The sequence below is a fragment of the Mesorhizobium sp. P2_E9 genome, assembly GCF_056403815.1.
In genome coordinates this window covers 1-53489 of record NZ_JBFUET010000009.1, presented here as the reverse complement: position 1 = coordinate 53489, position 53489 = coordinate 1, and the positions used below count along the sequence as shown (strand labels likewise).

At 62.7% G+C, this 53489-nt stretch carries 62 protein-coding genes, 1 tRNA gene and 1 pseudogene (1 of these 64 running past the window's edge); 29 read left to right on the top strand and 35 right to left on the bottom strand.

The genetic code is table 11. The annotated features are described in order from the left end of the window. Window positions 1–86: the 5' portion of a LuxR C-terminal-related transcriptional regulator gene (locus AC1D05_RS16760; RefSeq protein ID WP_477442180.1), read on the bottom strand. Its footprint begins 1348 nt before the window's first position; 86 of the gene's 1434 nt are visible here — the first part of the coding sequence; its start codon is at window positions 84–86; its stop codon lies off the left edge, out of view. Window positions 87–354: 268 nt separating this feature from the next. Here AC1D05_RS16760 and AC1D05_RS16755 point away from each other — a divergent pair, with 268 nt between their 5' ends. Continuing rightward, on the top strand, window positions 355–561 hold the full coding sequence (locus AC1D05_RS16755; protein ID WP_477442178.1) for a hypothetical protein: 207 nt from the start codon (window positions 355–357) through the stop codon (window positions 559–561). Window positions 562–773: 212 nt separating this feature from the next. Here AC1D05_RS16755 and AC1D05_RS16750 read toward each other — a convergent pair whose 3' ends face one another. Next, entirely contained in the window at window positions 774–1532 is a 759-nt protein-coding gene (locus tag AC1D05_RS16750) for an SDR family NAD(P)-dependent oxidoreductase (protein ID WP_477442177.1), read from the bottom strand. Between the two features lie 181 nt (window positions 1533–1713). Here AC1D05_RS16750 and AC1D05_RS16745 point away from each other — a divergent pair, with 181 nt between their 5' ends. Next, the gene (locus AC1D05_RS16745) at window positions 1714–2472 is read left to right on the top strand and encodes a hypothetical protein (RefSeq protein ID WP_477442175.1); all 759 of its coding nucleotides are present in this window, start codon (window positions 1714–1716) and stop codon (window positions 2470–2472) included. A 521-nt stretch (window positions 2473–2993) separates the two neighbouring features. Here the strand turns inward: AC1D05_RS16745 and AC1D05_RS16740 are convergent. From AC1D05_RS16740 to AC1D05_RS16725, 4 genes are all read right to left on the bottom strand, one after another. Beyond that, complete coding sequence (locus tag AC1D05_RS16740) at window positions 2994–3167, bottom strand: NAD(P)H-binding protein (RefSeq protein WP_477442910.1); 174 nt, start codon at window positions 3165–3167, stop codon at window positions 2994–2996. 60 nt (window positions 3168–3227) lie between these two features. After that, window positions 3228–3431: an NAD(P)H-binding protein gene (locus tag AC1D05_RS16735; RefSeq protein WP_477442174.1), complete on the bottom strand. Its 204-nt coding sequence runs from the start codon at window positions 3429–3431 to the stop codon at window positions 3228–3230. 69 nt (window positions 3432–3500) lie between these two features. Further along, a complete protein-coding gene (locus AC1D05_RS16730) occupies window positions 3501–4373 on the bottom strand; it encodes an NmrA family NAD(P)-binding protein (RefSeq protein ID WP_477442172.1) in 873 nt (290 codons plus the stop codon). 44 nt (window positions 4374–4417) lie between these two features. Continuing rightward, entirely contained in the window at window positions 4418–4840 is a 423-nt protein-coding gene (locus AC1D05_RS16725) for a DoxX family protein (protein WP_477442170.1), read from the bottom strand. A 119-nt stretch (window positions 4841–4959) separates the two neighbouring features. Between AC1D05_RS16725 and AC1D05_RS16720 the strand changes: the two genes are divergently transcribed. Next, on the top strand, window positions 4960–5865 hold the full coding sequence (locus AC1D05_RS16720; RefSeq protein ID WP_477442168.1) for a LysR family transcriptional regulator: 906 nt from the start codon (window positions 4960–4962) through the stop codon (window positions 5863–5865). A gap of 266 nt (window positions 5866–6131) precedes the next feature. Here the strand turns inward: AC1D05_RS16720 and AC1D05_RS16715 are convergent, their stop codons facing one another. Next, window positions 6132–6497, bottom strand: a complete 366-nt coding sequence (locus tag AC1D05_RS16715) for a winged helix-turn-helix transcriptional regulator (protein WP_477442166.1) — start codon at window positions 6495–6497, stop codon at window positions 6132–6134. 103 nt (window positions 6498–6600) lie between these two features. Between AC1D05_RS16715 and AC1D05_RS16710 the strand changes: the two genes are divergently transcribed. After that, the gene (locus tag AC1D05_RS16710) at window positions 6601–7713 is read left to right on the top strand and encodes an NADH:flavin oxidoreductase (RefSeq protein WP_477442164.1); all 1113 of its coding nucleotides are present in this window, start codon (window positions 6601–6603) and stop codon (window positions 7711–7713) included. A gap of 333 nt (window positions 7714–8046) precedes the next feature. Here AC1D05_RS16710 and AC1D05_RS16705 read toward each other — a convergent pair. Together AC1D05_RS16705 and AC1D05_RS16700 are read right to left on the bottom strand one after the other, a co-directional pair. Further along, window positions 8047–8123 (bottom strand) — tRNA-Arg (locus AC1D05_RS16705). A gap of 279 nt (window positions 8124–8402) precedes the next feature. After that, window positions 8403–9890 carry an ATP-binding protein gene (locus AC1D05_RS16700; protein ID WP_477442162.1) on the bottom strand — a complete coding sequence of 496 codons (1488 nt, stop codon included), beginning with the start codon at window positions 9888–9890 and terminating at the stop codon, window positions 8403–8405. Between the two features lie 281 nt (window positions 9891–10171). On the opposite strand from AC1D05_RS16700, the gene rpmH reads away from it, so the two are divergent. From rpmH to AC1D05_RS16680, 4 genes are all read left to right on the top strand, one after another. Next, window positions 10172–10306: a 50S ribosomal protein L34 gene (gene rpmH / locus AC1D05_RS16695; RefSeq protein ID WP_008833937.1), complete on the top strand. Its 135-nt coding sequence runs from the start codon at window positions 10172–10174 to the stop codon at window positions 10304–10306. Between the two features lie 14 nt (window positions 10307–10320). Then, window positions 10321–10674 carry a ribonuclease P protein component gene (gene rnpA / locus AC1D05_RS16690; RefSeq protein WP_027040889.1) on the top strand — a complete coding sequence of 118 codons (354 nt, stop codon included), beginning with the start codon at window positions 10321–10323 and terminating at the stop codon, window positions 10672–10674. A 14-nt stretch (window positions 10675–10688) separates the two neighbouring features. Beyond that, window positions 10689–12500, top strand: a complete 1812-nt coding sequence (gene yidC / locus AC1D05_RS16685) for a membrane protein insertase YidC (RefSeq protein ID WP_477442160.1) — start codon at window positions 10689–10691, stop codon at window positions 12498–12500. A 199-nt stretch (window positions 12501–12699) separates the two neighbouring features. After that, entirely contained in the window at window positions 12700–13260 is a 561-nt protein-coding gene (locus AC1D05_RS16680) for a fasciclin domain-containing protein (RefSeq protein WP_477442159.1), read from the top strand. Window positions 13261–13453: 193 nt separating this feature from the next. Here the strand turns inward: AC1D05_RS16680 and AC1D05_RS16675 are convergent, their stop codons facing one another. After that, window positions 13454–15001 carry a DHA2 family efflux MFS transporter permease subunit gene (locus tag AC1D05_RS16675; RefSeq protein WP_477442157.1) on the bottom strand — a complete coding sequence of 516 codons (1548 nt, stop codon included), beginning with the start codon at window positions 14999–15001 and terminating at the stop codon, window positions 13454–13456. Next, entirely contained in the window at window positions 14998–16299 is a 1302-nt protein-coding gene (locus tag AC1D05_RS16670; RefSeq protein WP_477442155.1) for an HlyD family secretion protein, read from the bottom strand. The genes AC1D05_RS16675 and AC1D05_RS16670 overlap by 4 nt, the downstream gene beginning before the upstream one ends. Before the next feature lie 351 nt (window positions 16300–16650). Between AC1D05_RS16670 and AC1D05_RS16665 the strand changes: the two genes are divergently transcribed. The 3 genes from AC1D05_RS16665 (at window position 16651) to yihA (ending at window position 18381) form a co-directional block, all read left to right on the top strand. Further along, complete coding sequence (locus AC1D05_RS16665; RefSeq protein WP_477442153.1) at window positions 16651–16965, top strand: hypothetical protein; 315 nt, start codon at window positions 16651–16653, stop codon at window positions 16963–16965. A gap of 121 nt (window positions 16966–17086) precedes the next feature. Next, entirely contained in the window at window positions 17087–17725 is a 639-nt protein-coding gene (locus AC1D05_RS16660) for a CatB-related O-acetyltransferase (protein WP_477442152.1), read from the top strand. Beyond that, complete coding sequence (gene yihA / locus AC1D05_RS16655) at window positions 17722–18381, top strand: ribosome biogenesis GTP-binding protein YihA/YsxC (RefSeq protein WP_477442150.1); 660 nt, start codon at window positions 17722–17724, stop codon at window positions 18379–18381. The genes AC1D05_RS16660 and yihA overlap by 4 nt, the downstream gene beginning before the upstream one ends. Here the strand turns inward: yihA and AC1D05_RS16650 are convergent. Next, a complete protein-coding gene (locus tag AC1D05_RS16650; protein WP_477442148.1) occupies window positions 18378–19127 on the bottom strand; it encodes a TetR/AcrR family transcriptional regulator in 750 nt (249 codons plus the stop codon). The two genes, yihA and AC1D05_RS16650, sit on opposite strands and share 4 nt — an antisense overlap. Before the next feature lie 127 nt (window positions 19128–19254). Between AC1D05_RS16650 and AC1D05_RS16645 the strand changes: the two genes are divergently transcribed. Beyond that, complete coding sequence (locus AC1D05_RS16645; protein WP_477442146.1) at window positions 19255–20442, top strand: HlyD family secretion protein; 1188 nt, start codon at window positions 19255–19257, stop codon at window positions 20440–20442. Window positions 20443–20512: 70 nt separating this feature from the next. Beyond that, window positions 20513–22108, top strand: a complete 1596-nt coding sequence (locus AC1D05_RS16640) for a DHA2 family efflux MFS transporter permease subunit (protein WP_477442144.1) — start codon at window positions 20513–20515, stop codon at window positions 22106–22108. A gap of 117 nt (window positions 22109–22225) precedes the next feature. On the opposite strand, the gene msrB is transcribed toward AC1D05_RS16640, so the two are convergent. The 4 genes from msrB to AC1D05_RS16620 form a co-directional block, all read right to left on the bottom strand. Next, window positions 22226–22729: a peptide-methionine (R)-S-oxide reductase MsrB gene (msrB, locus tag AC1D05_RS16635; RefSeq protein WP_027040877.1), complete on the bottom strand. Its 504-nt coding sequence runs from the start codon at window positions 22727–22729 to the stop codon at window positions 22226–22228. A 226-nt stretch (window positions 22730–22955) separates the two neighbouring features. Next, window positions 22956–23513 (bottom strand): fasciclin domain-containing protein, encoded by a 558-nt coding sequence (locus tag AC1D05_RS16630; RefSeq protein WP_477442142.1) that lies wholly within the window; start codon window positions 23511–23513, stop codon window positions 22956–22958. Window positions 23514–23740: 227 nt separating this feature from the next. Then, complete coding sequence (locus tag AC1D05_RS16625; RefSeq protein ID WP_477442908.1) at window positions 23741–24463, bottom strand: anti-sigma factor; 723 nt, start codon at window positions 24461–24463, stop codon at window positions 23741–23743. Continuing rightward, the gene (locus tag AC1D05_RS16620) at window positions 24460–24999 is read right to left on the bottom strand and encodes a sigma-70 family RNA polymerase sigma factor (RefSeq protein WP_477442140.1); all 540 of its coding nucleotides are present in this window, start codon (window positions 24997–24999) and stop codon (window positions 24460–24462) included. Before AC1D05_RS16620 ends, AC1D05_RS16625 begins: the two co-directional genes overlap by 4 nt. A gap of 138 nt (window positions 25000–25137) precedes the next feature. Between AC1D05_RS16620 and AC1D05_RS16615 the strand changes: the two genes are divergently transcribed. Together AC1D05_RS16615 and argB are read left to right on the top strand one after the other, a co-directional pair. Beyond that, entirely contained in the window at window positions 25138–26634 is a 1497-nt protein-coding gene (locus tag AC1D05_RS16615) for an amidase (protein ID WP_477442138.1), read from the top strand. 163 nt (window positions 26635–26797) lie between these two features. Then, window positions 26798–27691 (top strand): acetylglutamate kinase, encoded by an 894-nt coding sequence (gene argB, locus AC1D05_RS16610; protein WP_477442906.1) that lies wholly within the window; start codon window positions 26798–26800, stop codon window positions 27689–27691. Between the two features lie 7 nt (window positions 27692–27698). On the opposite strand, the gene bchE is transcribed toward argB, so the two are convergent. Both bchE and AC1D05_RS16600 read right to left on the bottom strand, forming a co-directional pair. Then, a complete protein-coding gene (gene bchE / locus AC1D05_RS16605; protein ID WP_477442137.1) occupies window positions 27699–29264 on the bottom strand; it encodes a magnesium-protoporphyrin IX monomethyl ester anaerobic oxidative cyclase in 1566 nt (521 codons plus the stop codon). A 113-nt stretch (window positions 29265–29377) separates the two neighbouring features. Next, on the bottom strand, window positions 29378–29854 hold the full coding sequence (locus AC1D05_RS16600) for an Lrp/AsnC family transcriptional regulator (protein WP_477442135.1): 477 nt from the start codon (window positions 29852–29854) through the stop codon (window positions 29378–29380). 138 nt (window positions 29855–29992) lie between these two features. Between AC1D05_RS16600 and phhA the strand changes: the two genes are divergently transcribed. Beyond that, complete coding sequence (gene phhA / locus AC1D05_RS16595) at window positions 29993–30829, top strand: phenylalanine 4-monooxygenase (protein ID WP_477442133.1); 837 nt, start codon at window positions 29993–29995, stop codon at window positions 30827–30829. Between the two features lie 81 nt (window positions 30830–30910). Here the strand turns inward: phhA and AC1D05_RS16590 are convergent, their stop codons facing one another. Beyond that, window positions 30911–31315 (bottom strand): VOC family protein, encoded by a 405-nt coding sequence (locus AC1D05_RS16590; RefSeq protein WP_477442131.1) that lies wholly within the window; start codon window positions 31313–31315, stop codon window positions 30911–30913. A gap of 103 nt (window positions 31316–31418) precedes the next feature. Between AC1D05_RS16590 and AC1D05_RS16585 the strand changes: the two genes are divergently transcribed. Next, window positions 31419–32051 (top strand): TetR/AcrR family transcriptional regulator, encoded by a 633-nt coding sequence (locus tag AC1D05_RS16585; protein ID WP_477442130.1) that lies wholly within the window; start codon window positions 31419–31421, stop codon window positions 32049–32051. Between the two features lie 49 nt (window positions 32052–32100). On the opposite strand, the gene AC1D05_RS16580 is transcribed toward AC1D05_RS16585, so the two are convergent. Next, window positions 32101–32598: a MarR family winged helix-turn-helix transcriptional regulator gene (locus AC1D05_RS16580; protein ID WP_477442128.1), complete on the bottom strand. Its 498-nt coding sequence runs from the start codon at window positions 32596–32598 to the stop codon at window positions 32101–32103. 94 nt (window positions 32599–32692) lie between these two features. On the opposite strand from AC1D05_RS16580, the gene AC1D05_RS16575 reads away from it, so the two are divergent. Beyond that, a complete protein-coding gene (locus AC1D05_RS16575) occupies window positions 32693–32860 on the top strand; it encodes a hypothetical protein (protein WP_477442127.1) in 168 nt (55 codons plus the stop codon). 2 nt (window positions 32861–32862) lie between these two features. Continuing rightward, on the top strand, window positions 32863–34074 hold the full coding sequence (locus AC1D05_RS16570) for an FAD-dependent oxidoreductase (RefSeq protein ID WP_477442125.1): 1212 nt from the start codon (window positions 32863–32865) through the stop codon (window positions 34072–34074). A 75-nt stretch (window positions 34075–34149) separates the two neighbouring features. Here the strand turns inward: AC1D05_RS16570 and AC1D05_RS16565 are convergent, their stop codons facing one another. From AC1D05_RS16565 to AC1D05_RS16555, 3 genes are all read right to left on the bottom strand, one after another. Next, entirely contained in the window at window positions 34150–35619 is a 1470-nt protein-coding gene (locus AC1D05_RS16565; protein WP_477442123.1) for a GMC oxidoreductase, read from the bottom strand. Further along, window positions 35616–35813 carry a hypothetical protein gene (locus tag AC1D05_RS16560; RefSeq protein WP_477442122.1) on the bottom strand — a complete coding sequence of 66 codons (198 nt, stop codon included), beginning with the start codon at window positions 35811–35813 and terminating at the stop codon, window positions 35616–35618. The genes AC1D05_RS16565 and AC1D05_RS16560 overlap by 4 nt, the downstream gene beginning before the upstream one ends. A gap of 186 nt (window positions 35814–35999) precedes the next feature. Then, window positions 36000–36761: a GGDEF domain-containing protein gene (locus AC1D05_RS16555; protein WP_477442120.1), complete on the bottom strand. Its 762-nt coding sequence runs from the start codon at window positions 36759–36761 to the stop codon at window positions 36000–36002. Window positions 36762–36923: 162 nt separating this feature from the next. On the opposite strand from AC1D05_RS16555, the gene AC1D05_RS16550 reads away from it, so the two are divergent. Beyond that, window positions 36924–37643: a pyrimidine 5'-nucleotidase gene (locus tag AC1D05_RS16550; RefSeq protein ID WP_477442119.1), complete on the top strand. Its 720-nt coding sequence runs from the start codon at window positions 36924–36926 to the stop codon at window positions 37641–37643. Between the two features lie 75 nt (window positions 37644–37718). Here AC1D05_RS16550 and AC1D05_RS16545 read toward each other — a convergent pair whose 3' ends face one another. Next, window positions 37719–38564: an LOG family protein gene (locus AC1D05_RS16545; RefSeq protein WP_477442117.1), complete on the bottom strand. Its 846-nt coding sequence runs from the start codon at window positions 38562–38564 to the stop codon at window positions 37719–37721. A 225-nt stretch (window positions 38565–38789) separates the two neighbouring features. Here AC1D05_RS16545 and dapD point away from each other — a divergent pair, with 225 nt between their 5' ends. The 4 genes from dapD (at window position 38790) to AC1D05_RS16525 (ending at window position 41227) form a co-directional block, all read left to right on the top strand. Then, on the top strand, window positions 38790–39644 hold the full coding sequence (dapD, locus tag AC1D05_RS16540; RefSeq protein ID WP_477442115.1) for a 2,3,4,5-tetrahydropyridine-2,6-dicarboxylate N-succinyltransferase: 855 nt from the start codon (window positions 38790–38792) through the stop codon (window positions 39642–39644). Window positions 39645–39716: 72 nt separating this feature from the next. Then, complete coding sequence (locus AC1D05_RS16535) at window positions 39717–40070, top strand: DUF805 domain-containing protein (protein ID WP_475454894.1); 354 nt, start codon at window positions 39717–39719, stop codon at window positions 40068–40070. After that, window positions 40063–40440, top strand: coding sequence for a DUF805 domain-containing protein (locus tag AC1D05_RS16530; protein WP_477442113.1), 378 nt, complete (start codon window positions 40063–40065; stop codon window positions 40438–40440). Before AC1D05_RS16535 ends, AC1D05_RS16530 begins: the two co-directional genes overlap by 8 nt. A gap of 13 nt (window positions 40441–40453) precedes the next feature. Continuing rightward, on the top strand, window positions 40454–41227 hold the full coding sequence (locus AC1D05_RS16525) for a hypothetical protein (RefSeq protein ID WP_477442111.1): 774 nt from the start codon (window positions 40454–40456) through the stop codon (window positions 41225–41227). On the opposite strand, the gene AC1D05_RS16520 is transcribed toward AC1D05_RS16525, so the two are convergent. After that, on the bottom strand, window positions 41130–42170 hold the full coding sequence (locus tag AC1D05_RS16520) for a 2-dehydropantoate 2-reductase (protein ID WP_477442109.1): 1041 nt from the start codon (window positions 42168–42170) through the stop codon (window positions 41130–41132). The genes AC1D05_RS16525 and AC1D05_RS16520 overlap by 98 nt on opposite strands. A 125-nt stretch (window positions 42171–42295) precedes the next feature. Here AC1D05_RS16520 and dapE point away from each other — a divergent pair, with 125 nt between their 5' ends. Together dapE and AC1D05_RS16510 are read left to right on the top strand one after the other, a co-directional pair. Beyond that, complete coding sequence (dapE, locus tag AC1D05_RS16515; protein WP_477442108.1) at window positions 42296–43489, top strand: succinyl-diaminopimelate desuccinylase; 1194 nt, start codon at window positions 42296–42298, stop codon at window positions 43487–43489. Between the two features lie 5 nt (window positions 43490–43494). Next, window positions 43495–44127, top strand: coding sequence for a transporter (locus AC1D05_RS16510; protein WP_477442106.1), 633 nt, complete (start codon window positions 43495–43497; stop codon window positions 44125–44127). 64 nt (window positions 44128–44191) lie between these two features. Here AC1D05_RS16510 and truA read toward each other — a convergent pair whose 3' ends face one another. From truA to def, 4 genes are read right to left on the bottom strand one after another with little or no spacing between them, the layout of a single operon-like run. Continuing rightward, a complete protein-coding gene (gene truA, locus AC1D05_RS16505; RefSeq protein WP_477442104.1) occupies window positions 44192–44938 on the bottom strand; it encodes a tRNA pseudouridine(38-40) synthase TruA in 747 nt (248 codons plus the stop codon). A 23-nt stretch (window positions 44939–44961) separates the two neighbouring features. After that, window positions 44962–45468 (bottom strand): GNAT family N-acetyltransferase, encoded by a 507-nt coding sequence (locus tag AC1D05_RS16500; RefSeq protein ID WP_477442103.1) that lies wholly within the window; start codon window positions 45466–45468, stop codon window positions 44962–44964. Beyond that, window positions 45465–46418 (bottom strand): methionyl-tRNA formyltransferase, encoded by a 954-nt coding sequence (fmt, locus tag AC1D05_RS16495; protein WP_477442101.1) that lies wholly within the window; start codon window positions 46416–46418, stop codon window positions 45465–45467. The genes AC1D05_RS16500 and fmt overlap by 4 nt, the downstream gene beginning before the upstream one ends. 6 nt (window positions 46419–46424) lie before the next feature. After that, window positions 46425–46955, bottom strand: a complete 531-nt coding sequence (gene def / locus AC1D05_RS16490) for a peptide deformylase (RefSeq protein ID WP_477442099.1) — start codon at window positions 46953–46955, stop codon at window positions 46425–46427. 103 nt (window positions 46956–47058) lie between these two features. Here def and AC1D05_RS16485 point away from each other — a divergent pair, with 103 nt between their 5' ends. Next, window positions 47059–48327, top strand: a complete 1269-nt coding sequence (locus AC1D05_RS16485) for a DNA recombination protein RmuC (RefSeq protein ID WP_477442097.1) — start codon at window positions 47059–47061, stop codon at window positions 48325–48327. Window positions 48328–48349: 22 nt separating this feature from the next. Here the strand turns inward: AC1D05_RS16485 and AC1D05_RS16480 are convergent, their stop codons facing one another. The 4 genes from AC1D05_RS16480 to AC1D05_RS16465 all read right to left on the bottom strand — a co-directional run bounded on the left by AC1D05_RS16480 (window position 48350) and on the right by AC1D05_RS16465 (window position 51610). Then, on the bottom strand, window positions 48350–49162 hold the full coding sequence (locus AC1D05_RS16480; protein WP_477442096.1) for a class I SAM-dependent methyltransferase: 813 nt from the start codon (window positions 49160–49162) through the stop codon (window positions 48350–48352). An 81-nt stretch (window positions 49163–49243) separates the two neighbouring features. Then, window positions 49244–49648, bottom strand: coding sequence for a GFA family protein (locus AC1D05_RS16475; protein WP_477442094.1), 405 nt, complete (start codon window positions 49646–49648; stop codon window positions 49244–49246). A gap of 77 nt (window positions 49649–49725) precedes the next feature. After that, window positions 49726–50679 (bottom strand): cation diffusion facilitator family transporter, encoded by a 954-nt coding sequence (locus tag AC1D05_RS16470; protein WP_477442905.1) that lies wholly within the window; start codon window positions 50677–50679, stop codon window positions 49726–49728. Window positions 50680–50800: 121 nt separating this feature from the next. Further along, window positions 50801–51610 (bottom strand): transglutaminase-like domain-containing protein, encoded by an 810-nt coding sequence (locus tag AC1D05_RS16465; RefSeq protein WP_477442092.1) that lies wholly within the window; start codon window positions 51608–51610, stop codon window positions 50801–50803. Window positions 51611–51824: 214 nt separating this feature from the next. On the opposite strand from AC1D05_RS16465, the gene AC1D05_RS16460 reads away from it, so the two are divergent. After that, window positions 51825–51950: a hypothetical protein gene (locus tag AC1D05_RS16460; protein ID WP_013891842.1), complete on the top strand. Its 126-nt coding sequence runs from the start codon at window positions 51825–51827 to the stop codon at window positions 51948–51950. A 205-nt stretch (window positions 51951–52155) separates the two neighbouring features. Then, window positions 52156–52470 (top strand): quaternary ammonium compound efflux SMR transporter SugE, encoded by a 315-nt coding sequence (gene sugE / locus AC1D05_RS16455; RefSeq protein WP_064990686.1) that lies wholly within the window; start codon window positions 52156–52158, stop codon window positions 52468–52470. Window positions 52471–52601: 131 nt separating this feature from the next. On the opposite strand, the gene AC1D05_RS16450 is transcribed toward sugE, so the two are convergent. Continuing rightward, window positions 52602–53030 (bottom strand): DUF6481 family protein, encoded by a 429-nt coding sequence (locus tag AC1D05_RS16450; RefSeq protein ID WP_477442090.1) that lies wholly within the window; start codon window positions 53028–53030, stop codon window positions 52602–52604. A gap of 318 nt (window positions 53031–53348) precedes the next feature. Next, window positions 53349–53489 (bottom strand): annotated as a pseudogene (locus AC1D05_RS16445) (IS5/IS1182 family transposase); the annotation flags it as partial.

The window sequence follows — 53489 nt, the reverse complement described above, 5'->3', positions numbered from 1 at the left end:
GTCAGGCCCGAGGCAAATTTTTCCGCCACCGCGCGTTCGCGGTCCGATAGCGCGTCAGCCGGTGAAGACGTCGCGATGCGGTTCATCGAGAAGCTTCCTGCCATCGGATAGGCACGGTTTCAACCAGTACCGCCGCAAAATACTACAAATGCGGGAGGCAGAATACTGCACCTGCCCGATCCCTCCGCAGGCGCACACGATGCAAGGTCACTGCTTGCAGCAACGCGCTGCAATCGACCAACGGAGGTTTCGATGCGTCCTGTTGCAATAGTGCTGACGTGCGCAATCTTGGGTTTTCCCGCCGCTCCATCGCCGTCGTTTGCAAGCGGATGCAGGCAACTGCTGGAGTCGGATGTGAAAATCGCCAGTATGGCTGCCTATGCCGACATCCTGGCCAGTGCGGCTCGCAGAGGGTGGGATTACACGCCTGAATCGATCGTCAGCGGCTCAAAGCGGCATTTCGAGGAGTTGAAGGTCCAATTGATCGCCGTCGGCTATGAGATCGTCCCTGTCGGCGCTCACCCGTATTGCGCCCGGCTGAATAAGCTGGTCGCCGGCTAGCTAGCAACTGGCGACCCACCTTTGCAGCGCGAGGCTTGTTGGCGCAAAGCATCGTCCTGGTCGCAAACCCCTGCACCTTCAGGATGCGAAGCGCTTCGTCATAGCCGAACTTCTCGAAGTCCCACGACCTGACGTCCTCGACCGGCACGATACTGGGGCGTCAACCTGAACTGGTGCATGGCCTCGACATAGGCCTCCCGCTCGGCCGGCCTTCAGCCCTTGTGCTCCTGAAGGCTGTTGCCGCCGTCGACCACCAAAAGCGCGCCGTTGACATAGCTGGCCCCTTCGGAGGCCAGGAACACCACGGCCGCGGCCACTTCATCCGGCCGGCCTGCCCGCGCCGGCGGCGTATGCAGGGCCGCCATCCGTTCCATCTCGCTCGACGAGCCCGTTGCGATCCAGCCGGGCGCCACGGCGTTGACGGTTATGCCGTGTCTCGCCACTTCGAGCGCCAGCGTGCGCGTCAGGCCGACCATGCCAGCCTTGGCGGCGGAATAGGCTGATGTGCCCACGAAGGACACCAGCGGCCCGGTGACCGACGCCACATTGACGATGCGCCCATAGCCCGCTTCGACCATTCCCGGCAGGAACGCATGGGTAACCAGAAACGCCGTCTTCAGGCTGACCTCGATGCCTTGATCCCAGTCGGCCTCGGTCATCGCGACAAAAGCCTTGTCGACCGAGGGTGACGCCAGCGAGCCCATGCCGGCATTGTTGACCAGTATGTCGACGGCGCCGGCCTCAGCCCGCAGCCGCGTGACATCGGTGGCCTTGGTGAGATCGGCGACCACGGCCGTGGCATCGATGCCTTCGGCACGAAGCTCGGCGGCGCGGTCAAGCACGCGTGCGCTGGCGCCGGTGAGGAACACGGCATGGCCGGTGCCGCCAAGTTGGCGGGCGATGGCAAAGCCGATGCCGTCGGCGGCTCCGGCGCCGGTGATCAGCGCACGTTTGATGGGGATGGAGCTCATGGGTTAAATCAGCTCCGCTGGTTTGCGCCGTCCCGCGTTTTGTGACGCACAGTCGCGAAACGCAGTCCAATGTATGGATTTGAGGCGCCGGTGGAGATGAAAATGGGAACTCATATGTGACTATGGGTGTTATACAATTTTCCCGTCACCCCTAATACATGTCGGGTTCAATATCCAGCGAATGAACAATATCACAAATACCGATTGGGGATTTGAGAATATCCGTGCCGTCGATAAAACGCGCGCAGAACGACTAGAACACGCCGGTTCACCTCACGCGCTCGCAGAGGTGTTGGCGCGGGAACTGCGTAAAGCGATGGAGTGCCGTGAGGTCCGCTTCGCGACCGATAGCAAGAGAAATGAGTTCAAGGAATGGCGGGCGATCGTGCAGTTCCGGGTGAAACCAGAGAACTACGATTGGTTTTTCAACGCCCGCACAGGCTACCGCGCACAATTCTATCGTAGTCCCGCCAAGGGGATCGACTTCAACAAAATAGTTGTGGGATCGCTGTCCAAGGTCCTGTCGCAATGCTTGCCAGAAGCCGTAAGAGCAAGACAGGTTGACGTTAACCCGAGTGCGCCAATAGACATGGGAACCATCACGGTTACCCGGGACGTGATCATTAACTCTCTTGCGCCGACGGTCGCCAAGATCTGGATTGTCGAGCAACGCTATGATGACGAGAAACCGTGCAACGTTGGCCTCGTGGTTCTAAGCGACGCCGCCCGCTATCTCCCAAAACTCTCTGTGCCATTGTGGGCGAAAGCGAAGAATTCGACGACGGGCGAAATCGGAGAGGGATTGCGCGCCCCATTTCCATCCACGGATATGTCTTGGCTTGATTTGAAGGGAGGCTTTCTGGATGCGGAAGGAAATTACAGCCAGATCAAACCTCAAGAAAAGAGGGCAAGACAGCTTCACAGCTTCGGCTGGACATGATCTCGCGCCACAGTCCACCGACAGATTCGATTTGACTCGGCGACATTTAGAGAAGGCATCCACACGAGTTCGAAACCCGGTGCAGTAGAGTTGGCGCGCCAGAAGAGATTCAAACTCCTGCCCCCAGATTCGTAGTTTACTTTTGATTAGACAAGAATATCAAATTGTTATCCATGGTTGTAAATGCATCTTTCATTTAAGTTATTTGCGCAGAATCACGAATTTTGGCGGGGACACACTATCTGATCCCACGCGAGTCTAAAACCGGCTGAAAAACCGGCTGAATTTTCTGGCCGGTAGCACTAAACTTGCAGGAATCGCGCTATGACCGGCATCCGTATCCTCATCAACGACAAGGCGGTTAGCAACCTTAAGGCGCCTGGTTCGGGACAGTATCGCGCCCGCGACACCCAGCTTAAAGGCTTCCACGTCATCGTCGGCAGGCGAAGCAAGACATTCGCCGTCCAAGGAGACCTGCGGAAGGATCAGCAGCTCGAAAAGGTGATCTGCGGGACCAAGCTTCACCACAAGATGACCGGTGTCTGCCGCAACCATGTGTCGGCCGTCAGTTGCTCGACAGCGAACCGAGCAACATTGGCGCGAGCTACCTTGCCGCCATTGATGCTTGCGAGGTTGGTGACGGCCCTGACGCTGCCACGAGCTTGGTCATCGGTGAGCCTTGCAGGCCGGACAATGACCCAATCAAGTGAGGTGACGCGGATTGCGGCTTCCTGGCGGTTCTTGTCCTTATAAGCCTAGCTGAGCAGCAAAGGCTGGAACAGTCGGTCGAACACGAAGCCGCCGTGGCCACGGCTGTCTCCTACCCCGAGGGCGGAGATGCAGACCAAGCGGCGCACGTCGTTGCGCGTCATCGCCGCGATGAGGGCGCGTGTTGCGACGGTTAGCAGGTCGACCTTGCGGCGGCCCATACCGGTGCCCAAGGCGCTGACGAGACGCATTCATTCCAAATAAGATGCGCATGTCCGTGAGCAGGCTCGAAAGTCGCATCCCATCGCTGATCCGCGGACCTACGCCGTGGTGGCCTTCTGTGCCGCCGCGAAGACATCGCGTGCGGATGTCGTACCCGCGACGTGTTCCGTACCCTCGGTTCCGAGTTCCATCCATCCCGCGTTCACGGCCTCATACATTTCCTCGGCAGGTCCGGTGTGGCCCTTCGGGACGCCGAACTGCTCGAAGGCTTGCGCCCACCCTGCACGCGGGACTGCAAAGGCTTTCACGTCGCGATTCAGGATTTCACCCAATTGCCCGGCGACTTCGTCAGCGCTGACCATCGAACCAAGCTCGATGACGCGATGCCCTGACCAGGCCGGTCCGCTCAAAAGGCTTCCGACCTGCGCGCCGATGTCGTTGGTCGCGACCATGGCCGATTTCCGGCTTGTCGGATTGTAGAAGACTGGCAGGGTTCCACCCTGGGCGACCTGCAAGCCGAAGAGAAAGTTTTCGAAAAATCCGCCGGCGCGCACATAGGCGATCGGCAATTTCAGGTCGCGAAATCCTTGCTCCAGAAGCGACAGGGCCGTGATCATCCCCAGGCCGCTAGTCCTGTCCGCCCCCATCGACGAGAGCGCGACGACGCGTGGCGGCGGCGCTTTGGTGAGCGCCTCGACATAGTTCGCAATGACGCCCTTGGCTTCCTTGAAATCCGGCGAGGGGGTCCAGACAGCCGGCAACATGACAAACGCGCCGTCGACGCCGTTGAGCGCCCGCTCGATGGCGGCCGCATCGTTCCAGTCGCCGTCGACCAGTTCGACGCCCTGGTTCGTCCAGGTCGCCGCCTTCGCCCGGTCGCGGACCAGAGCGCGGACCCGTTTGCCTCGCGCCAGCAAATGCCTCGCCGTTGCGCCGCCCACTTTTCCCGTGATTCCCGTAACTAAAAACATGTGTTTTCTCCTGGTCTTTGGGGGCAGAGCACTGCCCTGTTAGTTCAACGAACGAGCGGCAGCAGGGCCCGGATACGGGGATTGCGCGCGTAGAGGCCGCCCCATGTCAGCGCGCCGAGAAGCAGGGAAATGAGTTCCGGCGGCGATCCCAACTCCCCGATGCGGACATGGGCGCAGATCGCGCCGCCCAGAAAACCAGTCACCAGGATCGCGCCGAGGACAGCGGTGGCCGGAATGGCGTAAAGGATGGCGCAGGCGAGTATGATCGGACCCACGACACGGGTCAGTCCGATCGCGAACCCGGTTTCCTGCAACGTGCTCGCAAGCTGTGCCGGCGCGACAAGCTGAATGGCGCCGTCCGCTACCAGAGCAACAACGACGGCCACGCTCATTATCCGGCCGGCCCACAGGGCGCCATGCAGGGTCACAGTTTTGGGCATCTGATGCAGGTTCATAGTTTCTGACACTTGTATTTCTCCGATAGCGCCTCCCCAATTTCCGGAGCTTACTGTGTCTCTCAGGTGTGATAAACATCGCCAGAATGAACGCACTGTTCTTGCAGTGAGAAACAATACCGAGGCGTGAAATGCAAAACCTCGAGCCCATCCTCATATTCATAACGGTAGCGGAAATGGGGAGCTTCACCCGCGCGGCCGAAAGCCTGGGCATCCAAAAGGGGAGAGCCTCAACGGCGGTCCGAAAGCTGGAGGAAGATGTCGGTGTCAGGCTCCTACATCGTACGACGCGAAGCGTGCAGTTGACGGAGGACGGACGCGCGTTTCATGCCCGGGCCCGCGACCTGCTTGCTGAAGTTGATGACCTACACTCGATGTTTGCAGGCGACCGTGTGGCACTCCGCGGGCGTTTACGGGTTGATCTTCCGACCGAGGTGGCGCGCACAACGATCGTGCCCGCCTTACCTGATTTCATGGCGGCTCACCCCGAGCTGGAGCTAGAAATGTCGAGTACGGATCGACAAGTCGATCTGGTTCAAGAGGGGTTCGACTGTGTATTGCGGCTTGGACCCATAGGGGACGAAACGCTGATTGCCCGCCCACTGGGCCTGTTGCGAATGGTCAACGCCGCCAGTCCCGCTTATCTGGCGCGCTATGGCGTCCCTCGATCGTTAGAAGATCTCCAGCGTCAGAAACATCGGACAATTCATTTTTCGACGATGCTGGGCGTAAGACCCCATGGATGGGAATATCCAGACGGCGACAGCTACGCGACGCTTCAGTTGCCAGGTGCGCTGCACGTCAACAGCGCACAAACCTACGACGCTGCTGCCCTCGCCGGCCTTGGCCTGATTCAGGCGCCACTCTTGGGGATTGGCCAATACTTCAGGAGTGGAACGCTTGTGGAAATCATGCCCGATTTTCGTCGCCGGGCGCTTCCTGTGTCCCTCATCGTAGCACACCGGAGCAATCTGTCGCGCCGAGTGCGCGCATTCATGAAATGGATCGAAGAGGTGCTGACGCCGTATGTGGAATAGCGAGACGAACACCTTCGTCCGGCCCTCGAAATTCGCGTTCTGAAATTTTGTTTTCCGATCGTCTGCCTGGCGAATCGGGTTTTGCGTGCGCTTGCGACAGACTGCGATCCGATGCCTCGGGAGGCACGGATAATCGACATTAATAGGAAAGGAACTGGAATAGGAAAGGAACTGGTTGCGCAGGCACGCAACACCCAATTCTTGCGATTAGTGGAGAATAAAATTCCGAAGGCTGCTGCCTAGACGGTCAGACTCTCGCCGCACTGCTAGGCACGCCGATCGAACGCGCTTCGTGCCTGGTCGACCGTCTGCATATTCTCGAGCGTCCAGGCGTAGAGTGCCTTGAACGGCACCTGCAACGTGCGGCCGAGCGGTGTGATCTGATATTCGACCGCGACTGGTGAGGACGCGATCACACGGCGCTCGACAAGCCCGTTGCGCTCCAGCCGCCTCAGGCACTGGGTGAGCGCCTTTTGGGTCACCCCTTCAAGCAGTCGCCGGATAACGTTGAACCGCTGCGGGCCGGCGTCGAGGACGGTCAGGATCATCATCGACCACTTGTCGGCGATCTGGTCAAACAGGAGACGACTCGGGCAATCGGGCGCGAAGCGTTGTAGCTGGCGATCGGTCATTTGGGTTTCCTTGAATATACCTAGTCGATCTCAAGTACCTAATTGACCCTAGGTATATAGGATATACCAATTCCGCTCCACATAAACCGGAGCAAAAAATCCCGTGACCGATGTTTCAGCCCTCTTTGAACCCTTTCGTATCAAGTCGCTTTCACTCAAGAACCGCGTCGTGATGGCACCGATGACGCGGTCTAGCGCCCCAGGCGGCGTACCCGGAGAGGCCAACGCCGCCTATTACCGCCGCCGGGCCGAGAACGAGGTCGGACTTATCCTGTCCGAAGGAACGGTGATCGACCGGCCGGGCGCACGCAACGAAGGCGGTATTCCGTTCTTCCATGGCGAGGCGGCGCTGGCCGGCTGGCGGCAGGTGATCGAGGAAGTCCATGCGGCTGGTGGTAAGATGGGCCCGCAAATCTGGCACGTCGGTTCGGTGCCCGGTCTGAGCGGCTGGGAACCTGACATGCCTGTCGAGAGCCCGTCTGGCCTCATCGGCCCCGGTCAGTCACGCGGCACAGTAATGAGTGAGGAGGCGATCGCTGACACGGTCGCAGCGTTCGGCCGTGCGGCCGGCGATGCCCGGAAGGTCGGCTTCGACACGCTCGAGCTCCACGGTGCGCACGGCTATCTGATCGACCAATTCTTCTGGGACGGCACCAATACACGCGAAGACCGCTACGGCGGTGCGAGTGTGAAGGAGCGCGCTCGCTTCGCTGCCGAGGTTGTGTCAGAGGTCCGAGCGGCGGTGGGGCCGGACTTCCCCATGATCCTGCGCGTCAGCCAGTGGAAACAGCAGGATTACGGCGTCCGTCTGGCGCCCACACCCGACGCGATGACCGATTGGCTCCAGCCGCTGGTCGAAGCTGGCGTCGATGTGCTGCACTGCTCCCAGCGGCGCTTCTGGGAACCCGAGTTCCCCGAAATCGACGGCGAATCGGGACTGAATTTCGCCGGCTGGGCCAAGAAGCTAACGGGCGCCGCGACGATCAGCGTCGGATCGGTGGGACTGTCCGGGGATATGCTCGGCGCGTTCATGGGCGAGAGTTCCCAGCCTACCGACCTTGATCGCCTGGTAGAGCGAATGGAGCACGGCGAGTTCGATCTCATCGCAGTCGGGCGTGCACTGCTGAGCGATCCTGCCTGGGCACGCAAGGTTCGCGATGCCGATCTTGAAGCGCTCAAGGGCTTCGAAGCAAGCGCGCTGGCCGAGCTAGCCTGAGGCTCTGCAATGAGACCGGCGCCCTGGGGACGGTCGCCAGTCTCATCGCACGTCGCCGATGCCTTCTGGGCGTTGTGCCGTGTGCCCTGCGTTCTCGGCGAAGACGATCCCGACCCGTTGCGCCTGGGCTCGGGCAACTTTGGCGGAACACTGGCGGGTTCTGCACCCCGATCTGCGGCGTCGGTGCGCACCCCGGCGGCCTTTCGCATAATTGTACCTGCATGCTCCAAATCGTGACCTGCCGTACAGGATCGCAGATGCGGCTGTCGTGGCGTGGAATGGAGTGGTTGCGGGGCAGGATTTAGACCTGCGGCGTCCAGGTTTTTGTGAGATTGGCGCGCCCGAAGAGATTCGAACTCCTGACCCCCAGATTCGTAGTCTGGTGCTCTATCCAGCTGAGCTACGGGCGCGCATCAGGCCATGTTTTCAACGGCCCCGCGATCCGATCCCAAGGACCGGCCGCGAATGTGTGCAGTTCCCTAGCGACTGAATTTGGGAAAAGCAAGCCGATCCGGCAAAAGTTTTGTCGCGAGTTCGTCATCTGGGGGTAACGACCCCGATCCCAAGGCTTTGAAGCTGCCGGGGAGCTGGTCTGATTTCAGGCGGACATGGGAAAAGTCTCGGTGAAGGCTACGGAAAAGCGGCAGGTCTTGAGGGGCAACAGCCTCAGGAAACAGCGGTCAGGCCGTTTACGCCGGGCGGCGCAGGCTGCCGCGGGCCTGGTCGAGCCGCACCGGCTGGTCGGGGATGGTGACCGCGAACGTGGTGCGCCCGCCAATCGACTCGACCAGTTCCACCGTGCCGCCATGGGCCCGGATCAGTTCGTGCGCGATCGCCAGGCCAAGGCCGGTGCCGCCGCTGCGCGCCGAGCCGCGGAAGGCAGCGAACAGGTTTTCGCGCGCCTTCGGCGGCAGGCCGGGACCGGTGTCGGTGACGGCGATGCGGCTGACGCTGCCCAGGCGCACGGCTGACACAGCGAGCCGCCGCACCACGGCGCTCTCGGTGTCCGCCGCCATCGCCTGCACGGAGTTGCGGCACAGATTGGTGAGCACCCGGAACAATTGGTCGGAATCGGCGTCCACCTCGAAAGCCGCCTCGACGGCGTTGATGAACTCGATGCCCTCCTCGATGTCGAGCAGCCCGTGCACGTCCTCGACCAGCTGGCGCAGCCGCACCCGGCGGCGCGAAGGCGGCGGCTCCTGCGTGCGGCCATAGTGAAGCACGCCTTCCGAATAGGAGACGGCACGGTCGAGCGCCCGCAAAAGCTTCGGCGCGAAGGCTTGCACGGTCGGATCCCTGACCTGGCGCAGGCGGTCCGACATCAGTTGTGCGGAGGCCAGGATGTTGCGCATGTCGTGATTGATCTTCGAGACCGCCAGGCCGAGATCGGCAAGGTGTTTCTGCTCGGAGAGCATCTTCTGCAGCCGCTCCTGCATCTGCGATAGCTCACGTTCGGCAACGCCGATCTCGTCGGCGCGGGCGGCGGGATGGATGATGCGCCCGGGATCGTCGGGAGCTTCGGAGAAGGACAGCATCGAGCGCGTCATGGCGCGGATCGGCCCGATCATGATCAGGTCGATCGCGGCATAGACCAGCATGGCCGTGAACAGCGAGATCAGCAGCGAGACGAAGGCGACGTTGCGCGAATAGATGAGCATCGCCTTGCGCAGCGAATAGTCCGGCATGATCAGCTCGAACTCCTTGTCGCTGTCGCCGACCGGCCCGAAAACACGCAGCATCCGGTCACCGCCGAAGAACAGCGTGTCGAGCGCGCCGGTCATGCCCTTGACCATGCCGACGCTGGCCAAGTCGATATGCTCGTCGACCTGCGGCGGCATGTCGGCCACCACCAGAAGCCGCGAGACGCCGCCATCGCGCACCGCGATCGCCTTGGCGCCGATCGCCATCAGCACGTCATTCTGCGCCGTGCGCGACAGCGAGGTCGACTCGCCCTGCACCAGCACGATCGACACCGCGGCGGCCGTGCTCAGCCGCTCCTTGAGCCAGCTCAGCCGGTAACTGGCGATCCAGGGCAGGAAGATGAGCACTTCGGCCAGAAGCACGAAAACGATGGTCAGGAGCAGCAGTTTTGTCGACAGACCGCGCGACAGCGGCACGCCGCGGACGGCGGCAGGCGCCGTGCCGATCCCTTCCCCCGCTTGGCTGATTTCGCTCATGCGACTCTGTCTTCACAATCACTTGATCAGCCAAGATTAGGTCATTACGGCATTTTTGCCAATTTCATCCTTTGGCTGGAATATTAAATTACCGTCATAAACCCTGCATCCTTGGCGCGACGACCCCGGATTGACTTCCAAAACCCTTCTTTCTATAAGCCCGCTCACGCTCGGGCCATTCGTCCCGGCGCGGTTTCGATCGCGCCAAAGCCGGCCCGGCAAAGCTCCTGTTACAAAGTGACAGAATCAAGAAGGGCCGCAACTCCGCGGTATTAAAACAAATGAAGCGTACCTACCAACCGTCCAAACTCGTCCGCAAACGTCGGCACGGCTTCCGTGCCCGCATGGCCACCAAGGGTGGTCGTGGCGTCGTCGCAGCTCGCCGCAACCGCGGCCGCAAGCGGCTCAGCGCCTAAGCGAGACGAGATCGTTGCCCGCAACCGGCAAGCCAGTGGGGCAAAATCCCAAGCGGCTTCTGAAACGCGCGGAATTCCTGGCCGTCCGTCGTGGTGAAAAGCGACGCGGACGGTTTTTCCTCGTCGAGGTCCTGGACCGCGGCGATGGCGGGGTGCCGCGCGTCGGCTACACCGTCACCAAGAAGGTCGGCAACGCTGTTGTGCGCAACCGCGTCAGGCGGCGGCTGAAAGAAGCCGTCCGCGTCCATGCCGCAGATGACATGGTGCCCGGCAATGATTATGTCATCGTCGGGCGCGATGACGCACTGCGCGCCCCGTTCGGCCAGTTGAAGGCCGAACTCTCCCGCCGACTTCGCGGAACACGATAGGCCAAGGGCTCTCGATGGAAAACAACCGGAACTTCTTCATCACCATCGCGCTGTCGGTGTTGATCCTGACTTTGTGGCAGGTTTTCTACATGAACCCGCGCGTCGAGCAGCAGCGCGAGGCAGCCAAGATAGAGCAGCAGCGCGTCGAGGAGCAGAAGAAGGCGGCCGAAGCGGCCAATCCGGGTGCTGCGACACCGGCACCGGCGCCGGGCACCATTCCCAGCGCGCCCGGCGGCGACACCGTCACCGCGGCCGGCCGCGACCAGGCGCTTGCCGCTTCGAAGCGCGTCAAGATCGACACGCCGAGCCTCGAGGGCTCGATCAACCTGACCGGCGCCCGCCTCGACGACCTCAAGCTCAAGCACTACACCGAAACCGTCGACAAGAATTCGCCCGAGATCGAACTGCTCAACCCGCAGGCGCTGCCCACCGGCTATTTCGCCGAGATCGGCTTCGTCGGCAACGACAAGACCGGCGCGGTGCCGGGTGCGGAAACGGCGTGGAGCGTCGACGGCAACCCGACGCTGACCCCCTCGACGCCGGTGACGCTCACCTACACCAACGACAAGGGCCTGACCTTCAAGCGGACCTTCTCCGTCGACGCCAACTACATGTTCACGGTGTCGGACACGGTGCAGAATTCCGGCTCGAGCGCGGTTTCGCTATTCAATTACGGCCGGGTCACGCGCTACGACAAGCCGGCCGTCGCCAGCACCTATGTGCTGCATGAGGGCCTGATCGGCGTCACCGGCACCGAGGGCCTGGCCGAATACAAATACGCCAAGATCGAATCTGAAAAGCAGGTCACGCCGGGCAAGTCGACCGACGGCTGGCTCGGCATCACCGACAAATACTGGGCCGTCACGCTGGTGCCGACCGAAAAGCAGCCTTTCCAGCCGCGCTATGCCTTTTTCGAGGATGGCCGCCACCGCTACCAGTCCGACTTCCTCACCGATGCGATCAATGTCGATGCCGGCCAGTCCGCGACCGTCGAGACAGAGATTTTCGCCGGCGCCAAGGAAGTCGCCAAGATCAACGCCTACGAGGCGGATCGCCATATTCGCCAGTTCAATCTGGTGATCGACTGGGGCTGGTTCTATTTCATCACCAAGCCGATGTTCTGGCTGATCGACACGCTCTACAAACTCTTCGGCAATTTCGGCCTGGCCATCCTCGCCACCACCGTCATCGTCAAGGCCCTGTTCTTCCCGCTCGCGAACAAGTCCTACGCGTCGATGGCGAATATGAAGAAGGTGCAGCCCAAGATGCTCGAGATCCGCGAGAAATACGCGGACGACAAGATGAAGCAGCAGCAGGCCATGATGGAGCTGTACAAGACCGAGAAGATCAATCCGCTTGCCGGCTGCTGGCCGGTGGCGCTGCAGATCCCGGTCTTCTTCTCGCTCTACAAGGTGCTCTACATCACCATCGAGATGCGGCATGCGCCGTTCTTCGGCTGGATCCAGGATTTGGCGGCGCCGGATCCGACCTCGATCTTCAACCTGTTCGGCCTGGTTCCGATCACGCTGCCGCACATGCTGATGATTGGTGTGTGGCCGCTGATCATGGGTGTCACCATGTTCCTGCAGATGCGCATGAACCCGACGCCGCCGGATCCGACCCAGGCCGCGATCTTCACCTGGATGCCTGTTATCTTCACCTTCATGATGGCGGGTTTCCCGGCCGGCCTCGTCATCTACTGGGCCTGGAACAACTCGCTGTCGATCCTGCAGCAGGGCGTGATCATGAAGCGCCAGGGCGCCAAGATCGAGCTGTGGGACAATCTGGTCGCGCTGTTTCGAAAGAAACCGTCGCCGGCGGAGTAGCCGCCCTTCTTCTGCAAAAGAAGCAGAATAGAAACTCTCGCTGTTGTCGAAAAAGCCCGGTTCGTCCGGGCTTTTCTTTGCGCGGATAGTCGTTCACGTTCCCGTGATCGACGAAACTGCCGGCCGCCGCGGGGCGTGACTGCGTGTGCATTTCCAACGGCTATCAATTCCGATCAGCCCTCACCCGGAGGAAGACCATATGCGCTTGCCGTCATTCAGGACCATCGCCTTTTCCGCACTCGTCGCCGGCGTGGCGATTGCCGCGCCCGCCTACGCCAAGAACCCGAATGTCGGCGGTGCGCCGATGTACACCACCAAGAACATCGTCGAGAACGCCGTCAACTCGAAGGACCACACGACGCTGGTCGCAGCCGTCAAGGCCGCCGGCCTAGTCGACACCTTGCAAGGCGCCGGTCCGTTCACCGTCTTCGCGCCCACCAACGAAGCCTTTGCAGCACTTCCGGCCGGGACGGTCGACACGCTGCTCAAGCCCGAGAACAAGGACAAGCTCACCAAGGTGCTGACCGCGCATGTCGTGGCCGGCAAGATCTCGGGCGCCGAGATGATGAAGAAGGCCAAGGCGATGGGCGGCAAATATGAGATGAAGACCGTCTCGGGCGACACGCTCACCGCCGAAGTCAAGAAGGGCAAGCTCTACATCATGGACGAGTCCGGCGGCGAGGCGAAGGTGACCATAGCCGACGTCAACCAGTCGAACGGCGTCATCCACGTCGTCAACAAGGTGCTGTTGCCGAAGTAACAGCTTCCGGCGAAAGGGGGCAATGGCAGCTCGTTGGGCTTTCTCGGCCTGCCCATCCCCGCCTCATGACGAGGTGCCACGTTTCTTGGGAAGCCGTATCGGCGAGGCCGGGGTCCTGTAGTCCCTCACAGGGCCCCGGTTTCGTTTGAGGGGGCGTGCATGGCGGTCCCCGCGCAGCAGCCGGGCCTCGGCCTCACTCCATCACGGCGCTGTGGTCGACTTTGGCCGGCGTGCCTGGTTTGCGCAGCAGGAGAACCAGCGGAATGGCGGCCAGCGACAAGATCATCATCAGCTTGAAGTCGTTCATGTAGCTGATAACAGTCGCCTGCAGCGTCACCACGCCGTCAAGTGCGGCGCGACCGGCGGCGGTATAGGGGTTCATCGCCTGCGCGATCGCCGGATTGCCGAACGCCTGGTTGAAGGGCGTCACATAGGTGGCAATGTTGGCATGGTTGATCTGCACATTCTGCGTCAAAAGCGCGGTGACCACCGATATGCCGACGCTGGAGCCGATGTTGCGCGACAGATTGTAAAGCCCGGTGCCTTCCGCGCGCCGCTCCGGCGCCAGCGTGGCGAAGGTGATGGTGGTCAGCGGCACGAACAGGAAGCCCAAGCCCGCGCCCTGCACGAAGCCGGTGCTGATGATCGTCCATTGCGAGACATCAGGGGTCCAGCCCGTCATGTCGTACATCGCCCAGGCGGTGACCAGCAGGCCGGTCAGCAGCAGCCAGCGCGTATCCACCTTGCCGATCAGTCTGCCGACCAGGAACATGCACGCCATCGTGCCAAGGCCACGCGGGCCCATGACGATGCCGGCCGTCACCACGGGATAGCCCATCAGCGTCTGCAGATAGGGCGTCATCAGCGCCAGCGAAGCGAGATAGGTGATGCCGATGATGAAGATGAAGATCATGCCGACCGCGAAATTCCTGTCGAGGAACAGCCGCGGATTCACGAAGGTGTTTTTGGCGGTGAAGGTGTGGACGAGGAAGATGTAGAAGGCCGAAGCACAGATCAGCGCCTCGACGATGATCTCGGAGGACGAGAACCAGTTGAGCTGCTCGCCGCGATCGAGAAACATCTGCAGCGCCGCGATGGTGATGCTGAGCATGCCGAAACCCAGCCAATCCAGCCTTGCCTTGATGTCCAGCTTGGTTTCCAGGACAAACAGAGAGACGCCGGCGAAAGCCAGCGCGCCGATCGGCACGTTGATGTAAAAAACCCAGCGCCAGCTGATGTTTTCGGTCAGCCAGCCGCCGATGACCGGCCCGAGCACCGGTCCGACCATGACGGAAATGCCGAACAGCGCCATCGCCGAACCGCGCTCTTCCACACTGTAGATATCGAGCAGGATGCTCTGCGACAGCGGCACCAGGGCTGCGCCGAAAAAGCCCTGCAGCAAGCGGAAGCCGACGATCTGCGGCAGCGACTGCGCGAAGCCGCATAGGACCGAGGCGACCACGAAGCCGGTGATCGAGGTCAGAAGGATGCGCTTGCGGCCGAAGCGGTTGGCGAGGTAGCCCGAAGGCGGGGTCATCACCGCCGCCGCGACGATGTAGGAGGTCAGCACCCAGTTGATCTGGTCGGCACTGGCCGACACGCTGCCCTGGATGTAAGGCAGCGCCACATTGGCGATGGTCGTGTCCAGCGCCTGCATGATGACCGCCAGGATCACGCAAGCTGTGATGGCGCCGCGATTGGCGACCACCGGTGTGGCACCTGCCGCGGTCGCGCTGCTCATGATTTCTGTCCGAACCGGTTCAGGAGGTTGGTGATGAAGTCCGGCAGGCCGCGCGCATGGCCGGTCTCGACGTCGACCACGACGCTCATCCCGCCACGCAGCGGCAGCTTGCCCTGGGGATCATCGACCGTCACGCGCATCGGGATGCGTTGCACGACCTTGACCCAGTTGCCGGTGGTGTTCTGCGCCGGCAGCAGCGAGAAGCTCGACGACGAGGCGGGGCTGATCGAAGCAACCGTGCCGTGCCAGACGGCACCCGGATAGGTGTCGACGCTGATCGTCGCCGTCTGGCCCGGCCGCACATAGGTCAGCTCGGTTTCCTTCGGCTCCGCCTCGATCCACAGATCGGTCGACGACACCAGGCTGAAGGCCGGCTGCGAAGCCGGCAGATACTTGCCGACCTGCAGCGCGTCGACATTGGTGACGACGCCGTCGAACGGCGCCTTGACCACGGAATCGCCGAGGTTGCGCTGCGCATCGTCGATGCCCGACTGGGCCTGCAGGTAGAACGGGTTCTTCTCCACCGGCTGGTCGGCATCGCCGCCCAGCTGGGCAAGCATGGCCTGCGCCTGCGCCTTGGCGACGGATACTTTCTGGCGCGCGGCGACGAGGTCGTGCTGGGCGCTGTCGAAAGACGCCTTCGAGGCGGTGGAGGTCTTCAGCAGGTCCTGCTGCCGCTGAAAGGCGGCCTCGTAATAGGGAATATCGGCCTGCGCCTGTTCGATCTGCGACAACGATTGCTGGTAGCTCGCCTGCAGTGTCAGTACCTGGTTGCGCACGGTCCCGAGCTGCGCCTGGGCAGCGGCGAGAGCGGTTTCGAAGGAGGCCGGCCGCAGGCGAAAGAGCACGTCGCCCTTTTTCACGGCCTGGTTCTCGTGCACGTCGATCTCCTGCACGGTGCCGGAGACGTCGGTGGAAACGCCGAGCGACTGCGCCTGGATATAGGCATTGTCCGTCGACATCACCTGGCCGCCGGTCACATAGTAATAGCCGCCAACCACCAGCGCCACGGGAAGCAGGGCAAACAGCACCGGCCGCGTCAGGCTACGCTTCGGCTTGACCGGGGCAGCCGCAGGAGGGGCAATGGCGGCAGGCGCCTGCTGCGGCTGCGGCTCCTTGGCCGGAGCCTCGAGTGCCGCGGGTTCCAACGCGACCGGCGCTTCCAGCTCGTCATTGTCGATGACGACATTGGCGCGCCTCTGTTCGCGTTCGCTGTCCAGCCGGATGATCTGGTCGCCGCTGCGACCTGTTGAAGGGTCGTCTTCGGCAGGCTTCTTGGGGGATGTTGATTCAGCCATGTACTTTCTCCCGGTCGACGGCTGGCTGGGTGCAAGCCGCGAGCAGATTGGATTTGATCAAGCTTAGGGTTTGGGCGCGGGTCAGCCCCAACGTCCGCGAACGCTGCTCAAACCGCTTTCGAAGCAGGCGCGCGACGTCGTGCAGCACGAAGCTGATATTGGGCGAGGAGGACATGGGAGGAGATCAGGTTCTAGGGACAAGATTTCGTGAGCATGCTTATTATCATCATGCACATAATCCTGCTGGACGGCGCGCGCAAGACGGGCTAAGCCGCCAAAAAGAGAAAATTGCATGGGCCACGACACCGAAGACGCGCTTGGCGGTGGCAATTTCCCGGCAAGGATTTGACGATGAATTGGATCAAGATCGCAGCTGTCGCGGCTCTCCTGGTGTACCCCGGTATCGCGTTTGCAAACGAAGCGGTCAGCTGCGGTGGCGCCGCCATGCTGGGTGGGGCGCAGTTGAACTGCAGCCACGTCAAACCCGCCGCACCGCCGCAATTCTGCACGTTTAGCTGGGATCTCCACACCACGGCGGGCGATCAGAAAGTCGTTGAAGGCAGCTTCCTGCTGCCGCCCGGATCCTCGAACGTCACCGTCTACCAGGGCAGCGGTTTCGACAGTGCGCTGTCCAATCCGATCGTCATCTGCCGCGGCAACAAATGAGCTTGTTCGTCACGGAAGACTCGCTCATCAGCCGATTGGTGCTATAGGGCGGATCACGTTATTTTGACCAGGCGCCCGCGGTTGCGGATGCGCCTGTCTGCCAATTTCCGGACGAACCGACATGGACGGACCCAACCCCGGCATCAAGCACCCGATCCCGATGCACACGCGCGTCGGCTTCCTGAAGCCGCTGGTGACGGAGCCGAACATCGAGATCGGCGACTTCACCTATTATGACGACCCGGACGGGCCGGACAAATTCGCGCAGAAATGCGTGCTGCACCACTATCCCTTCATCGGCGACAAGCTCATCATCGGCAAGTTCTGCGCCATCGCCGAAGGCGCGCGCTTCATCATGAACGGCGCCAACCACGCCATGTCCGGCTTTTCGACCTACCCGTTCAACATTTTCGGCCATGGCTGGGAAAAGGGCTTTGACCCGGCGACATGGTCGAAGGAGGTACGTGGTGACACGGTGGTCGGCAGCGATGTCTGGATCGGCATGGAGGCGGTGATCCTGCCCGGCGTGGAAATCGGCCATGGCGCCATTATCGCCGCCAAATCCGTGGTGACGCATGATGTACCGCCCTATGCGATCGTCGCCGGCAATGCGGCCAAAATGGTGAAGATGCGTTTCGACGACAGGACGATCAGGCGGCTGCTGGCCTTGGCATGGTGGGACTGGCCGGTGGACAAGATCGGCCGCAACCTCGACGCCATCAGGGGCGCCAACATCTCTCTTCTGGAGGCAGCAGCTTGAACGCTCTGAACAGCACCGTGATCACCACCGATCTCTTCACGCGCGGGTGGATTTTCATCCGTGGCGTGCCGGCCATGAAATTCCTGCCGCCGGAAGGGCCGCCGGAAATCGCCTTTGCCGGCCGCTCCAATGTCGGCAAGTCGTCGCTGATCAACGCGCTGGTCAACCAGAAGGGGCTGGCGCGCACCTCCAACACGCCGGGGCGTACGCAGGAGCTCAACTATTTCGTGCCGGATGGATTTTCGGGCGAGGGCGCCGATCTGCCGCCGATGGCCCTGGTCGACATGCCGGGCTACGGCTACGCCACCGCGCCCAAGGAGAAGGTCGACGAGTGGACCAAGCTGGTCTTCGACTATCTCAAGGGCCGGGTGACGCTGAAGCGGGTCTATGTGCTGATCGATGCCCGCCACGGCATCAAGGCCAAGGACGACGAGGTGCTGTCGCTGCTCGACAAGGCGGCGGTGTCCTACCAGATCGTGCTGACCAAGACCGACAAGATCAAGGCCGCCGGCGTGCCACGGCTGATCGAGGAGACGCTGGTCAAGATCAAGAAGCGTCCGGCGGCGTTTCCGTTCGTCCTGGCGACGTCATCGGAAAAGGGCGAGGGCCTCCAGGAGTTGCATGCCGCGATCGTGCTGGCCGCCAATGGCGGCTAGGCCTTTGCCTCCAGGGCAATCATTGCGTGGCTTTCTTCCGCCGCGAGCTGTTCGGTGCCATAGGCCTTCAGGAACATGTCGACGCCCGACCTGACGATGTGATCGATTTCTTCCTGGCTCGGAGCCTTTGTTCGGTAGGCGAAGATGCACTGGCGGAACAGGCCGGCCAGGCACAATTCGGTGAACTGATAGGCGGCAAGATCGACATCGTCGATCTTGAGCATGCCGCGTTCGATGGCGGCATTGAGGAATTCCATCACCTTGTCATGGCCGCGTTTGGGGCCGCGCTCGTAAAACCGCGCCCCCATGTCGGGGATTCTGTCGGAAGCGCCGATCACCGTGCGCTGCGCCTGGATGACCCTGGCCGAGGTGATCTTCATCGATAGTACCTTGCCGAATTTCACCAGCGTCTGGCGCAAATCGTCGGCGCGGTCGAGCATGTCGTACATATTCTTGAAGATGGTGCCGCGCTCTTCCTCGATCAGCGCTTCGAACAGCTCTTCCTTGTTAGCGAAGTAGACATAGATCGTGCCCTTGGAGACACCGGCTTCGCGCGTGATGTCGTTCATTGAGGCGGCCTCGAAGCCCTTCTCGATAAAGACACGGCGGGCGCCATCGATGATCTGGCTGCGCTTGACCGGATCCTGCCCGGCCGCCGGGCGCCCACGACGCAGGGTGTCCAGCAGATCGCACTCTTCCTTGTCGATGCTGGGGGAGGTTTCGGCATTGGGTAAGGTTTCGGCCATAGGGTGACACCTCGAAAATAATTCGAACCAACCGGTTCGATTGCCTCTTGATATGGTCCTCTTTTCACGCTATGTCAACGGCCGGATCGAACCGAACGGTTCAGTATTATTACTTTAGAGAGATGTCATGTCCTCGAACGCGCCCACCACTGCCGAAGTCCGCCCTTTCCCCAACGCCAAGGTCGCTCCGGCGACCGAAGCTCCGGAAATTCCCGTCCATCCGGTCGCACCGCCGCCTGCCGCTGAAGCTCCGGCCAAGAAGAAGCGCTCGGTGCGTTCCTTCCTGCTGCCGATCATCGGCCTTGCCCTGCTGAGCGGCGGCGCCTGGTACGGCTACGACTACTGGACCACGGGCCGCTTCATGATCTCGACCGACGATGCCTATGTCCAGGCCGACATGGCGTTCGTCTCGCCCAAGATTTCCGGCTATGTCGACCAGGTCAAGGTCAGCGAAAACCAGGTGGTGAAGGCAGGCGACCCGCTGCTGACGATCGACGATGGTGACTACAAGATCGCTGTTGCCCAGGCCGAGGCGCAGATCGCCACATTGAGCAAGACGCTCGACCGTATCGACGCGCAGACCAAGGCCGCGCAGGCGTCCCTGCAGCAGGCCCAGGCACAGAAAGTCGCCGACCAGGCCGCCGCCGACAACGCCGCTCGCGGTCAGCAGCGCGCCGCGCAGCTGGTCAAGACGCATGTCGGCACGCAGGCGCAGTTGGACGATGCCCAGACCGCGCTCGACCAGGCCAATGCCGCGCTGGTCGGCGCCGATGCCCAGATCGCCGCCGCGCAAGCCAATATCGGCGTGTTCGAGGCGCAGCGCGCCGAGTCGGCGAGCACGCTCGCCTCCCTGCAGCTCAGCCGCGACAAGGCCGCGCGCGACCTGTCCTTCACCGTGCTCAAGGCGCCTTATGACGGCGTCGTCGGCAACCGTTCCGTCGAGCAGGGCGACCTCGTCAGCCCCGGCCAGAAGCTCGCCGTCGTGGTGCCGATGGACAAGCTCTACATCGTCGCCAACTTCAAGGAGACGCAGCTTGCCCGGCTGGTTCCTGGCGAAAAGGTCAACATCTCGGTCGACGCCATCGACGGCCATCCCATCCAGGGAACCGTCTCGTCGCTGGCGCCGGCCTCAGGAGCGGTCTTCTCGCTGTTGCCGCCGGAAAATGCCACCGGCAACTTCACCAAGGTGGTGCAGCGCGTCCCGGTCCGCATCGACGTCCCGGCCGACGCCCTGAAGACCGGCAAGCTGCGCGCGGGCTTGAGCGTTGTCGTCAACGTTGACAGCCGCACCGCACCTGCCGCCACGACCAATTAAGCTTTCGGAGGGCGGCTCGGTGGCTGACTAAGCACTGAGCCGCCCGGCCTGCCTCAAGGAGGCCCATGTAATGGCAACCGCAACCATCACCGCAGGAGCGCCGCCGGCGCGGCCGGCGGTTCCTGAAACCATTTCGACGCGGCGCGTCATCGCCTTCCTGGCGATGGTGTTCGGCATGTTCATGGCGATCCTGGACATCCAGATCGTCTCGGCCTCGCTGGCCGAGATCCAGGCGGGCCTCAGCGCCAGCTCCGATGAAATTCCCTGGGTGCAGACGGCCTATCTGATCGCCGAGGTGGTCATGATCCCGCTGTCGGGCTTCCTCAGCCGCATGCTGTCGACGCGGGTGTTGTTCACCATTGCCGCCGCTGGCTTCACCGCGGCCAGCGCGCTGGCCGCCACCGCCACAAATATCGACCAGATGATCGTCTACCGCGCCGTGCAAGGCTTCATTGGCGGCGGCATGATCCCGAGCGTCTTTGCAGCCGCCTTCACCATCTTCCCACCCTCGCGCCGCGCCATCGTCTCGCCGATGATCGGCCTGGTGGCGACGCTGGCGCCGACCATCGGTCCGACCGTCGGCGGCTATATCAGCCACGCCTTTTCATGGCACTGGCTGTTCCTGGTCAACGTCGTGCCCGGCATCCTGGTGGCGACCGCCGCCTGGTCGCTGATCGATTTCGACAAGCCCAATCTCAAGCTGTTCAACAAGTTCGACTGGTGGGGCCTCGCCGGCATGGCTGCCTTCCTCGGCTGCATGGAATACGTGCTCGAGGAAGGCCCGAACAATGACTGGCTGCAGGACCAGGGGGTGTTCATCTGCGCCATCGTCATGACCGTCGGCGCGGTGATCTTCTTCTGGCGTGTTTTCACCGCCGAGGAGCCGATCGTCGACCTCCGGGCCTTCAGCAACATCAACTTCGCCTTCGGCTCGCTGTTTTCCTTCGTCATCGGCATCGGCCTCTATGGGTTGACCTATCTCTATCCGGTCTTCCTCGGCCGCATCCGCGGCTACGATTCGATGATGATCGGCGAGGCGCTATTCGTCAGCGGCCTGGCGATGTTCATCACCGCGCCGATCTCCGGCATCCTGTCGAGCAAGATGGATTTGCGGCTGATGATGATGATCGGCTTCTTCGGCTTCGCCGCCGGCACGTGGTGGATGACGCATCTGACCGCCGACTGGGATTTCTATGAGCTGCTGATCCCGCAGATCCTGCGCGGCTGTTCGATGATGCTGTGCATGGTGCCGATCAACAACATCGCGCTTGGCACCTTGCCGCCCGACCGGTTGAAGAATGCGTCCGGCCTGTTCAACCTCACCCGTAACCTCGGCGGTGCCGTCGGCCTTGCCCTCATCAACACCGTGCTGATCGACCGCAATGCGTTCCACTATGCAAGGCTGGCCGAGCATGTGCAGTGGGGCAGTGCTGCCGCGCAGACCAAGCTGCAGAACATGACGCTCAATTTCGAGCAGGTCACGGGTCTCGATGCCACCAGTGCCGCGATCACCAAGCTGTCGGGCATGGTCCAGCAGCAGGCGGCGCTGCTCTCCTTCATGGATGTGTTCTACATGCTGACGGTGCTGTTCGCGACGCTTGGCCTGTTCACCATGCTGATCAACAAGCCGGCCGCGCCCGGTGGCGGCGGAGGCGGTGGGCACTGACAGAAGAACCATGCGCGGCGGTTTCGGGAAGCTCCTCCAGTCCACGCCCGAAAAGCTCTGACCGCGCAAAAAAACTCCGGGCCGCAAGACCCGGAGTTTTTTGCATTTATAGCTGGTTCAGGCCGTGGCGGGCTTGAAGGTCAGCGCCACGCCGTTGATGCAATGGCGCAGGCCGGTCGGCGCCGGACCATCGTCGAAGACGTGGCCGAGATGGCCGCCGCAGCGGCGGCAATGCACCTCGGTGCGGGTCATGCCGAGCGACCGGTCCTCGGTCTTGCCGATGCCATTGGCGATCTCTTGCCAGAAGCTCGGCCAGCCGGTGCCGGAATCGAACTTCGTCTCCGAGGGATAGACCGGCAGGTCGCATCCGGCACAGGCGAAGATGCCTTTGCGGTGTTCGTTGAGCAGCGGGCTGGTGCCGGGATACTCCGTGCCCTCCTTGCGCAGCACATCGAAGGCAGCCGGCGACAGGATGGCTTTCCACTCATCGTCGGTCTTGGTGACCTCGAATTTCTCGGCGGCCTGCGCGGGCTGCGGGCTGCCCATGCGCAGCATGGTTGCCGCGGCCCCGACGACGCCGAGGGCGGCTACACCGCTCAAAAGAAGATCGCGACGGTTCATGACCAGTTCCTCCTGTCGTTTCTTTTGCCAAACTATACCGCCACGCAGAAATCAAAAAGCCGGTGACGGTTGCCCTCAACGACACTCCGCGCCGGTCCACGGTTGACCGTGGGCGGCGCGGAGCACGCGTGTCGTTTGCAGGTCACGGGAGCGAGACTATGCAATCGACGGAGAGCTCTTGCTGCAGGTTCGTCGCGGCAAGCCCTTTGTTACATTTTCGGCCCGATCACATCTTCGGGAGCAGAACCTTGTCGATGACGTGGATGACGCCGTTGGACTGCTCGACATCGGCGATCGTCACATTGGCGACGTTGCCGTTCTCGTCGGTGACGGTGACCTTGCCGCCCTCGGCCTTCAGCGACAGCTCGCAACCACCGACCGTCTTGACCTTATGGGTGCCGCCGTCAGCCTTGGCCATCGCGGCGACGTCCGCTCCCATCGCCTTGGCGCCGATGACATGGCAGGCCAGAATCTTGGTCAGCTTGTCCTTGTTCTCGGGCTTGAGCAGCGTGTCGACCGTGCCGGCCGGCAATGCGGCGAAGGCCTCGTTGGTCGGTGCGAAGACGGTGAACGGACCGGCGCCCTGCAGGGTCTCGACCAGGCCGGCAGCCTTGACCGCGGCGACCAGTGTCGTGTGATCCTTCGAATTGACGGCGTTCTCGACGATGTTCTTGTTGGCAAACATGGCGGCGCCGCCGACCATCGGGTTTTCGGCATAGGCAGCGGTGGCGAGCGCTGAAACGGCAATCGTACCGGCGAGAAAAAGGGTGGCGAATTTACGCATGATGTCAAAACTCCTCGGGTTTTCTCTTCCCATTTTTGGGGACGCGAGGAGATACGGAACACAAGCGCGCGAGTTTCAGAATATTTTTTGGATTTTTAATTTTATCGCTCGGCGAAGAGATTTATTGGGGTGCAACGGTTTGCCGGCTCACATGCTTGTTTAGACATGCGTGGCATAAGATAGACTGAAATTATTCTGACAACGGTTTCGCGGTGAGGAGAAGCGGCTCAGATGCTCTTCAGGTCGCCCGCGGCCACCACCGGTCCGGTCGGCTGCCCTGTCGGCGAACCGCCGGCAGGCTCCAGACTGACGGCCAGCACCGCGCCCTGGGCGAGCTTCTGCTGGGTGGCGGGCGAGACCCCGATATGCGCGGTCGCACCGGCCGGGATGACGCCCATCGAGACCGGGGCGTTCTTGCCCTCGATCATCCAAAGTTCGAAGTCCTTGCCGGAAGCCAGCGTGCCGGAAACATGCGAAAGGCTGACCTCATGCCGCTCGGAATCATAGACGGCGAGATATTTTACGTCGCTGCCGTCGGCGGCCAGCGAGGCGACAAGCCGCGCCTGCGGCTGTTCGGCGGGCCGATTGACGTAGGGCACGGCGACATAGAGAGCCAGAGCGGCAACAGCCGCCACGGCAAGGCCGCGCCAGAAGGCAAGGCTGGACCAGAAGCCGGCGCCTGCCTCGGCTGAAGTGGCCGCGGTCGATGCAAACAGCCGGCGATCGACAGCCACCTTCACCGAAGCCGGCGGCTCGACCTCAAGATAGGCGGCGGCTAGCGGCGAGAGGTGAATCTCCCAGCCATCGACGAGCCGCGCGAAATCGGCCTCGGTGTCGATGCGCCTGCTCGCGATCTGCCGCTCTTCCACCGGCAGAACGCCGAGAACGTATTCGGCGGCGAACAGGTCGTCGCCCCCACGTTCCGGTCCATTGTCCTCTGCCAGTGTCATCTTTCCAGACATTCTCTGAGTTTCATCAGGCTGCGGCGCAGCCAGGTACGCATCGTGTTCAGCGGCACGCCGTGGCGCTCCGCCAGTTCGGCATAACTTTCGCCCTTGAGATAAGCGCCCCGGACGGCCGCCGCCCGGTCCTTCTCCAGCTCTTCGAGACAATGATGGATGCGTTCGGTCTCGTCGCCCGCCACCACCATCGCTTCAGGTCCCGGTGCCGGATCGGCCACGTCGAGCGCGGCATCGATATCGGCGGCAGGCTTGCGCCGCGCCCTTACGCGATCGATCGCGTGGTTGCGTGCGATCGCCACCAGCCAGGAGATCGGGCTCAGATCGGAGACAGCAAAACGATCCGCCTTCGTCCATATCTTGACGAAGACCTCTTGCAGCGCTTCTTCCGCATCTCCCCGGTCGTTCAATACACGAAGGCAGACGCCGAAAAGTTTCGCGCTGGTCTGCCGGTACAGCAGATCGAACGCAGCCCGATCCTTCATCGAAGTCCGGACGATCAGCTTGGTGATGTCCTGCGGCGTCATGCGGGTCAAATTAGGCGATTACGCTGTATTTGCAACGCCGGAAATATTCCATGCACCTAAAGTTCCGGCCTCCGGGCGCAGGCTTCGATTGCCAAGGGAATCGCCGCTGGCTAGCTTGGCGGGAGTGGGAGAGCGCAGATGTCGGTCGAACGGATCCTATGGGAAGAAGACGCGACCGGCCTCGCTGGTCTGGTGCGCAAGGGCGAGTTGTCTGCGATCGAATTGACCGAAGCGGCGATCGCGCGCGCCGAGGCCACGCGGCCTGAAATCAATGCCACGGCCGAACCGCTCTATGACGCCGCACGGGCGCGGGCGAAAACCGTCGACCGCTCGCTGCCGCTGGCCGGTGTGCCCTTTGCCATCAAGGATCTCGGCATCGCCATCAAGGGCGTGCCATCGCATGGCGGCAGCCGCATTCCCGCATCGGTGCCCGACGTCAATTCGGTGATGACCGAGCGCTATCTCGCTGCCGGACTGATCCCGATCGTCACCTCGACATCGCCGGAACACGGGCTGCGGCTGATGACCGAATCCAAGGCCTTCGGCATCACCCGCAATCCGTGGAACACCGGCCACACCAGCGGCGGCTCGTCGGGTGGTGCGGCAGCCCTGGTTGCCGCCGGCATCATGCCGGTGGCGCATGCCTCGGATGGCGGCGGTTCGATCCGGGTGCCTTCCGCTTGCACCGGGCTGGTCGGCCTCAAGACCTCGCGCGGCCGCATCCCGCTGACGCCGCTGGTCAGCGAAAGCTGGTACGGCATGGTGGTCGATCACGCCGTCACCCGCTCGGTGCGCGATTGCGCATTGCTGCTCGACCTCACCCACGGTCCCGACGCCTTGTCGCCCTATGCGGCACATCAGCCGAAGGGCACGTTCGCCGCCGCCGCGGCGCGCGATCCCGGCAAGCTCCGGCTGGCCGTGTACCGCAAGTCGCCGCTTGGCCTGCCGATCTCGACCGAGACAATGAAAGCTCTGGACACGGCGGTGGCGCTTGCGCGCGAGGGCGGCCACACGGTCGAGGAGATCGACCTGCCCTTCATCGGTCGCGATTTCTTTGCCGACTTCTGCAGGACGGTTGCATCAGCCGTCGCCGGCACGCTGCGGGGGGAAGCGTTGCGCGTCGGCCGTTCCGTTACCGGCGACATCGAGCGCGCGACGCGGGTGCTCGGCCGGTTGGGCGAAATGGTCTCGGCCGGCGAGATCTATGCCGGCCTGCAGCGGCTGCATGCCGCCTCACGCCGGATGATCGAAGAAACCGCGCAGTATGACGCAGTGCTGATGCCTGTTATCGCGCATCCGCCGCTCGCCTGCGGCGCCATGGATCCGAAAGGCGCCGATGAGCTGATCGAAAACCTGCTCGACAAGCTTCACCTGACGCCCTTGCTCAAGCTGAAACCCTTGTTCGGCCAGCTGATGGACAAGAGCCTTTTCTTCACCCATTGGCCGGCGATCCACAATGTCAGCGGCCAGCCGTCGATCGCGCTGCCAGTCCATGTCACCGAGGCCGGCCTGCCGCTCGGTATCCAGGCCGCCGGCCGCCCGGGCGACGAGGAGACGCTTTTGTCCTTCGCCGCACAGATGGAGAAGATCTCGGGTTGGCTGAAACGGCGGGCGCCGCTGATGGTGCCGTCATGATGACGAGGCCGTGAGCTCGGCGAATATGACAGCAATGCCATTTGCCCCCCGCGCCAATTCCCGCTAAGACGCCGCCGTCTTTACCTCATGCATGTCGCCCAAAAGTGCCCAGCGGTTTTGGGACAACGACATGCATAAAATCAAAAGCCAGGGAACCACGCCGATGACGGAGATAACCGCCACCGCCGAAATGCAGGCCGCCCTGCTTTCGCGGGCGCTGCCCTACATGCAGCGCTACGAACATAAGACCGTCGTGGTGAAATATGGCGGCCACGCCATGGGTGACCTCGATCTCGGCAAGGCCTTCGCCCGCGACATCGCGCTGCTCAAGCAATCCGGCGTCAACCCGATCGTCGTCCATGGCGGCGGCCCGCAGATCGGCGCCATGCTGGCCAAGATGGGCATCGAATCCAAATTCGAAGGCGGCCTGCGCGTCACCGACCAGAAGACGGTCGAGATCGTCGAGATGGTGCTGGCCGGTTCGATCAACAAGGAGATCGTCGCGCTGATCAACGCCGAGGGCGAATGGGCGATCGGCCTGTGTGGCAAGGACGGCAACATGGTGTTCGCCGAAAAGGCCCGCAAGACCATGATCGACCCCGACTCCAACATCGAGCGGGTGCTCGATCTCGGCTTCGTCGGCGAGCCGGTCGAGGTCGACCGCACGCTGCTCGACCTTCTGGCGCGTTCCGAGATGATCCCGGTGCTGGCGCCGGTGGCGCCCGGCCGCGACGGCCACACCTACAACATCAATGCCGACACGTTTGCCGGTGCCATTGCCGGCGCTTGCCAGGCAACACGCCTGCTGTTCCTGACCGACGTGCCCGGCGTGCTCGACAAGAACAAGAAGCTGATCGACGAGCTGACCGTGGCCGAGGCCAGGGCGCTGATCAAGGACGGTACGGTGTCGGGCGGCATGATCCCCAAGGTCGAGACCTGCATCGAAGCCATCGAGCGCGGCGTCGAAGGCGTCGTCATCCTCAACGGCAAGACGCCGCATGCGGTGCTGCTGGAACTCTTCACCGAACACGGCGCCGGCACGCTGATCGTGCCGTAGTCGATTGTCAGCCGGCTAATCGTTTCGCCGGCAGCTCGTGACTTGTGACGACAAGAGGCGCCGGCTTTCGTACCGGGCGTTGAACGATCATCGATTCCTCTTCCGCGTCCTGCGGTGCGCCCCAGAACTCGGCAAGTGTCGGGCCGTCTTTCACCCTGATGTCGCGGACCAGAAAGCCCCACACCTCGCGAAACCAGACCCGGCGACCCATTTTCGTGTACCAGCGCATCGAATGCCGCTGTTCGGGATCGGGGTGGAACAGGATGCGTGCCAGCGCCTTCGGCCGCGACTGCACCGCCACTTCGATCAGCTTGACGCTGAAGAACAGCATCCACGGCTTCAGCCGGGTCATCTGCAACACCTGATGCTTGTAGTCCCACAGGCGAGCATCCCTCTGGATCACCTTGCGGTCGCGGGCGATGCGGAAGAAAGGCGTCCAGCGATGCGGCGTCACATAGAGCGCCTGGATCTGGTCGGGATCGTAGGCGATGAGCTGGCGAAAGCCACGCCACAGGTCGCGAAACCCTTCATCCTCGAAGCCGGCCACCCAGGTCGCCATCGACAATATGCCATGCTTTCGCAACAGCCTTATCGCCTCGCGGTCGGATGAGGTGCTGCCGCCCTTGCGGATCAGTTGCAGCGTCTGTTCGTCGGTGTTTTCCATGCCGAGCAGCCAGCGGATGACGCCCGCCTTGCGGTAGAGATGCAGGATGTCGGCATCGCGCACGATGTCGTCGGCCCGGGTCGAGCCGACGATCAGCACCGGCACGTTCTCGGCGATCAGCGCGTCGAGAAAGGCACGCCAGGCCTTCTTCGAAACCGTCGGGTTCTCGTCGGCGAGATTGATCAGCTCGACGCCATGCTCGCGGTGCAGCCAGGCGATCTCCTGTGCGAACTTCTTGGGATCGCGGTGGCGCCAGCGGGTCCAGAAACCACGCTGGCCGCAATAATTGCACAGATGCGGGCAGCCGCGCGAAAACTGCATGACCACGGCACGCTTGCCGCCCCAGTAGCTGTATCTGCTGTGGTCGATCAATTCCCAGCCGACACGGTAGGCGTCGAGCTCGGCAATGGTCATCGCGGCCTGCGTGGCGAAAGGTCGGCGCAGGTCATCGCGAAAGGCGATGCCGGCGACGCTCGCCGGCGGCTGGTGCATTTCCAGCGCCTCGACCAGCGCCACCACGGTCGCCTCGCCCTCGCCGCGCACGATGAAGTCGAAGACGTCGGTCGCCGCCAGTATGTCGCGCCAGTGATAGGTCGGGAAGACGCCGCCATAGATGATGATGGTCGCCGGTTCGTGCTGCTTGATCATCCCGGCGATCAGCAAGGCGGTCGGGTGCGCTGAGGTCGAGCCGGAATGGCCGATCAGGACGAAGTCGGGAAAGTCATCCAATGCGTCGCGCACGACGCTATCGAGCGGCATCGGCCCGAATTCGGCATCGACCAGCCGCACTTCGTGGCCGGCATCGATCAGCGGGCCGCCGATCGCCAGCAGGCCAAGCGGCGGCAGATGATCGTCCGGCACGCGGCTGCCGATGGCGGTATGCGGCGGATTGATCAGGACGATTTTCATGGCGGACCTCACGGGAGATTGGTCCGCGTATGCTGGCCGGCGATGTGGACGCCCGATTGGCCCGTTTCAGCAGTTTGCGTGCAGCTTTTCCTCAGGAACGCCGGGGATGCGCGTCACCTCCTGAGATGCGCGAGCGGCACGTGGCCTGGCCCCTTGATGTTCTGCAGCACCAGCTGCGTGTGGACGTCGCGCACGCCGGCGAGCCGCATCAGCCGGTGCATGACGAAAGCGTTGAGCTCGTCGACCGACGGCACCATGACATGCAGCAGGAAGTCGTGGTCGCCGGTCATCGTCCAGCATGACGACACCTCGTCCATGCGCTGCACCGCGGCGATGAAGCTTTCGGGCGAGCCGTCGCTGTGGCTGACCAGGCGCACCTGGATGAACACCTCGACCATCAGGCCGACGGCGCGGCGGCTGATCACCGCGGCAAATCCCTTGATGATGCCGGCATCCTGCAGCGCCTCGAAACGCCGCGCGCATGGCGTCGTCGACAGGCCGATCTCCTGCGCCAGTTCGGAGACGGGCTTGCGGCCGTCGCGCTGCAGGACATCGAGCATCTTGATCTCGAAATCGTCGAATTGAGGCATTTTCCCTCCTCCCATGCGGATTGGGAGTGAATGCTATCTCGAATATTGCCGGAGCGCCATCATCAAAACCAAATTACCTCGGCAAATCCGGTTACGCTTCGGTCAGGTCAGCCATTGATGATTTGCGAGGAGAAAATCATGACGACGATGAGCGTTGCCGAATATGCCCGCGACTGTGCGGCGCAAGGGTTGCGTGGCGACTATTCGGTCTGCCGTTCCGATTTCACCGTGGCGCAGGGCTACGATTACAGCGCCGAGGAACAGGCGGTGTGGCGCACTTTGTGTGACCGCCAGACCAAACTGACGCGCAAGCTCGCCCATCATTCCTATCTCGACGGTGTCGAAAAACTCGGCCTGCTCGACCGCATTCCCGATTTCGAGGATGTCAGCGCCAAGCTGCGCAAGCTGACCGGCTGGGAAATCGTCGCCGTGCCGGGTCTCATTCCGGCTGCCCCCTTCTTCGATCATCTCGCCAACCGCCGCTTCCCGGTCACCAACTGGCTCAGGACCAGGCAGGAGCTCGACTACATCGTCGAGCCGGACATGTTCCACGATTTCTTCGGTCACGTGCCGGTGCTGTCGCAGCCGGTGTTCGCCGACTTCATGCAGATGTATGGCAAGAAGGCCGGCGACATCATCGCGCTCGGCGGTGACGAGATGATCACCCGGCTCTACTGGTACACGGCCGAATACGGCCTGATGCAGGAGGCCGGCCAGCCGCTGAAGGCTTTTGGCGCCGGCCTGATGTCGTCCTTTACCGAACTGCAGTTCGCTGTCGACAGCAAGGACGCCCACCATGTGCCCTTCGATCTCGAAACGGTGATGCGCACCGGCTACGAGATCGACAAGTTCCAGCGCGCCTATTTCGTGCTGCCGTCCTTCGACGCCTTGCGCGGCGCCTTCCAGACCGCTGATTTCGTGTCTATCGTCGCGCGACGCAAGGGTCAGCCGGCGCTCGACCCGGCGACGGTTTAGTAAATTCGGCACCGGTGGTTAAGGCGCGTCGCATGAATCCGCTTCAACGCGACGCGCTTTGGACGCTTTGATCCCGCTGGGCTATTGCATGGCGGCGGGGTTCATCCACAGGAACTCCCAGACGTTGCCGTCGGGGTCTTCGATGTGGCGGTTGAACATGAAACCGAGATCCTGAGCTGGATTGGGATCAGCGCGGCCGCCGGCCGCCACACCTTTCTCGATGACGGCATTGACCTCGTCCTTGCTGTCGGTGGTGAGCGCGATCAGCATCTGGCTGTCACGCTTGGGGTCGCCGATCTGGCGCGTCGTGAACTGGCTGTAGTGCCCATGCGTCAGCAACATGACCCCGATCGAGTCGGAGAACATGATCGAACTGGCCTGGTCGTTCGAGAACTGCGGATTCAGCGTGCCCCCGATCGCGAGATAGAACTTGGTCGCTGCCTGCAGATCGCGCACCGGTAGATTGACGAAGATCATTTTGCTCATCGGCTTAAGCCCTGCTTTCGTTGACGGGTACTAGTCAGTCTAGTACTGTGGTTGTGACTATCATGCGGGAACGGTACCGTCTAGTACTGGCCAGGAGGATTCCATGGAAATCGACGGTGAGACCAGATCAGCCCGCAAGGATCGTGAAATCATCCAGGCGGCCACGGCGGCGTTCATCGGCAAGGGCTATGACGGGACCAGCATGGAGGAAATCGCCACCAAAGCGGGGGCTTCCAAGCAGACCGTCTACAAGCATTTCTCCGACAAGGAGACGCTGTTCGGCGAAGTCGTTCTGGCAACCGCTAGCCAGGCCAACGATATCATCGAGTCGGTGACGACGCTGCTTTCCGAGGCGAAATTCATGGAGGGCGGCCTGCAGCAGCTTGCTCGATGTTTGATAATGACGCTCATGGATGAAGAGCTGTTGAAGCTGCGGCGCTTGATTATCGCCAATGCGGATCGAATGCCGCAGCTTGGCCGCAGTTGGTACGAAAAGGGTTTTGAGCGCATGCTAGGCTCGATGGCGTCCTGCTTTCAAAAGCTCACCAGTCGCGGACTGATACAAACTAGCGACCCCCATCTGGCAGCCAGCCATTTTTTTGGAATGCTTCTTTGGATCCCCATGAACGAGGCCATGTTCACGGGAAGCAACCGGCGTTCCAAGGCCGAACTTGAACGGCACGCGGATGCCTCGGTGGAGGCGTTTCTTGTCGCCTATGGGGTCCAGCCGAAATAGTCTCGTTGCCTGCCGACATTTGCGGTAACGCCGCGAACACATCGCATCCCTATCGCCCGGGGCTATCCGATCCTTCGGCCTTCAGCCGCGCAAGCTGGGCGCGCTGCAGGTCGAGCGCGGCGTTGACGAAGCGCGATATGGTCGCGAGTTCGGCGTCGCTGAAGGTGGCGATGACCTTCTCGCCCTCCCGCGCGATGGCGCCGTAATAGCGCTCCGACAGCTCTCGCGTCGCCTCGGTCGCCTCGATCACCACCTTGCGCCTGTCCTCGAGGCTGCGCGTGCGCGTCAGCAGGCCGCGCGCCTCCAGCCGGTCGATCAGCGCCGTCACCGCGGCCGGGGTCAGCCCGGTCGCGGCGGCGACCGCGCCGGCCGATTGCGGGCCGCCATAAAGCAGTCCGATGCAATGGCGCTCGGCCATGTTCAGCCCGAGCTTCGTCCCCACCGCTTCGTCATAGGCCTGCGCCGCGTCCTGCCACTGCATGATGGCAAGGCCGATCGCCCTCGTCATGGCGTCGCGATTGTCGCTTGACGAATTTACTTCGATCATCTAATCATCAATCCGTCTAACATTTAGACTATTACAGCAATATGCGGCTCTGGCTCGGACAAGGCAAGAGCGAGCCGCCGACCAGGAGTGAAAAATGAGCTTGATTCAACAGCGGCCGCCCCTCTCGCACGACGACGAGTTCAAATACGCCAAGCTGGCGATGGAATGGTATGGCTGGGGCTCTCCCATCGGCCTCGGCATCCTGCTTGTGGCGCTTGCAGCCGCGGCCGTGCTGGTGCGCATCGCCATCTACGGCCTGTAACGATGGCCGTCACCACCCCCTCGGCATTGCCGGTCGCCATCATTGGCGCCGGCGTTGCCGGGCTGGCCCTTGCCGTCATGCTTCGCCGGCAAGGGCTTGCCGTCTGCCTGTTCGAGGCACGATCGCGCGAGGCGTTGAGCGAGGGCGCGTTCCTCACTTTGGCGCCCAACGGCATCAATGCCTTGCGCGCGCTTGGGCTTGCCGAGCGCGTCAGCGCGGTCGGCATTCCGACACTTGGATTCGAGATCATGAACGCCGCCGGGCGCCGTCTCATCCATCTCGACGAGCGGCAGTCGATGCGCGTCGCCGGCGCCGAAAGCGTGACGTTGCGGCGCTCGGACCTGCTGGGCGCGCTGCTGGACGAGGCTGTGGCGCTTGGCGCCGACATCTGTTTTGGCCATGCGCTTGCCGACATCGAAGATCAGCCGGAGGGTGTGCGTCTTGCCTTCGGCAACGGCGCTACGGTCGATGCCGCCTGGCTGGCTGGTTGCGATGGTGTCTGGTCGCGCGTCCGCCGCCTCTGTTTTCCGGCCTCCCCGGATCCAGTCTACACCGGGTTGACCGGCGTCGGCGGTGTGGCGGAACTGCCCTTTGTCGCGCCGACCGAAGGCCTGATGCATATGGTGTTCGGCAAGAAAGCCTTCTTTGGCTACATGAAACCAGGAGACGGGCCGGTACTATGGTTCTCGTCCTTCCCGCTGGACGAGGATGCTGCCCTGGCGAGACCCGATCCCGTCCATCTGGCGGCAACCGTTCGCCGGTTGCATGCCGGCGACCCCAGGACGATCCGCCAGATCGTCGACACCATCACGCAAATCCCGCGCACCTATCCGGTGTTCGACATGCTGCATCTGCCGCAATGGCACACTGGCCGGGTGGTTCTGCTGGGCGATGCCGCGCACGCCGTCTCGCCGCATTCCGGGCAGGGCGCGTCGATGGCCATCGAGGATGCCGTGGTGCTGGCCGCGTGCCTTGATGCGACACCGTTGCCGACGCAGGCTTTCGCCGCCTTTCAGGCGCTGCGCCAGGACCGCGTCGAACACATCGTCAAGGTCAGCCGGCGTATCGGCTCGCAAAAGCAGGTGAAGGGTCGCGTCGCTCTGTTCCTGCGCGACCTGATGCTGCCGTTCTTCATCCGCTTCGGCTCCGGCACGACGCGCGCCATGACGCGTTACCGTGCCGACCTGGCGCCGCTCGACAAGCCGCTGATCTGACCGGCAACCGCGCCGCCCATCACGGGCGCGGAAATCTAACTCTTGTTGTGACGCAATTCCGGACGGAAAACCGTTTCACACTTTTCCTGGAATTGCTCTAACCGCTCGGACGGAGACCACCTTGCTCAGATGATCGCCCAGCCGGCAGGCCAGCGCGGTGATCGTCGTCGTCGGGTTGGCTTGACCCGAGGTGCAGAACACCGAGGAGCCGCCAACATAGAGATTGTCCATGCCGTGCACCTTGCAGTTGGCGTCCACCACGCTCCTGGTCACGTCGGTGCCCATGCGCGTGCCACCCATGTGATGGTGCCCCGCAGTCTCCTCGTTGGTCGGATAATCCTCGCCATTGGCAATCCAGTCCATGAGGCGAACACGGCCGAGATCCTTCTCGATCAGTGTCGTGCCGAACAGCTTCAGGCCTTCGACCAGCGTGCGGCGTTCGAGCGCGGATTTCTTCCAGTGCAGCTCGATGCGCGGCACGCCGGCATGATCGACATCGGTCTTTGACAGTTCGATCTGGTTGGACGCCAGCGGCGCCTGTTCCCAGGCGACGTAGAGTTGTGCAGCACAGCGCAGGTTCTGGCTGAGCTGATAGGCGACCCATTCGGCCATGTCGGGCGCCGTGCAGGCGAGGTCGGCAATCACATGCTTGACGCCGGCATAGGGCGTCTCGATCAGCCTGATGCCGAAATTCATTATCTGCAGGCGCTCCATCGCGGCAAGCGTCGGCGAGAAGAAGGCCTCGTTGACGGCATCGACCTCGAACTCGCTGTAATCGGCCAGGATGGCATTGCCGCCCTCGAAGGTCGGATGCTCCATCCAGTAGCGGCCAAGTGCCGTGGCGTTCGGAACGACGCCGCCGTTGGAGCGCTGGTTCGACCACAGCAGCAGCCGCGAATTCTCCAGCCCGCCGGTGCAGACGATGAAGTAGTCGGCGCTGAACGAGCCGGCATCCTGGCCGTTGGACCACAATCTGGCGCCGGTCACCCGTTTGCCGTCGCCGGCGAGCTCGGTGGCGTAGGTGTTGAGCACGACGGCGATGTTGCGGCTCGTGTCCAGTTCGTCGGCGAATTTTTCGGCAAAGCGCACCGCCGGGCTCTTGATCAGCTGCACCCAGCGTATGTCGTCCGAGATCGGCACATCAGGCCGGAAATCGGGAAGTTCAAGAATATCGTGCACCTCGGGCAGATAGGGCTCGATGTCGGCGCGGCGGATCGGCCAGCCGGTGTCGGGCGCCCAGGCCTTCGGCTCGAAATCCTGCTTGTCGAGCACGCGGCACCAGCCCGCCCAGTGGTTGGAGCTGCCGCCCATGTACCGCAGCCGGGTGATGTCGAGGTCGAAATAGAAATCGCCGACCGTGGTGCCGCGGTAAAAATCCTGCGACTCGTCGCTGAAGTCCCGCGAGCCGGCCTCCAGCACCACGACCGGGATGCCGGCAGCACCCAGCTTGCGGGCAATGGTGGTGCCGGCCGGGCCGGAACCGAGGATGCAGACCTTGGGTTTGAAGTTGGCGGCGCGATACGCCTCATAGCTGTCGAAGATCATGCCAGGTCGCTCCGCTTCAGGATCCAGCCATTGACCTCGACGATCTCATTCGGGTCGGCCCGGGATGGACCGGCCCGTGATGGATCGGAATGCGCGGCATTGGCCTCAGGCAGTTTGCGGAACACGGACAGGGCAGGCAGGGCGATCAGCGCCCGCACCAGCGTGCGGCGCGACATTTTTTTGAAGAAACTCATGACAGGTCTCTCTTGCAGGGGCTTCGATGCGCGCATGACATTCCCCGAATGGCACACGCATCGTCACAGAGGCCAGTATCGTGCCAAGCCTGGTCTCAAGGCAGTGAAAAGACGGCCAAGCGGCACAACCGAATGCAAACAGAGTTAGAAATTCCTTAACGGGCAGGGTGTGCCGGACCGGCCGGCTCACGCGGCCGCGGAAATGTCCGTATCGAGGATCGTCAGGTTGCGACCGCGATGCTTGGCCTGGTAGAGGCGCCGGTCCGCGGCGCGCATCAGGTCCGATACGTTGACATCCTCGCCGCAGACGGTGCCGCCGATGCTGACGGTCAACGGGATGGTCCGTTCGTCGACCGGCCGGAAGCGGATCAGCTCGACCTCGCGGCGGATGCGCTCGGCGACGCGTTTGGCCTCTTGCTCGGTGGCTCCGGTAAGAAACGCGCCGAACTCCTCGCCGCCGATGCGGCCAAGCACATCGCCGCTGCGCACGCCGCGCTCGATGGCGCTGGCGATCAACAGCAGCGCGTCGTCACCGGTCAGGTGGCCGAAATTGTCGTTGATCTTCTTGAAATGATCGGCGTCGATGATCAGCAGCGCGCCGCGGTCGGACTTGCGCCGCGAGCCGTCCAGCGCGGCAAAGAAACTTTCCCGGTTGAGCATTCCGGTCATGTCGTCGCGGCTCGCCTTCTCCGCCAGGCGGCGGTGTGCGGCGGCAAGCTGGGCGTGTGCCCGGGCAAGTTCGCGGTGCGCGTTTTTCAACCTGTCGCTCTGCCAGAAGGTGCTGGCGCAGGCCACCCATGCAAGCACCAGCGGACAGAGCGTGGAGGTCAGCCAGATCGTCCGGTTGATCGGGAACCCCAGGGCCGGAACGATGATCAGCGTCAGAAGAAGCGAGGCGGCGACGGAGGCGAAAGCGATAGCGGCGGATTTCAGAATGACGATGTTCATCGCGGGCTCCCCACAGGACTGTCTCTGTGCCAGCAAGCCCTGAAGGCCACCTTTCCCGGGTGCTTAAAATTTGAATCGTGGGGCCTTTTCTGCCACTAAAAGCGCGTGGAAGTTGTGGATAAAGTCCCTTTCAGATTCCTCGTTTCATGCCATAAGGAGCGCATGACCACGCTGCCCGATCCCGCCCGCTTCGCCCATGTCACCGACTGGGTGTTTGACCTCGACAACACGCTCTATCCGCATCATTCGAATCTGTTCTCGCAGATCGACGTCAAGATGACCGCCTATGTCGGGGAACTGCTGGCGCTGCCGCGTGACGAGGCGCGCAAGCTGCAGAAGGAGCTCTATCTCGAATATGGCACGACGCTGAATGGGCTGATGACGCGCCACGGCATCGACCCCGACGACTTTCTCGAGAAGGTGCATGACATCGACTATTCATGGCTCGTGCCCGACCCTGTTCTCGGCACCGCCATCCGCCAGCTTCCCGGCCGCAAGTTCATCTTCACCAATGGCGATCGCAGGCACGCCGAGCGCACCGCGCGCCAGCTCGGCATCCTCGACCATTTTGACGACATCTTCGATATCGTCGCCGCCGGCCTCAATCCCAAGCCCGCGCGCCAGACCTACGAGAAATTCGCCGCACTGCATGCCGTCACCGGCCACAATGCGGTGATGTTCGAGGATCTCGCCCGCAACCTGGAGGTGCCGAAGTCGCTGGGCATGACCACCGTACTCGTGGTGCCGCGCAATTTCGAACCGACCTTTGCCGAGATCTGGGAGCGCGACCCCGCGCAGGAGGATGACGTCGACTATGTCACCGACGATCTCGCGGGGTTTCTGACTGCGATTGTGGAGGGGGTAGAGGAATTGAAGAACTGAGGAATTGAAGAACTGGAGATTAGAGGAACGATCCGGCCCTCAATTCTTCAATTCCCCAGTTCCTCAGTTCTCCGCCTATTCCCCTAACTTGTAGAACCGGCTGATGATCCCCCAGGCCTCATCCGCGGTGTCGACGAAATCGATGATGTCCTGGTCGCCGGGGCTGATTGTGCCTTGCTCGGCGAGGAAATCGAGGTCGATCGCCCGCTTCCAGAACGACTTGCCGAACAGGATCACCGGCACGCGCTCCATGCGACCGGTCTGGATCAAGGTCAGCGTCTCGAAGAACTCGTCCATCGTGCCGAAGCCGCCGGGAAACACCGCCACCGCCTTGGCGCGCATGACGAAATGCATCTTGCGGATGGCGAAATAGTGGAAGTTGAAACACAGCTCCGGCGTCACATAGATGTTCGGCGCCTGCTCGTGCGGCAGCACGATGTTGAGCCCGATCGATGGCGCGCCGACATCGTCGGCGCCGCGATTTCCCGCCTCCATCACGCCGGGGCCGCCGCCGGTCACCACGACATATTCGCGGTAGTATGAGGCGGCCGACTGCTGCGAGCACAGGCGAGCGAATTTGCGCGCCTCCTCGTAATATTTGCTGTTTTGCTCGAGGTTCTTCTTCTGCGTCTCGTTCTTGGCGGCCCAGGCCTCGCCGCCGGGTTCCGGCAGGCGCGCGCCGCCAAACAGGATCACCGTCGAACGGATACCACGCTCGGCCAGGATCATTTCCGGCTTCAGCAGTTCAAGCTGCAGGCGCACCGCGCGCAATTCGCGCCGCGTCATGAAGTCGGGATCGTTCCAGGCAAGCCGATAGGTCTCGGCCCGCGTCTGCGGCGTGTCCGGCACGCTTTTCGACCGCTCCAGATCCTCGTCCGAATGCGGCAGCGGCGTCCACCCCGCCTTTTCCATAGGTGTCATCAAATTACCCGTCCAAATTTCCTTGACTGCGCCGTCCCATGACGCAGGCGCGATTGACCCCCCTTGAGCCTTAACATAAGCAGGTTCCGCAAAAGTGTCGGCGGTTTTGCGACAAGAACCTGCTACATGCAAAGACCCGGGCAGGCAAAGCCTGCCAGGGGTCCGCGCGACTTTCAAAACAGGTTAAGGCTCAGGCCCTTAACAGCTTGGTAATGGAGCGAATTCATGTCGAAGCCCGATCTGGCGAGCCTCGAAAAGACCATCGAGAAGGCCTTCGAGGAGCGCGACACGATTTCGACCGCGACCCGCGGCGAAGCGCGCGACGCCATCCAGTCGGCGCTCGACCTGCTCGATCACGGCACCGTCCGCGTCGCCGAGCGCCAGGCGGACGGCAAGTGGCATGTCAATCAGTGGCTGAAGAAGGCGGTGCTGCTGTCGTTCCGGCTCAACCCGATGGAGATCATCAAGGGTGGTCCGGGTGAGGCCGTGTGGTGGGACAAGGTACCGTCCAAGTTCGATGGCTGGAGCGCCGTCGATTTCGAGAAGGCGGGTTTCCGCGCCGTACCATCGTCGATCGTGCGCCGTTCGGCCTATGTCGCGCCGGGCGCCGTGCTGATGCCGTCCTTCGTCAATGTCGGCGCTTATGTCGATACGGGCACCATGGTCGACACCTGGGCTTCGGTTGGTTCCTGCGCCCAGATCGGCAAGAACGTCCATCTGTCGGGCGGCGTCGGCATCGGCGGCGTGCTGGAGCCGATGCAGGCCGGCCCCACCATCATCGAGGACAATTGCTTCATCGGCGCGCGTTCGGAAGTCGTCGAGGGTTGCATCGTGCGCGAAGGCTCGGTGCTCGGCATGGGCGTCTTCATCGGCCAGTCGACCAAGATCGTCGACCGCGCCACCGGCGAGGTCTTCTATGGCGAAGTGCCGCCAAATTCCGTCGTCGTCGCCGGCTCGATGCCCGGCAAGCCGTTTCCAAACAACGAGCCCGGCCCCAGCCTCTACTGCGCCGTCATCGTCAAGCGGGTCGACGCCAAGACCCGCTCGAAGACCTCGATCAACGAATTGCTGCGCGATTGATCTTTCCGCAAAGCGGGCGCACCTTCCGCCAGCGCGACAATCCGTCGCGCTGGTTCAACATGGAGGGGTGACATGGACTGGAAATATCTGCTGACCAGCTATGAGGGTCGCATCAATCGCGCCAAATTCTGGGCTTGCGTGGGCGTCATTTTCGTTGGCGCGGTGATCGCGATGATCCTCGACAACATACTGGGCACGACATTCAACCAGATGCCTTACGGCTTTATCTATGTGCTTTACTCGCTCGCCATGCTCTATTCGATCTTCGCAGTCTACGCCAAGCGCTGGCATGATCGAGGCAAGTCCGGCTGGTGGACCTTGATCATCCTGGTGCCTTTTATCGGCGCGATCTGGTTTCTGGTGGAATGCGGCATTCTCGAAGGCGCCAAGGGTGCCAATCAATACGGACCGGACCCGCTTGCCTGACAGTTCAAATCTTTCCTGGCTTTTCTTCAAGACATCGGGCCGCGTCAGCCGCGCGGCCTATTTTCTTGGCGGGCTGCTGGTCGCCATCATCCAGGCGTTCCCGCTCTACCGCTTCACACTGGTGCCGGAAGGCTCGGCCGAGAGCAACATGTGGTCGTTCATCTTCTTCATCGCCTTCATTGCCTCGCTATGGTCGAACATCGTGCTGGCGGTGAAACGCCTGCACGACCTCGACAAGCCGGGCATTGCCGCACTGATCCTGTTCGTGCCGGTCGTCTCGATCGTCGCCTTTCTTGTTTTGTGCCTGTTTCCAGGGCAGCCTGGGCCCAACCGCTATGGCCGGCGCACCAACGAGCCGTCGCAACCCTGAGGACCGATCGGACATGCGCTACCGCACGCTTGATCCGAAACTGATCATCGACACCGCCGAACGGCTTGAGGAGCGCGTAACAGAACGGTTTCCCCAGGCCGGACTGCGTGGCGTCGCCGCCGAACTGGTGTCGCTGTCGCGCGATCTCGCCAAGGCGGCTCAGGCGCTCGAAGCGCCGATCTGGTGGCTGCGCGGGCTGATCATCGCCGCCGTCGTCGCCGGCGCGCTGATCTTCCTGTTCGTCGGCACCATCCTGCCGCTCATTCACATCTCCCAGGCCGACGATGCGGTGCAATCGGTGCAAGGCATCGAGGCCACGATCAACATGATCATCCTTGCCGTGCTCGGCCTGTTGGCGCTGATCCGCACCGAGGAGCGCATCAAGCGCAAGCGGGTGTTTCGCCAGCTGCACGGCCTGCGCTCGCTGATCCATGTCATCGACATGCACCAGCTGACCAAGGATCCGGCGGCGCTTTCGGCCAATTTCAAGCCGACGGCGCATTCGCCGGCTCGCATCACCAATGCCGCCGATCTGGCGCGTTACCTCGACTATTGCTCTGAAATGCTGTCGATCACCGGCAAGATCGCAGCGCTGTTCGCGCAGTCGGTCAATGATGACGTCGTCATCGACGGCGTCAACGATATCGAGAACCTGGCGTCCAACCTGTCGCGCAAGATCTGGCAGAAGATCACGCTGATCGAGCGCCACCCGGCGGCGCAACCTGTTCCGGCGCCAGGCCCGGCGAACCCAGCCGCGCCGCTTCCGCCGCGCGCACCAAAGCGGTAACGCTTTTCAAGAGCGGCGCCGGCGTACCCGTTTTTTCAGCAAGGCCGATCACCGCCCCCTGCAGCTCGCCGATTTCTGTCGGCCGGCCGCGCTGCAGATCGTCCCACATCGACGAGCGGGCCTCGGGGTCGATCGCCAGCATGCGCCGCGCCAGCAGTTTGAACAGCCAGTCCGGCAGCCGGAGCAACTTCGGCAGCAGCGCCGGCCGCAGCCCGGCGATCCGCGCCGGCTCGATGCCGGAGGCTTTCATCGCCAGCAAGGCCTCGTCGATCTGGCCGGCCAGGATCAGCCGCCAGCGGCGATCGGCGAGTTCGCTCGCCAGCGGCAGGCCTGACAGCGCCACCAGCGCGTTGTTCAAATTCATCAGCAGCTTGCCCCACAGCACCGCCTTCATGTCGGCATGGGCCTCGACAGCGAATCCTTCAACGGTGAGAAGGCGGACCAGGCCGGCGTCGCCGTCCCCGATCATCACCTTGCCGTCGCTGGCGCGGTGGACGCGCAGCGGCAGGTCGCCGTCGGGCGATTGCACCACATTGAACGGCACCATGCCGGCCAGAACGGTTCGCTGGCCAAGCCCGGCGCGCAGCCTGTCGGCATTGTCGACGCCGTTCTGCAGGCTGACCACCACCGCATCGGGGCGGGCATGGGCCTTGATCAGGGCCGCCATCTCCTGCGTAGCGCCGCTCTTGGCGGTGACCAGGATCAGGTCCGCTTCGGGCAAGGCGGCGGACGGATCGGCGGTGATTTCGAGCCCGTCCGGCTTGATCAGGCGATCGCGTCCTTCAAGGTCGCTGATGCGCAATCCGCCCTGCCGCAGCGCGGCCTCGATGCGCGGTCGGGCCAGCAGAATCACCTGCCGCCCGGCAAGCGCCAGGCAGCCGCCGACATAGCAGCCGATGATGCCGGCACCGGCAATGACGATCCTCTTTTCACCGTCTGCCATCTCTTGCTCCGCACCGGCCCGACTATACGACATGAAAACCATAATGTCGGCGGCATCGTCTGCCATGGCCCTGGCCTCTATGTCTGGCCGTGACAGGCGTTCCGCTTTCGACTATCGCTTTTGCCATGACGCTGCCGACCGATCCCGCCGAAAACCTTGCCGCCCTCATCCGTTGCGCCTCGGTGACACCCGCCGAAGGCGGTGCGCTGAGCGCGTTGGAAACGATGCTGAAACCGGTCGGCTTCCTGGTTGACCGGCCGGTGTTTTCGGAAGACGGCACGCCCGACATCGAGAACCTCTACGCAAGGCGGTCCGGCAACGGCCCGCATCTGATGTTCGCCGGCCATACCGATGTCGTGCCGGTCGGCGACGAAGCCGCCTGGACGCATCCGCCTTTCGCCGCCGAGATCGCCAATGGCGAGATGTATGGCCGTGGCGCGGTCGACATGAAGGGCGGCATTGCCTGTTTCATCGCTGCCGTGGCGCGCCATGTCGAGACGCATGGCGGCCCCAAGGGCTCGGTCTCGCTGCTGATCACCGGCGACGAGGAAGGCCCGGCCATCAACGGCACCGTCAAGCTGCTCGAATGGGCGGCTTCCAAAGGCGAGAAATGGGATGCCTCGATCGTCGGCGAACCGACCAACCCGGATGCGCTCGGCGACATGATCAAGATCGGCCGCCGTGGCTCGATGTCCGGTTCGGTTACCGTCAATGGCCGCCAGGGCCATGCCGCCTATCCGCAGCTTGCCGACAATCCGGTGCGCGGCCTAATGGGCCTGGTCGACGCCTTGCTGCATCCCGTCTTTGACAAGGGCACGAAGGATTTCCAGCCGACCAATCTGGAGGTCACCTCCATCGATGTCGGCAACCCGGCCACCAATGTCATTCCGGCCAAGGCCACCGCGACCTTCAACATCCGCTTCAACGACACGTGGACGGCTGAGACCGTGCAGGCCGAAATCCACAACCGCCTCGACCAGGCGGCGAAGCGCAAGAAATACCGGCCGGGCAAGAAGACGCCGGTCGACTATGATCTCATCTGGCGCGACCGGCCAAGCCATGTCTTCCTGACCCGCGACGACAAGTTGGTCGACACGCTTGCAGGCTCGATCAAGGCGGCGGTCGGCAAGCAGCCGACGCTGTCGACCTCCGGCGGCACATCGGATGCGCGCTTCATCAAGGATTACTGCCCGGTGGTCGAGTTCGGCCTGGTCGGCAAGACCATGCACATGGTCGACGAGCGCGTCGCCATCGCCGATCTCGAAACGCTGACGCGGATCTACCAGCGCTTCATCGAAGACTGGTTCGGACAGGGCTGAGCAGCATGCTTACGGCGGACGAGACCCAAGCTTCGCTGACCGGCGCCTGGCGACTGATGCTCGGCAAGACCGACGGCCTGCGCCTGCTCGACCTTTCGGCCGACGGCTTCTGGAATTCCTTTTTCGCCATCGTCGTTGCCGCGCCGGCGCTGATCGTCGGCTGGGTCGGCATCGCCAACGAGATCGGCGATCCCGACGCCTTCGTCGGCCGTTTCGGCATGCTGATGCGCCTGGCGACGGTCGATATCGGTTCCTGGGTGCTGCCGCTGATCGCGCTCGCTCTGGTCGCGCCGCGCGCTGGCATTGGCGGGCGCTTCGTCCACTATGTCGTCGCCAGCAACTGGGCCTCGGCCATCACCGCTTGGCTGATGCTGCCTTCGGCGCTGATCAGGCTTTTCCTGTCCTCGGCGAGCCAGGTCTCAAGCCTTGTGTCGCTGCTGCTGTTTGCCCTGTCGATGGGGCTGACCTGGCGCATGACCAACGCCACGATCGGCAAGGGCCCGGCAGTCGGCACCGCCGTTTTCGCCGGCATGTTCATCGCTTCGTTATTGGTGCTGTTCGGGTTGCAGATGCTGCTTGGCATCACCGTCCCCGACGATATCGGGGCTCAGAGCCTTTCCGGACTGTCCCCGGGGTAAAACCTCCAAACTCTATTCGGATAGAGCCTTCGTCTCTATTCCGAATAAAGCCTCCGGACTTTATTCAGGGATAATCGACGCCAATGAGAAAAAGCCCGTCGGGCGGCGCCACCTGGCCGCAGGCGGCGCGGTCGCGTGCTTCGAGCGCCGCCTTGAGGTCGGCCTCGGTCCAGCCGCCATCGCCGACGCGCTTGAGCGAGCCGACCATGGAGCGCACCTGATTGTGCAGGAAAGAGCGCGCCGAAGCCCTCACTTCGATCAGGTCACCGTGCCGGCTCACATCGAGCCGCTCCAGCGTCCGGACCGGACTGTTGGCCTGGCACTGGGTCGAACGGAAGGTGGTGAAGTCATGCCGGCCAAGCAGGATCTTCGCCGCGTCATGCATGGCGCCGGCGTCGAGCCGCTTAGGCACCCACCACACCTTGCCCTTGTCCAGGGCCGCGGGCGCGCGGCGGTTGAGGATGCGGTAGAGATAGTGCCGGCCGGTGGCCGAGAAGCGCGCGTCGAAATCGTCCGGGACGATTGTCGCCTTGAGGATGGCGACATGCGCGCCGGCCGCCTGCAGATGGGCGTTGACGGCGTCGCGCACCTTGTCTTCGGGCCATGCCTTGGCAAGGTCGACATGCGCCACCTGGGCGGTCGCATGCACGCCGGCATCGGTGCGGCCGGCGGCGCGCAGCCGCACCGCCTCGCCGCAGAATTTCTCGATCGCCTGCTCGATCACCTGCTGCACCGAAGGCTGATCGGCCTGGTGCTGCCAGCCGGCAAACAGGCTGCCGTCATATTCGATGTCGAGGCGAAAACGCGGCATGCCGGGCGGCTATACGCTCTTGCCTAGGCGGCGAGAGCGGTGAAGGCCGAGGCGTAGACCAACTTGCCGGCCTCCGGAGCGTCGCCCCAGGTCAGCGCCTGCAGCGCCTCGCCTTGGTATTCGCTCTCGAACTTTTCGGCACGCGCATGGCTGTAGCCGAAACGGCCGTAATAGGCCGGGTCGCCCAGAACCACGGCCAGCGTCTCGCCGGCGTCCCTGAGACGGATATGCGCCTCGCGGATCAGTGCGCCGCCGATGCCGCTGCCATGGAACGAAGGTTCCACCGCCAGCGGCGCCAGCGCCACGGCCGCAAAGCTCTTGCCGCCGGTCTGGACGTACAGCCGCGAAAACAGGATGTGGCCGACGACCTGGCCGTCTTCTTCCGCCACCAGTTCGACGACGGCGTCGCCGCCGGTGACCAGCGCGTCGACCAGCCCGGCCTCCGCCTGCTGGCCGAAAGCGTGTTCCTCGACGAGGCGAATGGCCTCGCGATCCCGCGGCGTCGCCGCGCGTATCGACATCATGCTCATGAGAACTTCATTCCTTTTACGATCTTGGCTCCGCGCAGGAATTCCGACGCGGCGGCGGGCTTTCCGCCCGCACGTTGAACTTCGACCAGCCTGACCGCGCCTGCCCCGCAGGCGACCGTCAGCCGGTCATCGAGAATTCCTCCCGACTCGCCCAAATCGTCCGGAAGCGACAAGCCTTCGGACAGCGTCGAGCGAAGCAGTTTCAGCCGTTCCATCCGGCCGCCAATGTCAATTTCGGACCAGGCGCCGGGAAAGGGCGACAGGCCACGAAGGTGGTTGTGGACCTCGGCCGCAGGCCGCGTCCAGTCCACATGCGTCTCGGATTTATCGATTTTTCTGGCGTAAGTCACCCCTTCCGCCGCTTGCGCGGTAAATGTCAGGGTGTTTCTTTCCAGCCGCGCCAGCGCTTCCGCCATCAGGGCAGCACCGACACTCATCAACCGATCATGCAGATCGCCGGCTGTCATATCGGGTTCGATGGCGCATTTTTCAAGCAATCCCACCGGTCCGGTGTCCAGGCCCTCTTCCATGCGCATCACCATCATGCCGCTTTCCAGGTCTCCAGCCATGATGGCGCGCTGGATGGGGGCGGCACCGCGCCAGCGCGGCAAAAGCGACGCATGGCCGTTTATGCAGCCAAGCCGGGGGGCGTCGAGTATGGCCTTCGGCAGCAGCAAACCATAGGCGACGACCACGGCGATATCGGCCCGCAGGTCGCTGAAAGCGGCTTGCTCGGCTTCGCCCTTGAGGGATGTTGGCGTCCGCACCTCGATGCTCAGCCGTTGGGCCTCGCGCTGCACCGGTGACGGCGTCAGTTCCAGCCCGCGCCGGCCGGCGGCCCGCGGCGGCTGCGTATAGACGGCCGAAATCTCATGTCCGGCTTCGGCGATGGCGCGTAGCGTCGGCACCGAAAACTCCGGCGTGCCCATGAAGATGACGCGAAGGGGCATTTTCCCCTATCCCACCAGCTTGCCCGGCGCCTTGTCCTTGGCGAGCTTCTTGAATTTCTTCACCACCATGTCGCGCTTGAGCTTCGAGATGTGGTCGATGAACAGCACGCCGTTGAGATGGTCGATCTCATGCTGCAGGCAGGTCGCCATCAGGCCCTCGGCCTCCATCTCCTGCAGCTTGCCGTCGCGGTCGAGGTATTTCACGCGCACGGAAGCCGGGCGTTCGACCTCGGCGTAATAGTCGGGGATCGACAGGCAGCCTTCCTCGTAGACGGAGCGCGCCTCGGCGCTGCTCAGCACCTCCGGGTTGATGAAGACATGCGGCGCCGGCGTTTCGTCTTCCTTGGCGAGGTCGATCACCAGCATGCGCACGGGCTCGCCGATCTGGATTGCCGCCAGCCCGATGCCGGGCGCGTCATACATGGTCGCCAGCATGTCGTCGGCCAGTTTGCGCAAAGGTGCGTCGACGCGTTCCACCGGCTTGGAAAGCTGGCGCAGGATGGGATCGGGAAGGATGATGAGCGGCTTGATCGGCATGGCGTCCCACGTAAGACGTCCAGCGAAAAGCGTCAACCGGGGCATCTAAGCCGTGTTCTTGTTTTGATCTGTGCGATCAGGCCGAATCGGCTATGCTGTCCACATGAATGATCTGAGTAGCATCCTTTCGCAGCCTGTCGCCCGGCTTGGCGCCTCGACAATCACGCTCGGCCACGCGCTGGCCTTCGGCGCCTTGCTGTTTCTCGGCCTGTTCGTGGCGCTGGTCATCGCGTTGTGGCGGTCGGCCAAGGCGCGCGCTGTCGCTGCCGCGGAAGCCGCCGACCATGCCCGCGACGCGGAGGCACGGATGGCCGGCATATTGCAAAGCCAGGCCGAAATGCAGGGCCGCATGGGCGCCATCGCCGAAGTGTTTGGGGCGCGTCAGGCCGAGCTGACGCAGTCGATCGGCCAGCGGCTCGACGCCATGACCGGCCGGCTCGGCCAGACCATGACCGAGCAGACCAAGTCCACGCATGAGAGCCTGGCCAAACTGCAGGAGCGGCTGGCGATCATCGATGTCGCGCAAGGCAATATCCAGTCGCTCGCCGGCCAGGTCGTGCAGCTGCAGGCGATCCTTTCCAACAAGCAGACGCGCGGCGCCTTCGGCCAGTCGCGTATGGAGGCGATTGTCGCCGACGGCCTGCCGATGGGCGCATACGAATTCCAGGCGACACTGTCGAATGGCAGCCGGCCGGATTGCCTGGTGAAGATGCCGAACGGCGCGCCGTCGTTGGCCATCGACGCCAAGTTTCCGCTGGAAGCCTGGAATGCCATCCGCGCCGCCGATGGCGCCGACCTGCAGAAGGTCGCCTCGCAGGCCTTCCGCCGCGACATCGAGATCCATGTCCGCGATATCTCGGAAAAATATCTGATCCAGGGCGAGACGCAGGACACCGCCTTCATGTTCGTGCCGTCGGAATCGGTGTTCGCCGAGATCCACGAGAATTTCGAGGCGATCGTTCACAAGGCGCACCGCGCCCGCGTCGTCATCGTCTCGCCATCGCTGCTGATGCTGTCGATCCAGGTCATCCAGGCGATCCTCAAGGATGCCCGCATGCGCGAACAGGCGCATCTGATCCAGGGCGAGGTGATCCGGCTGATGGAGGATGTCGCGCGTGTCGACGAGCGCGTGCGCAAACTGCAGGTCCATTTCGGCCAGTCGGCCAAGGACATCGACGACATCCTCGTCTCGACATCGAAGGTGACCAAGCGCGGCCAGAAGATCGAGGCGCTGGAGTTCGGCGTGCAGCCCGATGGCGATGCCACCCCGGAGACACCGTCACGGGCACCGGCCAAACTTGACCCCAGCCCGCGCGTTGCCGATTCAAAGACCGGGCAGCTCAGGCTGCGGGTCGTCGAAGGCGACGACTGAACCCGTTTCGACGCGGTGCGTTTTAGGCCACAGCCACGATGACATGTGCCTGAATTTTGGCAGCGACCGCACCGCTGCCATGTCTGGCCGCAATCGCGGCCGCGGCATAGTCCGTTGCGGCGTCGAGTTTGCCCGGATCCCGGCCCTCGATTTCGGTGCGGAGCACGGTTCCCTGGCAATAAGCAACGGCCGGAATGCGCGGCGAGGGCGCACGGCTTTGTTCGGCTCTCGTCTCGATCGCTACGCCGGAGAAACCTGCCTCGTCAAGGTCGCTGCGGATCAATGCCGTATCGTGGTAGCCGTGCGGCGTGCGGGCCAGAAAGCGTGGCGGATCGTTCGGAAAAATCCTGGCCAGGGCATTGGTCACATCATCGGCAAACACATTCTCTTCGATGCGATCCCAAACATTGAACAGAAAATGGCCGCCGGGCTTCAGCACCCGCCTTGCTTCGCGGTAGGCGGAGGGGCGGCTGGGAAAGAACATCGCGCCGAACTGGCAGCAAACCAGATCGAAGGCCGCATCTTCAAATGGCAGCGCCATGGCATCGGCCTGGCGCCATTGGATGCGACTGTCGGGCGCTTGACGCGAAGCGGCGTAGTCGAGCATCGGCTGGTTGAGGTCGGTCACGACATAGCTTGCGTCGGGGGAGAGTTTTGGCGCCAAGGCGCGGGTGACGACCCCGGTGCCCGCGGCGACCTCCAGGATGGCGCTGGGCGATAAGGACGCGGCTCTGCGTGCAAGGTCTGCGGCGAACGGCTCGAAAATCAACGGCACCATATAGCGGTCGTAATTTTCCGGGATCGAGCCGGCAAACAACTTGTCCGTTTCCAACATCGCTATCACCCGCCCGTTTGATGGCGAGCCAGGCTAGCACATAATTGCTTGTCTGGGCGGCTTTCGACCGAGAGGCAGCTGCTACTGCTCTTCCACGATCCTGGTGGCCTCGAATTCAGGCAGCCAGTGCAGCGCCGAGCGATGCCAGTATTGCGTCTGCGGGACCAGTTCGTCGCGCTGACGCGCCGTGCCGACCCGGATGCCGTAAACCTTTGGCCCGTCGCCGACCGACGTCGCATAGAGATGCGAACCGCACTCGCCGCAAAAGCCCTGGGCGCGCTTGGCGCCACTGGCTCCGGTCTTGATATACACCTTGGGTGTGCCCTTGGTGATCCGGTAGTTCTCCTCCGGCACCCGCACCGAGACGCGAAAGGCCGTGCCCGTCAGTTGCTGGCAGTCCGTGCAATGACAGATCGAGGTCTTGGCCGGGTCGACTTCCGCTTCGTAGGTGATGGCGCCGCAATGGCACCCGCCATCGATCTTCATGGTTGCTCCTCCAAAAATCCACTGACTGATCTTAGCGGAGCAAGGCGCCGGAGCAACGGTGCACCTCTGGTCCAGGACTAGTTGGACGCGGCTTCGATCAGCTTTCGCCGCTGCTCCCAGGTGCCTGTGGTCTGCGGCTTGACGAACAGCCGCGTGATCTCCGGCATCTCCTGTTTCAACCGGGCCTCGATGCGCTCGACACAGGCTTCGATCTCCGGCGCCGTCAGATGGTCCTCGAACTCGATGCTCAAGCCGGCAACGATCTCTTGCGGTCCCATGTGGACGGTCAGCACGCCGTTCGCCCGCTGCACCGCCGGATCCTGCTGGGCGATCGCCAGCACCTTTTCCTGCACCTCGAGTGAAGCCGGCTCACCGATGAGCAAGCCCTTGCTTTCACGGGCCAGGAAAATCGCCGTCGCGCCGAGGATCAGCCCGATGCCGATCGAGGCGGCGCCATCGAGCTCCGGCATCTCCAGCAGTTCCGCCGCCAATATGCCGGCAAAGGCGACGATCAGGCCGAGAAGCGCCGCACTGTCCTCGAACAGCACGGTATAGACGCTCGGATCCTTGCTCGATTGCACGGCCTGCAGCCAGCCCTGCTTGCCCTTCTGTTGGCGAAATTCCTTCAGCGCCACCATCCAGGAGCTGCCTTCGAACAGGAAGGACAGGCCGAGGACGATATAGTTCACCTTGACGTTGGCGACCGGTTCCGGCGCCATGATGTGGACGATGCCCTCATAGAGCGACACGCCGGCGCCCAGCGCGAAGACCAGCAGGGCAACGATGAAGCTCCAGAAGTAAAGTTCGCGGCCGTGGCCGAGCGGATGCGTGCGGTCGGCCGGGCGCGCGGCCCGGTGCATGCCGTAGAGCAGCAGGCCGCCATTGCCGGTATCGACCAGCGAATGCACGCCTTCCGACAGCATCGCCGAGCTGCCGGTGAAGAAGGCGGCGGCGAATTTGGTCAGCGCGATCGCCAGATTGCCGGCGAGCGCCGCGTAGATAACCGTTTTCGAGCCGCCATGCCCGGCCATGCAGTCTTGTCCCTTCAGGATAACCATTGTACCGGCCCTGCCGCCGAAGCTCCACAGGCAGCACAATGCGCGATCCGTCCAGCCGTTCAGACGGTTGAAGACTTGCGAGCAGGAACGCCTTCTATTCGACGATCTCGTCGGTCCACACCTTGAAGCCGGCAAGTGTCCCTGGTCCGAAAATATGGGTCAGCGGCACATCCGCCGCGTCGCGCCCGGAGGCGATCAGGATGCGGCCGATGCGCGGCGCATTGTTGCGCGGGTCGAAAGCGTGCCAGCGGCCGCCGAGATAGACCTCCATCCAGGCGCAGAAATCCATGCTCGACCACGGCTTCGGCATGCCGATATCGCTGATGTAGCCGGTGCAATAGCGTGTCGGGATGTTGAGCGCCCGGCAGAAGGTGACGGCGAGATGGGCGAAATCGCGGCACACGCCGCTCTGCTCGCGATAGGTTTCCGCCGCGGTGCGCGTCGGCCGTGCGTTGCCGTAGTTGAAGACGATGTGGTTGTGAACGAAATCGCACACCGCCTGCACGCGCGGGATGCCGAGCGGCGTATGGCCGAACAGCCGCCACGCTTCGCTGGCCAAAAGGTCGCTCTCGCAAAACCGGCTGGGCAGCAGGAACAGCAGCGTTTCCGCCGGCAGGTCGCGCACCTCGTGCTGCCAGGCCATCAGCTCGCTCATCTCGAATGTGCCGGGCGCGCGGATAACCGCATCGGTGCCGAATGTGAACCGGCCGGGCGGAGCCACGAAGCGGTTGCACCAATTGCCGAAACTGTCGCGGTAGCTTTCGATCGGCACTGGCGGGTTCGAGGTCAAAAAATCCGGGCGTTCGAGATCGGAGGCGCGAGAATAGTGGACATTGAGCATCGCGATAAGCGGCGTTTCCTGCGGGAAGTCGAAACTCATCTCGCAGCCAATGTGGATCCGCATTGTTGTCCTGACCGGCCTGCCCAGCGATCACCCGGCGAAAGCGCGGGTCGATGCTGCAGTGCGAAGATGAGAATGGCACGGACCGCCGTGGTTTACGAGCAAATTAGAAACCGGTTGAAAGCCGTCGACCCGCAGTCGCGACAGGCGCGCTGCCCCCTTGCAGCAAAGCGTTTCTCTTGTTTCACTCTGCATCTCGCAATTGGAGGAACGAATCATGGCTAAAGGTGCGATGAAGGCAGGCAAGGAAGCCCGCAAGCCGAAAAAGGATGCCAAGAAGCCGGCACCCGCTCCCGCCCTGAAGGCGCCGCCGGTCAAGGCGATGCGCATCAAGGAAAAGTAGGCCTCGGCGAGTCAGGCGCGGCGAAATCCCACCGGCGGCGTCAGACAATGCCGCCGGGTTGATCGGGCGTTTGGACAATCCTATATCTCAGGTGCGGGGACGACCCCGCGCCTCCCCGCAAATTCGGTCGGGACGACCCGCCACTATGGTCAGCATCTGAGGATCGGATTCCGTCTCCGGCCCGATGCTGGATGGAGCGTCCCCGATGTCATGGATTCTTCTGTTTTTCGCCGGCCTGTTCGAAATCGGCTGGGCGATCGGCCTCAAATACACCGATGGCTTCTCGAAACTGGTGCCGACGGTCCTGACCGTCGCCTCGATGATCGTCAGCCTTACTTTGCTTGGTCTGGCGCTGAAGGCGCTTCCCGTCGGCACCGCCTATGCGGTGTGGACCGGCATCGGCACCGTCGGCACGGCGCTGCTCGGCATCTGGCTGCTTGGGGAACCCGCCACCGCGATCCGGCTTGCCTGCATCGCGCTGATTGTCTGCGGCATTATGGGGCTGAAGTTCGCGGCCTGAATACGTCCGACTCCTCGGACTTGGCCCGAGGGGCGCGGCCGCTGGCACGATCTGCCTCGGAGACGCAAAACGCCCCCAGGGCCGCTGCAAGGCGACCCTGATTCTAGATTTCGAAGCTGGCCGCTAAGGCGTTAGCGGGCTGAGAAGCCTGGAGGCGTTCTGCCGGTGCGCTGCTTGCGCGCCGCATAGCGTGCGTCGCGTTTTGCTTTGCGTTCGGCTTCGTCGGCCAGCAAACGGGCGATGCGCTCGTTCTCTTCGGCTTCCTTGATCTTCGCTTCAGCCTGTGCCGCTTCTTCGGCCGCAATGCGTGCGGCTTCGGCCGCTGCCTCGCGCTCGGCCTTCTCGACCGCCTCGCGTGCCAGCTTCTCCTGCTTTAGCCTTGCCTTTTCAGCTTCGCGAATCTCGCGGGCCTTGAGGATTGCCTTGCGTTCGGCCTGTCGCGCCACGACTGCAGGATCGTCTGCCGCCGGCTTCGACTTGAAGCGCTCCAGAAGCGCCTTCTTTGCCTCGTTCGCGGCATTGCGCCGCTCGAAAATGTCTTTTTCCCTGTAGATAGCCAAGTCCACTTCCCTGAAGTCAATTCGCGAGGCTTACATACGCGCGAATGCCGAGAGTTCAAGCGCCAAAACGGTATGCCAGCCATGAAATTCCGCGATGTTGCAGCCGGGAGACGCCTTTCCCTGCAAAATGACATGCACTGTTCACCGTCCGAGCCTCTGGCGGCGAGGCCGGTCGCTCGCTACCTCAGCGGTTCACCTTTCGGTGAACCGCTCAGACTGCTGACAAACCCCGTCGATTTTCGGCGGGGTTTTTTTGTTATGTGATTGAAGTGTCTTGGAATGTTTGTGTCAGGAGATTTTGACAGGAGGCGTAGGGCCTCATGCGAGGGCCGGTTTGGGGTTCGGCCATAGGCAAAGGGCGATCTTTTTGATGTTCTGGGCGGCGGCGGCGATCAGGCACTGGCAGGCGACCCTGATGAGACTTCGGAACCGCGCATAGCGGTGACCATGCAGTTGCTT

Excerpts from the sequence above, each read along its gene's own strand:
- AC1D05_RS16750 (WP_477442177.1), bottom strand. The coding sequence starts at position 1,532 with ATGAGCTCCATCCCCATCAAACGTGCGCTGATCACCGGCGCCGGAGCC.
- AC1D05_RS16745 (WP_477442175.1), top strand. The coding sequence starts at position 1,714 with ATGAACAATATCACAAATACCGATTGGGGATTTGAGAATATCCGTGCC.
- AC1D05_RS16735 (WP_477442174.1), bottom strand. The coding sequence starts at position 3,431 with ATGCGTCTCGTCAGCGCCTTGGGCACCGGTATGGGCCGCCGCAAGGTC.
- AC1D05_RS16730 (WP_477442172.1), bottom strand. The coding sequence starts at position 4,373 with ATGTTTTTAGTTACGGGAATCACGGGAAAAGTGGGCGGCGCAACGGCG.
- AC1D05_RS16720 (WP_477442168.1), top strand. The coding sequence starts at position 4,960 with ATGCAAAACCTCGAGCCCATCCTCATATTCATAACGGTAGCGGAAATG.
- AC1D05_RS16715 (WP_477442166.1), bottom strand. The coding sequence starts at position 6,497 with ATGACCGATCGCCAGCTACAACGCTTCGCGCCCGATTGCCCGAGTCGT.
- AC1D05_RS16700 (WP_477442162.1), bottom strand. The coding sequence starts at position 9,890 with ATGAGCGAAATCAGCCAAGCGGGGGAAGGGATCGGCACGGCGCCTGCC.
- rpmH (WP_008833937.1), top strand. The coding sequence starts at position 10,172 with ATGAAGCGTACCTACCAACCGTCCAAACTCGTCCGCAAACGTCGGCAC.
- yidC (WP_477442160.1), top strand. The coding sequence starts at position 10,689 with ATGGAAAACAACCGGAACTTCTTCATCACCATCGCGCTGTCGGTGTTG.
- AC1D05_RS16680 (WP_477442159.1), top strand. The coding sequence starts at position 12,700 with ATGCGCTTGCCGTCATTCAGGACCATCGCCTTTTCCGCACTCGTCGCC.
- AC1D05_RS16675 (WP_477442157.1), bottom strand. The coding sequence starts at position 15,001 with ATGAGCAGCGCGACCGCGGCAGGTGCCACACCGGTGGTCGCCAATCGC.
- AC1D05_RS16670 (WP_477442155.1), bottom strand. The coding sequence starts at position 16,299 with ATGGCTGAATCAACATCCCCCAAGAAGCCTGCCGAAGACGACCCTTCA.
- AC1D05_RS16665 (WP_477442153.1), top strand. The coding sequence starts at position 16,651 with ATGAATTGGATCAAGATCGCAGCTGTCGCGGCTCTCCTGGTGTACCCC.
- AC1D05_RS16660 (WP_477442152.1), top strand. The coding sequence starts at position 17,087 with ATGGACGGACCCAACCCCGGCATCAAGCACCCGATCCCGATGCACACG.
- AC1D05_RS16650 (WP_477442148.1), bottom strand. The coding sequence starts at position 19,127 with ATGGCCGAAACCTTACCCAATGCCGAAACCTCCCCCAGCATCGACAAG.
- AC1D05_RS16645 (WP_477442146.1), top strand. The coding sequence starts at position 19,255 with ATGTCCTCGAACGCGCCCACCACTGCCGAAGTCCGCCCTTTCCCCAAC.
- AC1D05_RS16640 (WP_477442144.1), top strand. The coding sequence starts at position 20,513 with ATGGCAACCGCAACCATCACCGCAGGAGCGCCGCCGGCGCGGCCGGCG.
- msrB (WP_027040877.1), bottom strand. The coding sequence starts at position 22,729 with ATGAACCGTCGCGATCTTCTTTTGAGCGGTGTAGCCGCCCTCGGCGTC.
- AC1D05_RS16630 (WP_477442142.1), bottom strand. The coding sequence starts at position 23,513 with ATGCGTAAATTCGCCACCCTTTTTCTCGCCGGTACGATTGCCGTTTCA.
- AC1D05_RS16625 (WP_477442908.1), bottom strand. The coding sequence starts at position 24,463 with ATGACACTGGCAGAGGACAATGGACCGGAACGTGGGGGCGACGACCTG.
- AC1D05_RS16620 (WP_477442140.1), bottom strand. The coding sequence starts at position 24,999 with ATGACGCCGCAGGACATCACCAAGCTGATCGTCCGGACTTCGATGAAG.
- AC1D05_RS16615 (WP_477442138.1), top strand. The coding sequence starts at position 25,138 with ATGTCGGTCGAACGGATCCTATGGGAAGAAGACGCGACCGGCCTCGCT.
- argB (WP_477442906.1), top strand. The coding sequence starts at position 26,798 with ATGACGGAGATAACCGCCACCGCCGAAATGCAGGCCGCCCTGCTTTCG.
- bchE (WP_477442137.1), bottom strand. The coding sequence starts at position 29,264 with ATGAAAATCGTCCTGATCAATCCGCCGCATACCGCCATCGGCAGCCGC.
- AC1D05_RS16600 (WP_477442135.1), bottom strand. The coding sequence starts at position 29,854 with ATGCCTCAATTCGACGATTTCGAGATCAAGATGCTCGATGTCCTGCAG.
- phhA (WP_477442133.1), top strand. The coding sequence starts at position 29,993 with ATGACGACGATGAGCGTTGCCGAATATGCCCGCGACTGTGCGGCGCAA.
- AC1D05_RS16590 (WP_477442131.1), bottom strand. The coding sequence starts at position 31,315 with ATGAGCAAAATGATCTTCGTCAATCTACCGGTGCGCGATCTGCAGGCA.
- AC1D05_RS16585 (WP_477442130.1), top strand. The coding sequence starts at position 31,419 with ATGGAAATCGACGGTGAGACCAGATCAGCCCGCAAGGATCGTGAAATC.
- AC1D05_RS16580 (WP_477442128.1), bottom strand. The coding sequence starts at position 32,598 with ATGATCGAAGTAAATTCGTCAAGCGACAATCGCGACGCCATGACGAGG.
- AC1D05_RS16575 (WP_477442127.1), top strand. The coding sequence starts at position 32,693 with ATGAGCTTGATTCAACAGCGGCCGCCCCTCTCGCACGACGACGAGTTC.
- AC1D05_RS16570 (WP_477442125.1), top strand. The coding sequence starts at position 32,863 with ATGGCCGTCACCACCCCCTCGGCATTGCCGGTCGCCATCATTGGCGCC.
- AC1D05_RS16565 (WP_477442123.1), bottom strand. The coding sequence starts at position 35,619 with ATGATCTTCGACAGCTATGAGGCGTATCGCGCCGCCAACTTCAAACCC.
- AC1D05_RS16560 (WP_477442122.1), bottom strand. The coding sequence starts at position 35,813 with ATGAGTTTCTTCAAAAAAATGTCGCGCCGCACGCTGGTGCGGGCGCTG.
- AC1D05_RS16555 (WP_477442120.1), bottom strand. The coding sequence starts at position 36,761 with ATGAACATCGTCATTCTGAAATCCGCCGCTATCGCTTTCGCCTCCGTC.
- AC1D05_RS16550 (WP_477442119.1), top strand. The coding sequence starts at position 36,924 with ATGACCACGCTGCCCGATCCCGCCCGCTTCGCCCATGTCACCGACTGG.
- AC1D05_RS16545 (WP_477442117.1), bottom strand. The coding sequence starts at position 38,564 with ATGACACCTATGGAAAAGGCGGGGTGGACGCCGCTGCCGCATTCGGAC.
- dapD (WP_477442115.1), top strand. The coding sequence starts at position 38,790 with ATGTCGAAGCCCGATCTGGCGAGCCTCGAAAAGACCATCGAGAAGGCC.
- AC1D05_RS16535 (WP_475454894.1), top strand. The coding sequence starts at position 39,717 with ATGGACTGGAAATATCTGCTGACCAGCTATGAGGGTCGCATCAATCGC.
- AC1D05_RS16525 (WP_477442111.1), top strand. The coding sequence starts at position 40,454 with ATGCGCTACCGCACGCTTGATCCGAAACTGATCATCGACACCGCCGAA.
- AC1D05_RS16520 (WP_477442109.1), bottom strand. The coding sequence starts at position 42,170 with ATGGCAGACGGTGAAAAGAGGATCGTCATTGCCGGTGCCGGCATCATC.
- dapE (WP_477442108.1), top strand. The coding sequence starts at position 42,296 with ATGACGCTGCCGACCGATCCCGCCGAAAACCTTGCCGCCCTCATCCGT.
- AC1D05_RS16510 (WP_477442106.1), top strand. The coding sequence starts at position 43,495 with ATGCTTACGGCGGACGAGACCCAAGCTTCGCTGACCGGCGCCTGGCGA.
- truA (WP_477442104.1), bottom strand. The coding sequence starts at position 44,938 with ATGCCGCGTTTTCGCCTCGACATCGAATATGACGGCAGCCTGTTTGCC.
- AC1D05_RS16500 (WP_477442103.1), bottom strand. The coding sequence starts at position 45,468 with ATGAGCATGATGTCGATACGCGCGGCGACGCCGCGGGATCGCGAGGCC.
- fmt (WP_477442101.1), bottom strand. The coding sequence starts at position 46,418 with ATGCCCCTTCGCGTCATCTTCATGGGCACGCCGGAGTTTTCGGTGCCG.
- def (WP_477442099.1), bottom strand. The coding sequence starts at position 46,955 with ATGCCGATCAAGCCGCTCATCATCCTTCCCGATCCCATCCTGCGCCAG.
- AC1D05_RS16485 (WP_477442097.1), top strand. The coding sequence starts at position 47,059 with ATGAATGATCTGAGTAGCATCCTTTCGCAGCCTGTCGCCCGGCTTGGC.
- AC1D05_RS16480 (WP_477442096.1), bottom strand. The coding sequence starts at position 49,162 with ATGTTGGAAACGGACAAGTTGTTTGCCGGCTCGATCCCGGAAAATTAC.
- AC1D05_RS16475 (WP_477442094.1), bottom strand. The coding sequence starts at position 49,648 with ATGAAGATCGATGGCGGGTGCCATTGCGGCGCCATCACCTACGAAGCG.
- AC1D05_RS16470 (WP_477442905.1), bottom strand. The coding sequence starts at position 50,679 with ATGGCCGGGCATGGCGGCTCGAAAACGGTTATCTACGCGGCGCTCGCC.
- AC1D05_RS16465 (WP_477442092.1), bottom strand. The coding sequence starts at position 51,610 with ATGCGGATCCACATTGGCTGCGAGATGAGTTTCGACTTCCCGCAGGAA.
- AC1D05_RS16460 (WP_013891842.1), top strand. The coding sequence starts at position 51,825 with ATGGCTAAAGGTGCGATGAAGGCAGGCAAGGAAGCCCGCAAGCCGAAA.
- sugE (WP_064990686.1), top strand. The coding sequence starts at position 52,156 with ATGTCATGGATTCTTCTGTTTTTCGCCGGCCTGTTCGAAATCGGCTGG.